The organism is Acinetobacter nosocomialis (assembly GCF_041021905.1).
Classification (GTDB): Bacteria; Pseudomonadota; Gammaproteobacteria; order Pseudomonadales; family Moraxellaceae; genus Acinetobacter; species Acinetobacter nosocomialis.
Genome location: NZ_CP157432.1, coordinates 173015 through 230685, shown reverse-complemented (window position 1 = coordinate 230685; position 57671 = coordinate 173015). Strand labels below are relative to the sequence as shown.

Below are 57671 nucleotides of genomic sequence, written 5' to 3'. Positions count from 1 at the left end.
GAACTGTTTAGAGTTCGCCCAGTAGTCATTTGAATAGTTAACGCCCACACTGAGCGCATCGCCTTTAAATAAAGAATCGGCAAACGTTAACTTACCGTAAATTTCATTAAAATCTAATCCATTTTTGCCATCGTAACCAATGCCGTTACGGTCAAAACTATGGCCCGAACCAATGTAACCATAATGGATCACACCTACATCATAAGTTGGCGCAAGCTTATCGGATAACTTTAACGTATTGGTATAACCCAAAGCGACATCTGTTTCAGTTGAGTTACCTGTTACACCAAAATCAACACTTGAACCCCAAAGCGATAAATAAGCACCTGATTTATGAGAAAAAGTAAAACCACCTTGAATGGCAGGGTTATTTGAAGATTGTGTAACACCACGGAAACGATAATCTGTGGTTGCTGCTACGCTACCTGTTGTCGTGATTCCATAGAAAGATGGAGCACTTTCAGCCATAACCATGGTTGAACCTGCTGTGAGTACGCCGACTGCTACTGCTTTAAGTGCAAATTTCATCATTTTGATCTCCCCCACAATGAACGCACGATTTAATTGAATTAAACAAATTTTGTTACTTAAGCTTTAGCAATTGCTGTGCCAAGTCCATATTTGGTATCGCTGGGCTGCATAAGTTTTGAAATCAAATTCTTTTTAAAATGAAAAAATTGCTTAGTACACGAAACTTTATATTTATAAAAAACAAATATATAAAATAGATTTATTACAAATCTAAAAATACTCAACATAGAAAAACCCCTTATCGGAAATTAGTAACCGAGGTAAGAAGTATTCCTTTGATACGCGTAAATTTTCTATTTAGATCTAAAGCTGAGATATAAAAAGTATGTAAATTATTGAAGGCGTTAGATGAAATGATCTGTGATTGAGCATTTTTGCTTACTTCATTTCTGTATTTATTTCTGAGTTAAAGTCGATGAACTATTTTGGGTCTTTTTTAGGCAACAATATAAATAAAAAAAGTACTGCACAGAATTTATGCAAAATATCGCACTAGATTTGATCAGTTCAATTAAATTCTATTGGCTTATTATAACAATCGGTTCATATATACAGTACTTCTAAAAACAATGTTATACAGTAACAATTTATAAGTAGGCTTAAAATAAATCGTTGAAAAAATCAACTCAAAGCAAGGTTAAAAAGTAAACATATCCAGCAAAAAAGGATAAAAAATGAACACAAGAATCACGTATTTTTTGAAGTTTGACTATAAAATAAATGGTAAAAATCAACTAAAAAATAAATTACTTTTTTTATTTTAAACAATACATTAAGTATAAAAGGCTATGAGTAAATTTACTAAATAACCGGTAGCACATTAATCAATTTCTGCATAGCATATATAAAATAAAATCAACAAAAATATATCTTTTTTATAGATTACTTATACAATTGATGGAAATCCTAGGCCCTGAACTATAACAAGGCACAGGATTTATCGTTTTTATGAGGTTCTTTAAATATGCTAAATGCACAAAAACTTACATTAGCAGTTCTCATTTCTGCGGCAATAATTTCCTCAGCTCAGGCAAGCGAGCAAAGTGAGGCAAAAGGATTTGTTGAAGATGCGAACGGTTCTATTCTCTTCCGTACAGGTTATCTAACTCGCGACAAAAAACAAGGCGCGAAAGATACTAGTTCATTTGCTCAATCGGCAATTGTAAATCTTGAATCTGGCTTTACCCCTGGTATTGTTGGTTTCGGTGTAGGCGTTGTTGGTGACGGTTCATTTAAAATCGGTGAAAATAATAATGCCGGTAATCAAATGATTCCTAAGCACAATGATGGTTCAGCTTACGATCATTGGGGCCGTGGTGGCGGTAGCGTTAAAGCTCGTTTCTCAAATACGACTGTACGTTATGGTACTCAAGTACTCGATTTACCAGTTTTAGCAAGTAACACTGGCCGTATGGTTCCTGAATACTTTACAGGTACTTTATTAACAAGCCATGAAATCAAGAACCTTGAATTAGTAGCTGGTAAATTCACTAAAGACCAAATGTCTGATCAAATTAATACCGATGCTGATGTATTTGGTAAAGGTCTTGATCGTGCAATCGTTTGGGGCGGTAAATACAAGTTTGATGATAACTTAAATGCCTCTTACTATGGTTTAGATAGCAAAAATAAACTTGAACGTCATTATGCTAATGTGAACTATAAACAGCCTTTGGCTAATGACAGTTCATTAACTTATGATTTCAGTGGATACCATACTAAGTTTGATGCAAATGCACGCACTTATTCAGCAACTGGCTTTGTAGCACCAGATTATGCTGATAATGGTAAAGCAGGCGAAGAAAAGACCAACAATATTTGGGCAATTTCAGGAACTTATGCTACTGGTCCACACAGTGTGATGCTTGCTTACCAACAAAACACTGGGAATGTTGGTTATGACTATGGTCAAAACGCTGACGGTTTCCAAAGTATTTATTTACCAAACTCTTATATGTCTGATTTCATTGGTAACCACGAGAAATCTGCACAAATTCAATACAACGTTGATTTCGGTAAATTAGGCGTATTACCTGGTTTGAACTGGACAACTGCATTTGTATACGGTTGGGACATCAAAGTTCGTGATGTAACTGACAATGCTCAAGAGCGCGAATTCTTCAACCAAGTAAAATACACAGTTCAAAGTGGTTTTGCTAAAGATGCAAGTCTTCGTGTCCGTAACTCTTATTACCGTGCAAGTGATTCTTACCAAGGTGCGTACATCGGTGATACAAACGAATGGCGTATCTTCCTTGATATCCCTGTGAAATTATTCTAATTCATAGATCTATCAAGCATAAAAAAAACCTACCTCTGGTAACACAGGTAGGTTTTTTATTGAGTCTAGAATATCAATTGAGACACACTAGACTCATAAAATCAAAACTTATTTTTTAGCAGCTTCGATTGCTTTCAATACTTCAGCTTTAGCAACGTCCGCACCTTCCCAACCGCTGATTTTTACCCATTTGCCTGGTTCTAAATCTTTATAGTGGCTGAAGAAATGCTCAACTTGGCTAATCAACAATGGAGGAAGATCTGTATATTCCTTCACATCTTTGTAAAGTGGAGATAATTTCTCATGTGGAACCGCGATTAATTTCGCGTCGATACCGCCGTCATCTTCCATGTTTAATTTACCCACTGGACGGCAACGAATTACAGAGCCAGCAGCAACAGGATGCGGAGTTACAACAAGTACGTCTAATGGGTCGCCATCTTCAGATAAAGTATTTGGTACATAACCATAGTTTGCTGGATAGAACATTGCTGTGCCCATGAAACGGTCTACAAACAATGCATCAGAATCTTTGTCAATTTCATATTTAATTGGCGCTGCATTTGCAGGAATTTCAATGATGACATAGATGTCATTTGGTGCATCTTTACCTGCTGGGATATTGCTGTAACTCATATCAATACTCTTTCGTTATGAAGTCAGATGTAAAATCCACTCGATTATAACGTGGATATCATCAAAATGATGCCGATTATACAATGCGCACACGCGAAAGTTGATATGAATGGTGACAGAATGACACTCAAGTCAACTTAATTGTCACGATCAACAAGAATATTGGGCATAACAATGATAAAAACCAGACAATCGAGCGTAAAGTTGCCCAATTACTCAAGTAACAAATGCCATAAATCACGCGCAAAATAATATATGCCCAGCCCAGTCTCAAAATAAAGTACTCAGGCACCACCATATATTCAGCCATCAAAATAGCTGTTAAAAATAAAGGTAAACTTTCAAAACTGTTTTGTTGTACTGCATTTGCCCGAGCAGCGATCCCCTTTGTATTAGCAAGAAAATCTCTTGGGTTCTGATTATCAGAGGGCTGAAAACCACCCTTAAATTTTGCAATTACGGTAAATGCGTATGGCAGCAAACATGCCACTAAAATAATATAGATAATGCTGCTGATGCCGTGCATAGTGCCATCCATCACTGAAAATACTGTTGATCATGCTATCATAACTCATCGTTTTTACCTGAAATTTTATGCAATCGCATGTCATCACTGATTTATAGGGCTATGTATGCAACAACCTGATCAAAAAGAATTGCTCGAGGTCTTAGAAAAGCAAAAGAAGAACCAGCTTCAGGTAGATCTTATCTTCAAAATTGTATTACCAATTGTCGCTTTTTTACTGAGTGTGATTTGCGCGAATTTTAATTGGCAATCGACACTGGGTACCTTTGTCATTTTGACAATCACTTTTATTGCAGTAGGTGTCAAAAGACTTCCTTTATGGTATTGGCTGATTGTAATTACCGTGTATTGTCTGATAGATAATTACCTTAGTTATGGCCAACTTGACTTGTCTCACTTACGCCTACAACTCGGCACAATGATTATTTTTGTGGGTATGGTTGGAATCGGCCGTCCTTATGTAGACCGCTGGTTTATGAAAAGCCACTAAATAAAAAAGCGCCCTACGGCGCTTTTTTTAATCACTAACGATTAAGCAGGTTTACGTAGATCTTTACGTAAAATTTTACCTACATTTGATTTTGGTAATTCATCCATAAACTCAACATAACGAGGGCGTTTGTAGCCTGTTAAGTTTTCTTTAGCAAAGTTCAAAATTTCTTCTGTGGTCAAGCTTGGATCTTTTTTCACAATAAAGAGTTTTGGTACTTCACCTGATTTTTCATCTGGAACACCAATTGCAGCAACTTCCAACACTTTTGGATGTTTAGCAATAACTTCTTCAATTTCACTTGGATAAACGTTAAAGCCTGAAACCAAAATCATATCTTTTTTACGGTCTACAATTTTTGTATATCCACGGCTGTCCATTACACCAATGTCACCAGTACGGAAGAAGCCGTCAGGTGTCATCACTTTAGCGGTCTCATCTGGACGGTTCCAATAGCCTTTCATCACTTGAGGACCACGGATGGAGATTTCACCTTGTTCACCTAAAGGTAATTCTTTACCGTCATCATCTAAAATAGCAACTTCTGTTAAAGGTAATGGAATACCAATCGTGCCGCTAAATTCAGTAGAAGCTGGAGGGTTTGCAGTCGCTACCGGAGAAGTTTCTGATAAACCGTAACCTTCAATAATGGTAGTGCCAGTAATTTTCTTCCAAGCTTCTGCTGTAGAAGGTAAAACTGCCATACCACCGCCCATTGCCATTTTTAAATTGCTATGGTCAAGTTGTTTGAACTCTTCATTATTTACCAAGGCATTAAACAATGTATTTACTGCTGGGAAGAAAGAAGGTTGATATTTACGTAATTCCTTAATCACGGCTGGTAAATCACGCGGGTTCGGAATCAGGATATTTGCCTGTCCTTTGTACATGCCGTACATCGCACAAACCATGAATGCAAAAATATGATAAAGCGGTAATGCACAAACGATACGATCACCTTTAGCACCATCATTTGCACCAAATTTACTTTGGAAAATACCGTCACACTGTAAAAGGTTAGCAACCAAATTACGATGCGTCAGCTCAGCACCTTTTGAAACGCCTGTTGTACCACCCGTATATTGAAGCACAGCAGTATCACTTAAAGTTAAAGTCGGGCGTTTATAATTGCTTGGGTTTTCTTTATTTAATGCGCTATTAAATTTAACATGGCCAGGAATATTCCAAGCTGGAATTTGTTTACGCACTTTACGTAAAACAAAGTTCACTAAAGTACCTTTTAGTGTACCTAACATGTCTCCAACAGAAGCAACTACAACATGCTTGACTGGAGTTTTACCTAAAATACTTTGATAAACACTCGCAAAGTTTTCAATAATGACGAGAACTTCAGCACCTGAGTCATTTAACTGATGTTCAAGCTCACGTGCTGTGTATAGCGGGTTAACATTCACTAAAATCAAGCCAGCACGGAAGACTGCCAATGCCACTACAGGGTACTGCAATACGTTTGGCATCATTACTGCAACACGCGTACCTTTTGCTAACCCCAAATTTTGCAAATAGGTCGCGAACTTACGGCTTGCAAGTTCCAACTCGTTAAATGACATGGCTTTATCCATAAAGATAAAGGCATCACGAGAACCAAATTTTTGGAAATTACGCTCAAAAATATCAACAAGTGAGGTATTTTCTGCAGGCAATGCTACTGTTTCTGGAATCCCTGTCTTTTGGTATTCTGCAAACCAAATCTTTTCCATAATGCCATTATCTCCGATTCGTAATCCTTAGTAATAACTGTTATTCAATGCCCCAGCTATTCTTTAGCTTCTTGGTGCCAGAACATATTTAAAACTTATTGGCACATTCATGACACTTTCGAACAAGATTATGAGACAGAAGTTTTGACAATTTGACCCTGCCAAATTTTTTGCATGGAGTACAAATTATGTACTCCAAATTGCTGCCCTTTTAATCATTATTCCATACCAACAAGTTCAGTTCACTGCTTGAACTTGTTGCCATATATAGCGTATTTATGTTGCCAGACGCTAGCTTTATCTCTGAATCAACAGTTTATTTGCTTTTTGATATCCACGTGGTAAGAGCTGACCTTTCGAAGCACGTTTACCCATGTATTTTTGTAGATCATCACCTTTTAATTTGAGATGTTGTTGACCTGCAACCACCTGAATTATTTCATCTAAGTTCAGGGTTGTCATGGATAAAATTTGCTCTTTGGCTTCAAGTTGTATCAACTTATTACCTTTACCTTTATTTAAATTTGGCAGCTCGGCCAAATCTAAAATTAACAAACGCCCTGCTGAGCTCAGTACAGCCAAATGCGTCATATTTTGGGCAGAAATGAGTGGTAGAGCTTTTGACTTCTCTGGTACCGTTAAAAATGTCTTACCGGCTTTCGCAGTGGTATCTAATTGCTTAGTTTGAGTTTTAAAACCGTAACCTGCGGAACTTGCAGCAATCAATTCAGACTCATCATCATCTAAATAAACCTGAATAAACGATACACCACTTGCTGGAGAAAGCTTAGAACTTAATGGATCCCCCAAGCCTCTGGCTGAAGGTAAATTACTAATCGGTAAGGCATAACTACGCCCTGTTTCATCAAGGAAATAAACTCGCTGATTGGTTTTACCGACAGCATGACTTAAATATTGGTCCCCTGCGCGGTAGTTCAGATTTTCAGCATCAACATCTGCACCTTTTGCCGCACGGACCCAGCCAGCTTCAGACAACACAACTGTTACCGTTTCGGCTGGCATTAAATCCTGTTCTTTAATTTGAACCGCTTCAGCACGTGCGACAATTGGAGAACGGCGCTCATCACCGAACTTTTTCGCATCTTCTTTTAGTTCACCAATAATCAGATTTTTTAGAGATTCAGGATTTTCGAGTTGTTCACGAATAATGGCAGCTTTCGCCGAAAGCTCATCTTGTTCATGACGGATTTCCATCTCTTCAAGTTTTGCCAAATGACGTAATTTAAGCTCTAAAATTGCTTCAGCCTGTATCTCATCAATATTGAAGTGTTCCATCAACACTGGTTTAGGCTGATCTTCTTCACGAATAATACGAATGACTGTATCAATATCGAGATAAGCAATTAAAAGACCTGCCAAAATATGCAGGCGCTTTTCAATACGGTTTAAATGATACTGCAAACGACGAGTTACCGTTTTTTTACGGATCTCAATCCATTCCAGTAAAATACGGCGAATCGATTTAACTTGAGGGCGGCCATCTTCGCCAATCATATTTAAATTGACACGATAGCTTGATTCTAAATCGGTGGTCGCAAATAAGTGACTCATCACTGCTTCCGCATCAATACGGTTAGAACGCAGCACAATCACGAGTCGTGTCGGGTTTTCATGATCCGACTCATCACGCACATCAACGACCAATGGCAGCTTTTTAGCCTGCATCTGGTCAGCAATTTGAGTAATCACCTTAGAGCCAGATACTTGATATGGCAGCTCAGTAATCACAATTTCATGCTTTTCAACAGAATAAACCGCTCTCATGCGGTAGCTACCACGACCAGTCGTCTGGATTTTAAGTAACTCTTCTGGCGGAGTAATAATTTCAGCTTTGGTTGGTAAGTCTGGAGCCGGAATATATTCAGCTAATTTTTCATCTGAGGTTTGTGGATTACGGATTAAGGCAATCGTTCCTTTTACCACTTCACGCAAATTATGCGGTGGAATATCGGTGGCCATACCCACAGCAATACCAGTTGTACCATTGAGAAGAATATTAGGTACACGTGCAGGTAAAGTGATCGGTTCTTTTAACGAACCATCAAAGTTATCTTGCCATTCGCTAGTGCCCTGACCTAATTCGCTCAGCAATAATTCACTATAAGCCGAGAGTTTGGCTTCGGTATAACGCATCGCAGCAAAAGACTTAGGATCATCTGGCGAACCCCAGTTCCCCTGACCTTCAATTAAAGGATAGCGATAGCTAAATGGCTGGGCCATTAAGACCATGGCTTCATAACAAGCCGAGTCACCATGTGGATGGTATTTACCCAGTACATCACCCACTGTACGCGCTGATTTTTTAGGCTTACCACTATTTTTTAAGCCTAGTTCGCTCATAGCATAGACAATACGGCGCTGTACAGGCTTTAAGCCATCACTGATATGCGGCAATGCACGGTCCATAATGACGTACATGGCATAATTCAAGTAAGCCTGTTCAGTAAATTCGGCTACAGAGCGGTTTTCTGTCGCATGATGCGCAAGGCTGGTCATAGTCAGCTTATCTTCCAAATCAGTCGTTATTTTAAGTGTGTATTATGCTAAGTGGGCTATGTTACAGACACAAGAGGGACTCTGTCACCTGAGCGTCAAATTGTGTCTTATCTCTCTATATTTTTAGTTACTTGCTATAAAGTTAGGCAAAAACTATAGCCCGATCGACTCTAACCTTTTACCTTGAGTCTCTTCACCTAATACCAAAATAACTAAGGCCACAGCAAGTAAAACAACAGTAAACATCATAAAAACGTGATTAAACCCGTTTTTGGCGACCATCATATGTGTCACGACCATTGGCGCAACAATTCCACCGATACGCCCCATTGCCGATGCCCACCCCGAACCAAAGGCCCGAATGTTGGCTGGATATTGTTCTGGTGTGTAGGTATATAACACTCCCCATGCACCCAAATTAAAGAATGACATGAGACAGCCCCAAAACATAATGCTATTTACAGTGTCGGCTTGTCCAAAGAAATATGCCGACAAAGCACAAAAACCGATAAATGCAGCAAGTGTGATTTTTCGACCTAACCGTTCAACAAACCACGCGGCCGCCAAGTAGCCTGGTAACTGCGCCAAAATCATAAGCAATACATATTCAAATGATTTGACAACGTCGTAACCTTGTTTCACCAATAAACTCGGCAACCACGTAAAGATGCCGTAATAGGAATAAACAATACCAAACCAGATCAGCCAGAGCATTAGACTTCTGCGAGCAAATTGGCCACTCCAGAGCTGTTTAAATGAAACTTTTTGTCGCATGGCTACAGGTACGACTTCAATATGGTGAACAATTTGCACACCTGCTTTAGCTTCTAGTTTTTGTACAAGTGCATGCGCTTCTTCAATACGACCACGGTTAATTAGATACGGTATCGACTCAGGGACTTTTTTCCAAATCACTAAAATATAAATCAGTGGAAGACCTCCCACAAGAAAGGCAATATGCCAGCCAAATTTAGGAATAATAAAATAAGAAATGAGCGCAGCAACCAGCCAGCCTAATCCCCAAAAGCTTTCAAGCAGAACAATAAACCGTCCACGAACATGAGCAGGAACATATTCACTGACCAATGTAACTGCTACAGGTAACTGTCCACCTAGCCCTAGTCCCACAATAAAACGAAAAATTAATAGCCACTTCAGATCTGGAGCAAAAGCACATAACGCAGTCGCAATACTATAGATGGCCATAGTCATCGCAAATACAGTTTTTCGGCCAAAACGATCTGCTAAGGCACCAGAACAAACTGCTCCTATGGCCATTCCCACAAAGCCAATACTGACAATCCAGCCACTTTCAACTGGTGTTAATGACCAGTCTTTAACAAGGGTCGTCATAATAAAAGCGATAATACCGGTATCCATCGCATCAAACATCCAACCTAAGCCCACTACCCATAAAAGCGTGTAGTGAAATTTGCCAATTGGAAGATTTTGTATACGTGAAACCAGATCCATAGGAACAACTCTACTGGAAAGAATAAGTGGACAAGACCATATATAGAATTGTTATATCATGCCCACATGAAGTTCTGCATGATTAATGTTCGTCGGTTGAAGAAGCCGACTCTGCATCATCATCTTTATAAATAAATTTAGGCATTTCCAAACCAAAATAAATGGCAATTAAACGAAGCGTAAAACCAAATACCAAGGTTGAAATAACAGTAAGTTCTAGACTTAAACCTAAGTCTAGACAGACCCAATAGCAAATAACGGCAACAAAAGAAATACTTGCATAGAGCTCACGGCGGAAAACAAACGGGACATCGTTACATAAGATGTCACGTAAAATACCACCTGAAACTCCCGTTAAAACGCCTGCTACAGCCGACACGACAAAGCCATGTCCCATTTGTAAGGCAATCTGGCAACCAATAATGGTAAATCCAATCAAACCTAAAGCATCAAGCACCAAGAAAATGTTATGTAAATGGCGCATCCACTTAGCAATGATGATGGTAACAAAAGCAGCACAACACGTTAAAACTAAATATTCAGGGTGCTTTACCCACGTTAAAGGATAGTGTCCAAGTAGTACATCACGTACAGAACCACCACCCAAGGCCGTCACACAGGCAATCAGTACAACACCGAACCAGTCCATACTCCGTCGTCCAGCAGACAATGCACCAGTCATGGCTTCGGCAGTAATCGCAATAATATAAATAACGGTGAGTAACATTGCCCTTTCCCTCAGGCCAAACGGTGGGCGTATTTTAAGATAAAGTTATAGGAATTGTGCACAGCATTGCTTAAATTTTTTTCCTGAACCACAGATACACGGTTGTTTCATGGTGACCTGCATATCGACCGTTGGATCAAGAAAAAACCATTGCTGCTGGTGATATACAAAATGTGAAACTTCATGATGGATTTGAGCACTTTTTCCATCGTGATAATGAGCCTTAAACTCGACCTGTGCATGAGTTTTGTCTAATTTTTCTTTGGCCTGTATGACTTCTAAACCGAGCCATTGATTCTGTTTGCTCCATTCGGCAATCCCCTCTTTATCAAGAACAGCTTGCTGACCTAAAGCCGTCGTTTGCACAATATAATCGATTTGCTGCAATGCAAATGCGCTATAACGCGAACGCATAAGCTGCTCTGCGGTGAGTGCTTTTGCTGTGCCTAAATGTAAAGGCTCACAACATTCTGCATAGCTACCTTTTCCGCATGGACAAGTTTGTTGGGTCATTCGATACTTCTCAAATAAAAAATAGCTCAAAGTTGAGCTATTTTATGATGTTTCTAAATCTGACACGCAATTTAATCTTTCGATTCATCTTGTTCGATAGAAACAATATGAACTTTCTCGATCTTGTGGCCTTCCATGGTTACAACTTCAAAGCGATAACCATCCGCTTCAACAGTTTCACCATTTTCAGGTAAGCGACCTAAATGGAATAACAAATAACCCGATAAAGTAGAGTACTGTTCACTTTCATCTACCAAATCACGACCGAGTAAAAGCGATACATGACGAATATCGGTTGAACCTTCAAGTATTAAAGAACCATCTTCTAAGCTTTCAGCTGCTGCATCTAGTTCATCTTCATCAGGGAACTCACCAGCAATTGCTTCTAAAATATCAATTGGTGTCGCAATACCTTCAATTGAACCATATTCATTTAGAACAATCGCCATTTGCAAAGGAGCCTGACGTAATTGTTCCATCACCATAAGCACTTGAGCATTTTCATGCACAATGACTGGCTCACGTAAGTACTTTTGAAAATCAACAACGCCTGTTTCAATGAAGCCATTTAGAACTTTATGCGTAAGCGCGATACCTTCAATATTATCAAGTTCACCACGAGCAACAATTAAACGTGAATGTGTCATCGACATTAAACGTTCTTTCAAAACTTCTGGTTCATCATCTAAGTCAATCCATTCAAGCTCAGGTCGTGGAGTCATCACCGACTTTACTGGGCGTTCAGATAACCCAAGTACGCCTTGTACAAGCACACTATGGTAAGCACCATTTTCTTCATCAAAGACTTCATCGGCAAAAGCTTGAGTAGCCAATACATCTTCTTTATCAGCCGTTTGGGCATCTGAAGTAGAACCGCTATTTTTACTGCCTAACATACGTAAAACCGCAGAAGCTGTGCGATAACGTAAATCTGTAGTCGTCACTAGCTTTTCTTGATTGCGACGCATGGTTTGGTTGATCATTTCAACTAAAATCGAGAAACCAATCGCAGCATATAAGTAACCCTTCGGAATATGGAAACCAAAACCTTCCACCACCAACGAGAAACCAATCATCATTAAGAAGCCAAGACACAGAATAACGACTGTTGGGTGCTTATTTACAAAGTCCATGAGTGGTCTTGAAGCCCACAGCATAATACCCACAGCAATCACAACAGCAACCATCATGATTGAAAGCTCTTTGACCATACCTACAGCAGTAATTACGCTGTCTAGTGAGAATACGGCATCAAGCACTACAATCTGGACAATCACCATCCAGAACGCAGCATGAACTGGATTATCTTCTTTATGAAGCTGTTTACCTTCCATGCGCTCATGCAATTCCATGGTGCCTTTAAATAACAAGAACACACCACCGAATAACAAGATCAAATCACGGCCAGAGAATGGATGGTCAAAAATATGGAAAAGTGGTTGGGTGAGTGTCACAACCCAAGCAATTGAAGCTAACAGAATAAGACGCATTCCCAAAGCGAGTATTAAACCCACTATACGTGCCTTAGTACGTTGTTCTGGCGGTAACTTTTCAGCCAAAATAGCAATAAAGACGAGGTTATCGATCCCTAGTACGATTTCAAGAACAATTAATGTAGCTAAGCCTACCCAAGCAGACGGATCAGACATCCATTCAAAGATCATTGATCCTGCTCCTGTGCTGGGTGGATTTTATCTTTATTGGGCAACACAACAGGCGTGCCTAGACAAAGGGGGAATAATGTTTTTTTAGGACAAGAAATTAAAACGGAGCGACTACAACCACTACCCATATTTGTTCATATGTTGTTAAACGAATTTTCAGTATAGGCAAGATTTAACATAAATTCATCATTTTTATTTGATCATTATATGTATTCACCAAACCCATACAAAACATGAATCTTTCCTATAAAACTGCTTATAAAGTTGTCATATTTTTTGCTTAGTGTAGACAAGAAATATGAACGTGATAAGGTGAAAATAAAGCAATGAATAGCGTATTAACAATGGCAGTAAATGATTCACCAATAACATCTGTAAAAACAACACAACCTCTTATTGCATTATATTGTGGCTCACGAGCAGGAAATAACCCGATTTATCGCGAAAAGGCAATTGAATTAGCCAGCGGAATTGCTGAACAAGGTTTTGGTTTGGTCTACGGCGGTGCCAGCATTGGTCTAATGGGACAAGTTGCAGAAAGCGTACTTGCGCATGGTGGAGAAGCTGTAGGTGTCATTCCTGAATTTATGCTTGATTATGAAGTGGCTCATGCAGGATTGACCGAACTGCATGTGGTCGAAACCATGCATGAACGTAAAGCCATGATGGCAGAGCGTGCGAGTGCTTTTATCGCACTACCTGGTGGTTTGGGAACATTCGAAGAAATTTTGGAAATTGCGACGTGGGGTCAACTCAATCAGCATCAAAAACCTATGATTTTATATAACGTAAATGGTTTTTATAATGCATTAATTGCTCAGTTAGACCATGCTGTACAAGAAGGCTTCCTCCCTCTTCAGCATCGAGCTAAATTAATTGTATGTGAAGAAATCGATCAAATTTATAACGTCATTAAAAATTTAAAAATGCCAAAAAGATTTGTTGTGTAAACTCTCCTATCTCAATAAAAAAGCGGTTCTTCCGCTTTTTTTGTTTTAACTATTTTCACGATTGCCTTCAAAAGCAATTAGATTTAGTAAAGGGGTACTCAACATTGCCTTACTCTTTTTACTTTCAATTTGTTTTACACTAAGCGAAAACGTTAATTTTCAAATGTTATGAATGCCACGCCGACTCATCAAGCTTTGCAACCTGAATATCGCCTATTGGTTCTTTTGGTTTCCATTGGCTTTTTTATGCAGGCATTAGATACAACAATTGTAAATACAGCTATTCCTGCAATGGCACATCATTTAAATGAAGATCCATTACGTATGCATAGCGTGGTGGTAGCTTATGTTTTATCTGTGGCGGCCTGTATTCCTTTAAGTGGATGGTTGGCCGACCGCTTTGGTGTTAGAAATACGTTTTTATCAGCAATTGTTATTTTTACGCTTGCATCTTTAGGTTGTGGTCTTTCTCAAAGCCTTAATGAACTTTTATTTTTCCGTGTCATTCAGGGTGTTGGGGGGGCATTATTACTCCCCGTTGGTCGTTTATCACTTTTAAAAATTATTCCCCGAACTCAGTTCCTAGCTGCCATGAGCCTTATGAGTCTGGCAGGTTTACTTGGTCCTTTGGCAGGTCCCACACTCGGAGGCTGGCTCGTTGAAGTTGCAACATGGCACTGGATTTTTCTTATTAATATTCCAATGGGTATACTCGGTATATTAATGACATTAAAAGTCATGCCAAATGTAAAAGAACCTACAGTAAAATCCTTTGATCTTATTGGTTTTGTGCTCTTAGTCGTTGCAATGATTGGCTGGTCTTTAGGTATTGAACATATTGCCTCGCCTGAATACTCCAAATGGTTCAGTATTTCACTGTTAGTGGTGGGAGTAATCGCAACGCTTTGGTATGCCTATCATTCACATACACATCAAAATGCATTATTCCGTAGCCGTCTCTTTAGAAATAAAATTTATGCGATTGGTATTTTAGGTAATTTCTTCGCCCGCTTTGGTGGTAATGCCCTACCTTTTGTTTTACCACTCATGCTACAGGTCGCTTTTGGTTTTGAGCCATTCATTGCGGGATTAATGATGATTCCGCTAGTGTTAGGCTCGCTTTTCTCCAAGCCGATTGTTAGACCGATCATTCAGAAACTGGGTTATCGTCGTTTTCTGTTAATTAACACAACTTTAGTGGGACTATGTATTGCGTCTTTTGCAATTATGACTGTCGACACCCCAACTTGGTTTAGAGCTTTACACTTCTTCTTATTTGGTACATTAAACTCATTACAATTCGTAGGAATGAATACGCTCACCTTAAAAGATTTGCCTCAGCAAGATGCGAGTAGTGGGAATAGTTTCTTATCAATGATTATGATGCTTTCAATGAGTATTGGTGTTGCGCTAGCAGGTACACTCATCAATGTATTTACCAATTACTATGGTACAGCCCATGTAACAACAGCGTTCCATGTCACCCTTATTTGTTTAGGGTGTATTAATGTCATTACTGCGCTTATCTTTTGGCAAATTCCAAAAAATACACCTGTGTAAGCAGTTGCATTTTTAGCATGGTTTATATTTCTTAAATCACGCTATGATGTGGGCTTAATATCAATACTGAGTTTTGCATGACCAAGCTGGCAAAAACCTTTTCTGCACCACGCTACAATACCCTAATTGGGATTGTTTTAGCTTGTGTTATGGGGGTTCTGACTTACTTTGGTCTGTTCTACCAACAAAAAGCAATCGCTCAAGATTACCCTGTTCAAGGCTTTGATATTTCTCATCATCAAGAAGATATCAACTGGAAAAAAATATCCCCAAAAAAATTCCAATTTGTTTATTTAAAAGCAACTGAAGGCGGTGATTATAAAGACCCAAAATTTCAAGAAAACTGGCTAAAAGCACGCGAACATGGATTTCATGTCGGGGCTTATCATTTTTATCGTTTATGCCGTGATGGTAAAACACAAGCTGAAAATTTTATAGCCACTGTGCCCAACAAGACCGATGCCCTTCCCCCTGTTATTGATTTGGAATATGACGGCAACTGTATTAATGCGCACACCAAAGAACAACTACTTAAAGAAATAGGCATCATGCATGACCGCTTAAAACAGCATTATGGTAAACAGCCTATCTTTTATATTTCCAAAACTTTTTATCACATTGTATTAATAGGTAGTTTCCCTAATACACCTCTGTGGGTCAGAGATTACGAAGGAAAACCTGAGCTTAAAGACAAAAGAAAATGGCTCTTTTGGCAACATAGTAATCAAGGTAAAATTGAAGGTATGACCAAGCCAGTAGACTTAAATGTTTATGAGGGTTCAGTCAAAGAATGGCACCAATTTTTACAGCAGCAAGGCATCGTGAAAGCACAATAATATGCGCAAAATCATTCATATCGATATGGATGCCTTTTATGCATCGGTCGAATTGCGAGAACGTCCTGATCTAAAGCATCTGCCCGTCGTTATATCTTCACATCATCCGCGCGCTGTTATTGCGGCAGCTTCTTATCCTGCTCGTGAGTTTGGTTTACGCTCTGCTATGTCTATGAGCCAAGCAAGAAAACTATGTCCTCACGTTGTTATTATTGAACCTAATTTTGAAAAATATCGTGCTATCTCGGCTCAAATTCATAGCATTTTTCAACAATACACCACTCTTATTGAACCTTTATCTTTAGATGAAGCCTACCTCGATGTTACTGAAAATTTAAAACAAATCGCGAGTGCCACCGAAGTGGCCATGCATATACGAGAAGATATTTTCAGGCTAACAGGACTAACAGCTTCGGCTGGTGTAGCACCCAATAAATTCTTGGCAAAAGTTGCGTCCGACTGGAATAAACCGAATGGCCTGTTTGTTATAAAGCCCTCTCAGGTGGCCAGTTTCATTCAAGACTTGCCCTTAAAAAAAATTCCGGGGGTCGGTAAAGTTACCCAAGAAAAACTCCAACAGCTTGAGTTACATACGCTGGGTGACTTACAAAAAATTGAAGAAGCTGTTTTGGTTCACCACTTTGGTAAATATGGGCAACAGCTTTATTTATATGCCCAAGGCATCGACAACCGCCCTGTTCAAGCTGAACGTGCTCGTCAGCAAATTTCAAAAGAAACCACATTTGATAGTGACTTTACTTTAGCCCAGTGCCAACCCTACTGGCATGGCCTAGCCGAAAAAGTCTGGCAAAGTTTAGAGAAAAAGCAACTTAATGCTCGTGGTGTAAATATTAAGCTCAAACTTAAGAATTTCCAGACTTTGCAACACAGTAAAAGTTTTAAGAACCCAATTCATTCTCAACAAGACCTCATTCAAGTTTTATTCTTACTTTTAAATGAGATGCATATTCCTGAAAACTTCCAATTTCGGCTGATTGGTATTGGAGTTTATCAATTACAGACCAAAGCTGACGACTTTCAGTTGTCATTATGGTAAGTGTTGTTTTTTTATACAAAAGAACAACTTTTAAACAAAATCTATTCCCTTTTGCTCAAAGTTTGAAGTAATCTAATCAGCGCATATTCATTACCCATGTATTTGCAACATGTCAAAAACAACCTTTATTTTTGGCATATCGTCCTGTGATTGGCGCGACGACCAAATCCGAATATTACAGGGCACTTAAAGTACATGGAGCTTGCCCATCCTTATAAATCACAACAATAATCTACCCAAATTCTTTTGCAGTTGCTTGCACCTGCCTACTAACTCTTCATAAAATCGAGCTATTCCATAAAGAAACTTTAGAGCATTTTTATGACGGTAAAACGCTTACACGTGACTTCAAGATATTGTGAAGTGGCGATTTCGGGTAATTTGGTTCATTTAGCAGGACAGCTCGCTGATGATACCAGCGTGGACATTACAGCACAGACCCAACAAACTTTAGACAATATTGATCGCTTACTTGCTGAAGCTGGTACGGACAAGAGTCATATTCTTTCTGTCATGATTTTTCTAAAAGATATTGAAACGGATTATGCGGCTATGAATGCTGTATGGGATGCATGGATTAGCAAAGAGCATCCGCCTGCTCGTACTTGTGTGGAGTCTAAACTTTATGCACCTGATGTACTGGTAGAAATGACTGTCGTTGCAGTACTTCCTTAATTCTCTTTGATTTTAATTAATAAAAAAACTGAGCAATATTGATTAAGATAGTGCTCAGTTTTTTATGTTTTTAGAAATTTTAATTTCAGCATTTTATTCAAATCTTCTTTAATGAGCCCTAAAATTAAATTGCTATAACACCTAGTTATAACTTTTAAGACTTCACGAAAGCATTTGAAATTCTCTCTAACTGAGGTGTGGCAGGTAAAGTTGCCATCTCAGATTCAGGAGTTAATAAATCTCTTCTTAAGTCATGATAATCAGGCACACTGCTATAACGAAGTACACGATACCCTGCAAGTTGTAATAAACGGCGCTCATATTGCTGATGTGCTCGACGTAGCCCATTTTCCTCAAGCATAACCACCACAAAAACCTGATAATTTTGATCAAGTACAACAAAGTCAGCCGTCATATTCTGATATTTGCGGCGAGTATGAGCATATTTAGTCGTTAATAAGGCATCAAATGAAACATGAGCTAATACAGTAAATTTAGGCAGTACTGTTTGTAAGCGGGTTAGTGTCATTTGTTCATGACTACTTAACACGGCGCGGCGCTTTAAAGCACTGTCTTGTTGGTGCTTTCTTGAGAGACTTTTCACTGCCATCACGACAGTCAAAAAGAGTAATAAGATCGTAATTAAATAGTACATGGGTCCAATCCTTTAAGTTTTTTATAATGATTTTGCTAGATCACGCTTTGTTTTAATTGATAACGACATAGCCGTTTTTTTAAAAGGTTCACTTAGTAATTTCACTTGTAGTTATCAAGCTTGGCTTAAATTTAGCCACCCTCACATTATTTATAATCATAGAGTCAGCAACAATCAAGTGCAGTTCGTCAGATTTTTAGAATTTATCATTTTTGATTACATTTTTTAGGTCAAAAATTCTCAAAAATCTCACTATACGATTTAAATCCCCTCTTCAAAAATAAAAAAGGCTCTGTTTAAGAGCCTTTTTTATCATTATCCACGAGCTTTGGATTTTGGTTTACTTTTGCCACCAAATGGTCTCTTCTCACCTGTTTCACGAGGAGGTAAACCCGTATGTTGGGTAAGTACCTGACCTTTTTGTGGACGCTTGTGATTTGAATGATTATTCGTTTGCTGGTTATTTCGTTTAACTGAGTCACCTGCTGTAGACGAATTTTTCTTACGGGCAGATTTATATTCCCCTTCAGTACCTTTTGGCTGATAAGTCGGAATTAAATGCTGCTTTGAATTACCAATTAAATCGGCACGGCCCATTTCTTTTAAGGCTTCACGAAGTAATGGCCAGTTATTTGGATCATGGTAACGTAAGAATGCTTTATGCAAACGACGGCGTTTTTCACCTTTTACAATATCAACTTTTTCAGTATAGCGAGCGACTTTAGCAAGCGGGTTTTTACCCGAATAATACATCGTTGTTGCAGTTGCCATTGGTGAAGGATAGAAAGTCTGTACCTGATCGGCACGGAAACCATTCTTTTTCAACCAAATAGCAAGGTGCATCATGTCATAATCTGAAGTACCCGGATGCGCAGCAATAAAGTAAGGAATTAGATATTGCTCTTTTCCTGCTTCTTTACTGAAACGGTCAAACATTTGTTTAAAACGATCATACGTACCAATACCCGGTTTCATCATCTTAGATAGCGGGCCTTGCTCAGTATGTTCAGGAGCAATTTTTAAATAACCACCCACGTGATGTTGTACCAACTCTTTGACATATTCAGGGTTCAATACTGCAAGGTCATAACGTAAACCTGAACCAATCAGAATCTTCTTCACACCTTTAATTGCGCGCGCTTTACGGTAAAGCTGCACTAATGGCGCATGATCGGTATGCAAGTTTTGACAAACGCCCGGATAAACGCAAGAAGGTTTACGACAGTTCTTCTCAATTTCTGGATCTTTACAGTGCAAACGGTACATGTTTGCTGTTGGGCCACCTAAGTCTGAAATAATACCTGTGAAGTTTGGTGCTGTATCACGGATTTTTTCAATCTCACGTAAGATCGAATCTTCCGAACGGTTTTGGATAATACGACCTTCATGTTCTGTAATTGAACAGAACGTACAACCACCAAAACAGCCACGCATAATGTTGACCGAGAATTTGATCATATCAAATGCAGGAAAACGAGCATCACCATAAGTAGGATGTGGCAACCGTGCATAAGGTAAATCAAACACATAATCCATTTCCTCAGTCGTTAAAGGAATTGGAGGTGGGTTAATCCATACATCACGTTCACCATGACGTTGCACCAATGCACGGGCATTACCCGGATTAGTTTCAAGGTGCAAAATACGGTTTGCATGCGCGTAAAGCACTTGATCATTTGCCACTTCTTCAAAAGAAGGTAAGCGAATGACCGCCAACTCTCGTGGTGGTAATTTGTGTTTAATTGCTTTTGATTGCGCAGGCTTTAGTTGAACAATTTGAGTGTCGTCATCTAGTTTATCGCCTTCACGTACAATCGGATTTGCAACAATCTCTTTTTGGAAATTTTGATATTGAGCTAAAGAGTTACCTTTTTCTTTCTCAACCTCACAGCCATCAATATCTTCAGTCATGACATAAGGGTTAATAATTGGATCAACACGCCCAATCGTATCTACGTCATTACTGGCAATTTCAACAAATTTTGCTTTAGATGCTCTGTTATTTTTATTAATAATAAATGCTGTCCCACGAACATCTGTAATCTCGTGGATTTTTTCACCTTTAGCCAAACGGTGCATTACGTCAATAATGGCACGTTCACCATTACCATACATCAGCATATCGGCTTTTGAGTCCATTAAAATTGAACGACGCACTTTATCTGACCAATAATCATAGTGCGCGATACGACGTAAACTGCCCTCAATCCCACCTAATAATACTGGTACATCTGGGAAAGCTTCACGACAACGTTGGCAATATACTGTTGCAGCACGGTCAGGACGTTTATTTGGTTCATTATTTGGGGAATAAGCATCATCCGAACGGATTTTACGATCTGCCGTATAACGGTTAATCATCGAATCCATATTACCTGCGGTTACACCCCAAGCAATCGTTGGCTTACCTAAAACGCGGAAGCTTTCAACGTTGGTCCAGTCGGGCTGCGCAATAATTCCGACGCGGAAACCTTGTGCTTCAAGTACACGCCCAATCACACCCGACACAAATGATGGGTGGTCAATATAAGCATCACCACAGACTAAAATAAAGTCACACGCATCCCAGCCGAGTTGGTCCATTTCTTCTCGTGACATCGGCAAAAATGGCGCTGGTTCAAAACACGACGCCCAATATTTGTCGTAATCAAACAACGCTTTTGGCGCAGTTTGCATGGTATAAGCGGTAGACATGGCTTGCGAATCTCGGCTAGCAGATGAAGGAGAGACATCTAAAGATGAAAGCCGATCATTTTAACATGAATTTCATTCATTTTCCTTGTTTATAAAACATACGAAAACAATAATATAGAAATTAATTTGATTAAAGTTTATCCAATATTTTTATTCTCAGAATAAATACGACGGAATAAAATCCGCCGTAGTCTTAACACAATTTATTTATAGGCATTAGAACAAAGCTTTTGGTAAACGAATTTGAATAATCTCGTTATCATCAGCCAGTTTTGCGTTGCGTCCTGTTGAACCAGGGAAGTTATTGTCATTTAGTACCGTGAGCGTTGTACCATTTTCAATAATCACATCTTCAATGGTTTCAAACGGGAAAGCAAACACCTGTCCCGTACCAATATCCCCCGCTCTAGCTGTGCCATACAACATATTCGGGTTAGCAATTTTAATTAAATCGACTAAATCTTCACGGCTTACTAGCTGGCCTGACTCATTCAATTTAATACGAATTAATTTTTTATAGCCGCCTAAATTATTCTGAGTTGCATCACGCTCAATAATAATGCCTTCTTTATCATTAAAGAGTTGGAAATCTCCAATGTTGGTTGCCTTACTATCTAGCTGGAACCAATAATATTTTCCTGTATAGGCTTTTTTCTTAATATCGAATTGAGAAATCAGTAATTGTCTTTCCGTTTCCCGAATTGATTTAATTGGCTTTTCTATAAGCGGGTAAAGATACTGCCCATCTGGTGAAATTGCCATACCTTCAAAACCACCACTTTGCTGAACTAGAGGTTCTACAAAATTAATTTGTGCTTTATTAAACTGATTTTGTGGTGAACGTAATTCTTGAGTCGGATTTAACGGATTTGGTAAAGGAATTGGGGCATCTAATAACACACCATCCGCTGAAAAATGAAGTAAATAAGGTCCAAACTCATCCCCAATCCAATAAGTGCCATCGCTAGTACGTTGCATTGACTCTGGGTCAAAATCAGCACCCGTTAATAAACGCTCAGGCGTGTTACCATTCACGATATTAAAAGGAATTAACTTGTTTGGATCACGCAATTGAATAAAGCTTTGTACAGTAACTTGCCCTGTACCTTTGGCTTTAGTTTTAAAATCAGGTTTTAATTTATAAATACGAAGCAAAAAGTCAGAAGAATTATCTTGGGTACCAAAACCATTATCGGCCATTGCCATATAGCTACCATCTTCATTTTTTAATGCAGCCGAAAAACCTTGTACAGGCTGGCCTTTAAATGGCGGATAAATTCCATTTGCACCTTTTACATATGCACCAGAGTCTGGGCCAGCAGCATAGGTTTCTACAGGCAATTTGGCAAAAGAAATTAAAGTTGGTTCGGTAACGTTTTCTGCAGGTGAAGTTTGTTCTTGATCGTTATCATCATTACATGCCGTCAATCCTAAACTGGCACAGCATAATAATGCGACTAAAGTTTTTTTGCTCATGATTTTATACATTTGGTAAAAAATTAAGCAAATTTAATCAAGCTTATATGAAGTTTTTGCTTCAAAAAGATGAAATCTTTATGGCGAATATATGACAAACCCAACTATTCAATACAGTTACAAACTAAATAACTTCATCAAAAAAATTAAAGTTTTGTTGGCTGATATTCTCCAGCAATTGCTGCTTTCAAAAAGTTCTGAAAGGTTGGGCATTCCATATGATTTTCGGCTGGACAGACAGCTGCATGTTGTAATCCTTGACTAATAAAATGTAATCGCTTTGCCATTTGCTCTAGTTGTTCAGCTTTATCTTTTAGTTTTTGGCGGTCAAGATCAGGCCGACCATCTTGTCCAAACATAGTAGCGATCTCATTTAAAGAAAATCCGGCAGCACGTCCTAAAGCAATAAGTGCCAGTTGATCAAGCACCTGCTTACCATACTGCCGACGTAAACCTTGCCGCCCAATCGACTTAATTAACCCCTTCTCTTCATAAAAACGTAGCGTAGCTGTTGTGACTTTTGCCTTCTTAGAAACTTCACCAATATCCATAACACCCTCTTGACTTCAAGTGAACTTGAACTTGCACAATAAATTTATCACGTTTCATACGTATAAAAGCAAGGTGTAAAAAATGAATACCTCCACATTATTCTTTCAAGCTTTATGTCTTGGTGTTGGTGCAACAGTTATTATGGATATATGGCTGTTAATACTAAAAATATTTAAGATCCCGACTTTAAATTTTTCCTTTCTCGGACGCTGGGTAGGTTGGATATTTCAAGGAAAACTCATCCATCAATCTATCGCTCAAAGCCCTCAAATTCAGGGTGAATATTTATTGGGCTGGATTACTCATTATAGTGTTGGGATTATCTTTGCATTGAGCTTTCTTCTCATTATCGGCTCAGATTGGCTCATTCATCCTCAGTTTTACTCAGCACTACTGTTTGGTGTGGTCACCGTTGTTATTCCTTTTTTTATTATGCAACCGGCCATGGGAAGTGGTTTTGCTTTGTCAAAAACACTGCATCCTTTTATGAACTGCTTAAAAAGCTTACTGAACCATAGTGTCTTTGGCTGTGGTTTATATCTCACTGCAAAAATATTTCAAATTTAGATAAAGAGGAAAATACTCATGAAAACTGTTGCCATTATTTACTATAGTCGCCAAGGTCATACCCAATTTATTGCTCAGCAAGTTCAAACTGGTATTTTAAGCCATCAAGATATTGAAGTAGATTTACTTAATGCTGAAGATATTATCGAAAATCCAGAAACCCTAATTCAATATGACGGCTTAATTTGGGGATCTCCTACTTATTTAGGAGGTGTATCTTCCAAGTTAAAACAACTCATGGATGCAACGGGCCCATTATGGAAAAAACAGAACTTTAAGGGAAAGCTTGCAGCTGGATTTACCGTTTCCTCTCTTCCCGCTGGTGATAAACAATCGACACTAATTTCGATTTTTACCTTTTGTATGCAACACGGCATGTTATGGATTGGTAACCCGATTATGCCTGAGCAGCACCAAGGTATTCCTTATGCTCAAGCAGCCAACCGTCTTGGTTCATGGTCAGGCTTAATGGCTCAGGCGGAACACGGCAGTAATGCCGATAGGTTTGATGAAGGAGATATTAAAACTGCTCAACAATTTGGAGAAAATTTTGCATTAACCTTGAATGCTTATCAAGGACTATAAACCCATGAAAGCACAGAAACTTTTATTCCTCTTAATTTTATCAGGGATGATGTCATTTATCATTTCGGGTATTTCAACTTTTAAAGTAGTAGGACTAAATCATCACTTCGTTTCATTATGGGTATCAGCCTGGATTATTGCATGGATACTGGCTTTCCCAAGTGTATTGATTTGTGCCCCTATAGCTCAGAAACTCGTTGACCTTGTATTTAAGAAAGTTAAAAAAGTACGTCTGTAAGTTAAAACGTACAAAAGTTGCGGTGATTTGCGGATATTCAGCTTTAGTATTATTTCATAATATATGAATCATAGAGAGACAGGATGTCTCATTGAAGAAGAATAAGAACGCAGGAAGCGGTAGTTGACAGGAGTTAGCTACATAAAGCTGAATACGAAGGAACCTCGACAGGATGTCGGGGTTTTTTCATTTCAATTATACAAAATTCTTACTTTTTAGATGTGCTGAGCAACAGAACTAACATTGATCCTATAAGTACGGCTAAATACCATCATTTTATTTGAAACTTCATTATTGGTTTTGTATTTTGCTTACCCCATCTTTAACCCAAAATCGTTTTGAACCATCACAATTACACATCCTTAGTCTGAAATTTTTCATAATTTTCTTGATGATCATAATGACAGGATGTACAAGCTTAGGCCCCAATAGTGGCTCATTTTCTTGGCGTTCAAATAAGCTATCATCTGGTTTACAAAAAGCTTATTCCGTTCCACCGAGTACAGCCAATCGATTATCTCCAATGATTATTCAAAGTGCTGACAAATATAATGTTCCTCCACTTTTACTCGCGGCAGTTATTAGACAAGAGTCGAATTACAATAGTAATGCCCGATCTCCGACTGGAGCTGTGGGACTAACTCAAATTATTCCAAGCTATTGGCAACAAACTTGTGCTGGTAATTTGTATGATGAATCTACAAATATCCAATGTGGTGCTTATATTTTAAATCATTACTATCAAACAGCAGATAGCTGGTTCAAAGCCACGGCCTATTATAATGTTGGGCCAACAGGATATGATCGAAGCTTCTGGACCCGCCACAAAGCGAAAAAATATGCTCGATCTATTAAGCACCATCAAAAAAACTTAAAAAGTGCCTTATAAATAAGCTTAAATAAAAGCCCATCAATGGATGGGCTTTTTTATGCGATTAATTTTATTCGTCAAATAAACCTTCAAATAAGACAGAAGACAAATAACGCTCCCCACTGTCTGGCAGAATAACAACAATGGTTTTACCAGCATTTTCAGGACGTTCTGCAATTTTTGCAGCAGCAGCCAGGGCAGCGCCACTTGAAATACCCACTAAAATACCTTCTTGGGTTGCACAGTTTCTCGCCCATTGAATTGCTTCTTCGCTACTCACTGGTAAGACTTCATCCACAAGGTCCAAATCAAGATTCTTTGGAATAAAGTTCGCACCAATTCCCTGAATTTTATGTGGTGCAGGTGTAATGTTTTCACCATTTTTGGTTTGAGTAATAATTGGAGACTCAGCAGGTTCAACTGCTACTGAATACAAATGTTTATTTTGAACCTGTTCAAAGTAACGAGAAATACCTGTAATCGTACCGCCTGTACCGACGCCCGCAACTAAAATATCGACTTGCCCACCTGTAGCTTGCCAAATTTCAGGACCAGTTGTGTCTACATGAATTTGTGGATTCGCTGGGTTTTCAAATTGTTGTGGCAAGAAATAAAGATCTGGCTGTTCAGTTGCTAATCGTATAGCCTCATCAACTGCACCTTTCATTCCTTTTACGGGTTCAGTTAATACCAAATTAGCACCTAAAGCTTTTAATACTTTTCTACGCTCAAGGCTCATACTTGCAGGCATAGTTAAAGTTATTGGATATCCTTTTGCCGCAGCAACAAACGCCAATGCAATACCAGTATTACCACTGGTTGGCTCAACAATGTGCATACCTTCTTTTAATACACCACGTTTCTCTGCATCTGCAATAAGTGCCGCTCCGATGCGGCATTTCACAGAAAATGCAGGGTTACGGCTTTCCACTTTTGCTAATACGGTTGCGCCCGGTTTAATCAAACGGTTAATACGTACTAAAGGTGTATTACCAATGGCTTCGGCATTATTTGAATATACCGCGATACCTAAATTGTTGGGAGTTGGAAATTGCTGATCGGTAGACATGTTATATCCTTATTAGATTTGGAATGATTCTGAATCATTATAGGCTTGTCCAATAAACAGGAAAGTAGAAAAAGTTAAGTAATATGAAAAAAAGACAGCTACATCTATTTTAGACAGAATAAAAAAATGAATTTATTAGATCATTAGAACTACCAAACTTCACCCTCTCGCCATTCTGCGCAAATACTATCGTCCTCTGAACTGTGTGAGAGTAGATCTTTCATATGGATACTCAAAGGATATAGCATAATTTCATAGTCATCGGTTAGATAAGTAGATGTATCTTGTTTGATGTACAAATCACCCCACCAAGTAGTCCAACCTAATTTTTTATAAAACGCTTCATCTTCAGGTTGTAATGCAGCAAGTCCATATTCCAAGTCCGTTAATGCTTCAACTAAATATTTTAATAATTGTGACGCAAGCCCCTTACCTCTCATGGTGTAATCAGTGGTCACATACTCTACATAAGCAGTTTTTACATCGAAGCTACCATTTATAGTAAACACTCTATCCGTCCATAAGGCATGTGAAACAATTTGATCATCTAATATACCCACGACATGAAATGCTTTTTGCATGAAAGCATATTGGCTCCAAGGATCTTCATCAAAAGCAGCAAAACACAATTCAGCAATTTGATTGCATTGATTTTTATCTAGATCTTGGGCTGCGATAATTTTGAACTGCATAGATGAAAACTCAAATTTAATTATTTATAGATTAAGCAAAGATTGGAATATTATGAAATGTTTTTTATTACATTGAACTAAGACCCTATATCTCTGAAGCAAAACAACCGTGCAAATCTGATTTTTAGTTATGTGTTTTCACTTTATAGCGCGCAATAAAAAACACCCCCACTCTTTAGAATGGGGGTGTTTGGAATAATGAGCTGGCGATGACTTACTCTCACATGGGTAACCCCACACTACCATCAGCGCTAAGAGGTTTCACTTCTGAGTTCGGGAAGGGATCAGGTGGTTCACTCTTGCTATGGTCGCCAGCACAACTGTTTATGGATACTTGCTTTGGTCTTATTGACTGCCGAAGCGTTTTCCAAATCTTTACAGATTGGGCTGATTGAATCTGGCTGTGTTCATTTTATCTAGTGGAATAACTAAATCAAGTTGCTTTGTAGATTTATGAATCGATTGATGCTTTATATACAACTGCTTGGGTGTTGTATAGTCAAGCCTCACGAGCAATTAGTATTGGTCAGCTTCACATATCACTATGCTTCCACATCCAACCTATCAACGTCCTAGTCTCGAACGGCTCTTTAGAGGAATAAATTCCTAGGGAAATCTTATCTTGAGGTAGGCTTCCCGCTTAGATGCTTTCAGCGGTTATCCCTTCCGAACATAGCTACCCGGCGATGCGACTGGCGTCACAACCGGTACACCAGAGGTTCGTCCACTCTGGTCCTCTCGTACTAGGAGCAGATCCTCTCAAATTTCCAGCGCCCACGGTAGATAGGGACCGAACTGTCTCACGACGTTCTAAACCCAGCTCGCGTACCTCTTTAAATGGCGAACAGCCATACCCTTGGGACCTGCTTCAGCCCCAGGATGAGATGAGCCGACATCGAGGTGCCAAACACCGCCGTCGATATGAACTCTTGGGCGGTATCAGCCTGTTATCCCCAGAGTACCTTTTATCCGTTGAGCGATGGCCCTTCCATACAGAACCACCGGATCACTAAGACCTACTTTCGTACCTGCTCGACTTGTGGGTCTCGCAGTTAAGCGCGCTTTTGCCTTTATACTCTACGCGTGATTTCCGACCACGCTGAGCGCACCTTCGTACTCCTCCGTTACTCTTTAGGAGGAGACCGCCCCAGTCAAACTACCCACCAGACACGGTCCTCGTCCCGGATAACGGGACAGAGTTAGAACCTCAACATTACCAGGGTGGTATTTCAAGGACGGCTCCATTGGAACTAGCGTTCCAACTTCAAAGCCTCCCACCTATCCTACACAAGTAAGGTCAAAGTTCAGTGTCAAGCTGCAGTAAAGGTTCACGGGGTCTTTCCGTCTAGCCGCGGGTACACTGCATCTTCACAGCGATTTCGATTTCACTGAGCCTCTGCTGGAGACAGCGCCGCCATCATTATGCCATTCGTGCAGGTCGGAACTTACCCGACAAGGAATTTCGCTACCTTAGGACCGTTATAGTTACGGCCGCCGTTTACTGGGGCTTCGATCAAGAGCTTCGCTTACGCTAACCCCATCAATTAACCTTCCAGCACCGGGCAGGCATCACACCCTATACGTCCACTTTCGTGTTTGCAGAGTGCTATGTTTTTAATAAACAGTTGCAGCGGCCTGGTTTCTGCGGCTGTCATCAGCTCAGGAAGCAAGTTCCATCACCAACAACAGCGTACCTTCTCCCGAAGTTACGGTACCATTTTGCCTAGTTCCTTCAGCAGAGTTCTCTCAAGCGCCTTGGTCTACTCGACCTGACCACCTGTGTCGGTTTCGGGTACGATTCCTGTGTAACTGAAGCTTAGAGACTTTTCCTGGAAGCATGGTATCAGCCACTTCGCTGTACAAGTACAGCTTGCTATCGGATCTCAGTATAGAGTACCCCGGATTTGCCTAAGATACATACCTACATCCTTCCACCTGGACAACCAACGCCAGGCTGACTTAACCTTCTCCGTCCTCTCATCGCATTACACAGAAGTATTGGAATATTAACCAATTTCCCATCGACTACGCCTTTCGGCCTCGCCTTAGGGGTCGACTCACCCAGCCCCGATTAACGTTGGACTGGAACCCTTGGTCTTTCGGCGAACGGGTTTTTCACCCGTTTTGTCGTTACTCACGTCAGCATTCGCACTTCTGATACCTCCAGCATACTTCTCAATACACCTTCATCGGCTTACAGAACGCTCCCCTACCACTTGACTAATGTCAAATCCGCAGCTTCGGCACATAGTTTTAGCCCCGTTACATCTTCCGCGCAGGCCGACTCGACTAGTGAGCTATTACGCTTTCTTTAAAGGGTGGCTGCTTCTAAGCCAACCTCCTAGCTGTCTATGCCTTCCCACATCGTTTCCCACTTAACTATGATTTTGGGGCCTTAGCTGGCGGTCTGGATTGTTTTCCTCTTGACTACGGACGTTAGCACCCGCAGTCTGTCTCCCGGATAGTACTCATAGGTATTCGGAGTTTGCATCGGTTTGGTAAGTCGGGATGACCCCCTAGCCGAAACAGTGCTCTACCCCCTATGGTATTCGTCCGAGGCGCTACCTAAATAGCTTTCGGGGAGAACCAGCTATCACCAGGCTTGATTAGCCTTTCACCCCTATCCACAAGTCATCCCCTGGCTTTTCAACGACAGTGGGTTCGGTCCTCCAGTTAGTGTTACCCAACCTTCAACCTGCTCATGGATAGATCGCCTGGTTTCGGGTCTATACCCAGCAACTAAACGCCCTATTAAGACTCGATTTCTCTACGGCTCCCCTATACGGTTAACCTCGCTACTGAATATAAGTCGCTGACCCATTATACAAAAGGTACGCAGTCACACCACGAAGGTGCTCCCACTGCTTGTATGCATGCGGTTTCAGGATCTATTTCACTCCCCTCACAGGGGTTCTTTTCGCCTTTCCCTCACGGTACTGGTTCACTATCGGTCAGTCAGGAGTATTTAGCCTTGGAGGATGGTCCCCCCATATTCAGACAAGGTTTCACGTGCCTCGCCCTACTCGTCATCATTATGTGTGCCCTTTCGTGTACGGGAATATCACCCTCTACGTTCGCACTTCCCAGAGCGTTCCACTAAAACACACATAACTTAATGGGCTGATCCCCGTTCGCTCGCCGCTACTGAGGGAATCTCAATTGATTTCTTTTCCTAAGGGTACTGAGATGTTTCACTTCCCCTCGTTCGCCTTGCAACACTATGTATTCATGTTGCAATACCTACCTTAAAGTAGGTGGGTTCCCCCATTCAGACATCTCCGGATCAAAGGATATTTGCCGCCTCCCCGGAGCTTTTCGCAGGCTATCACGTCTTTCATCGCCTCTGACTGCCAAGGCATCCACCACATGCACTTAATTACTTGACTATACAACCCCAAACAGTCGACGTTACCTACAAGTTAGTAACTTCAACATTTCAGTTTAGAGCACTGTGTATTTAAACACTGTACAGCTTCAATCTAAATTCATATACCAAAACGCTTGATTCAGTTAATTTGCTAGTTCTCAATTCATTCAGATTAATTACTTAATCTAAACTCTTGAGTGAACAATTTATTTCAGACTCAATTTTGCCAATCTGTTAATGAATAAACACGCCTTCGTCAGGTCATGCTTAATACCGTGATACTTAAATCACAGAAGTTAATAAACCAAGACCGAAATCTCTATTTACTAATTTCTGTAATCCGAACTTATCTTAAGTTCTGGTGGAGACTAGGAGAGTCGAACTCCTGACCTCCTGCGTGCAAAGCAGGCGCTCTACCAACTAAGCTAAGTCCCCAGCTTACATCATCAGTCATGTATCTTTTATCTATAACTTTAACCAGTCAAAGTCATGGTGGGTCTGACAAGACTTGAACTTGTGACCCCACGCTTATCAAGCGTGTGCTCTAACCAACTGAGCTACAGACCCTCAGATACATCTATGAAGAACAACTTGTTGTGGATTCTTACCAATCGTCAATCTTTCGTTAAGGAGGTGATCCAGCCGCAGGTTCCCCTACGGCTACCTTGTTACGACTTCACCCCAGTCATCGGCCACACCGTGGTAACCGCCCTCTTTGCAGTTAGGCTAGCTACTTCTGGTGCAACAAACTCCCATGGTGTGACGGGCGGTGTGTACAAGGCCCGGGAACGTATTCACCGCGGCATTCTGATCCGCGATTACTAGCGATTCCGACTTCATGGAGTCGAGTTGCAGACTCCAATCCGGACTACGATCGGCTTTTTGAGATTAGCATCACATCGCTGTGTAGCAACCCTTTGTACCGACCATTGTAGCACGTGTGTAGCCCTGGCCGTAAGGGCCATGATGACTTGACGTCGTCCCCGCCTTCCTCCAGTTTGTCACTGGCAGTATCCTTAAAGTTCCCGACATTACTCGCTGGCAAATAAGGAAAAGGGTTGCGCTCGTTGCGGGACTTAACCCAACATCTCACGACACGAGCTGACGACAGCCATGCAGCACCTGTATGTAAGTTCCCGAAGGCACCAATCCATCTCTGGAAAGTTCTTACTATGTCAAGGCCAGGTAAGGTTCTTCGCGTTGCATCGAATTAAACCACATGCTCCACCGCTTGTGCGGGCCCCCGTCAATTCATTTGAGTTTTAGTCTTGCGACCGTACTCCCCAGGCGGTCTACTTATCGCGTTAGCTGCGCCACTAAAGCCTCAAAGGCCCCAACGGCTAGTAGACATCGTTTACGGCATGGACTACCAGGGTATCTAATCCTGTTTGCTCCCCATGCTTTCGCACCTCAGCGTCAGTGTTAGGCCAGATGGCTGCCTTCGCCATCGGTATTCCTCCAGATCTCTACGCATTTCACCGCTACACCTGGAATTCTACCATCCTCTCCCACACTCTAGCTAACCAGTATCGAATGCAATTCCCAAGTTAAGCTCGGGGATTTCACATTTGACTTAATTAGCCGCCTACGCGCGCTTTACGCCCAGTAAATCCGATTAACGCTTGCACCCTCTGTATTACCGCGGCTGCTGGCACAGAGTTAGCCGGTGCTTATTCTGCGAGTAACGTCCACTATCTCTAGGTATTATCTAAAGTAGCCTCCTCCTCGCTTAAAGTGCTTTACAACCATAAGGCCTTCTTCACACACGCGGCATGGCTGGATCAGGCTTGCGCCCATTGTCCAATATTCCCCACTGCTGCCTCCCGTAGGAGTCTGGGCCGTGTCTCAGTCCCAGTGTGGCGGATCATCCTCTCAGACCCGCTACAGATCGTCGCCTTGGTAGGCCTTTACCCCACCAACTAGCTAATCCGACTTAGGCTCATCTATTAGCGCAAGGTCCGAAGATCCCCTGCTTTCTCCCGTAGGACGTATGCGGTATTAGCATCCCTTTCGAGATGTTGTCCCCCACTAATAGGCAGATTCCTAAGCATTACTCACCCGTCCGCCGCTAGGTCCAGTAGCAAGCTACCTTCCCCCGCTCGACTTGCATGTGTTAAGCCTGCCGCCAGCGTTCAATCTGAGCCATGATCAAACTCTTCAGTTAAAATCATTTTGCACCTTATTATAGACAAGGTGCCAATTCTGGCTCATCAATTACTGACTTAAATTTCGCTCAAATAAACTTCGAGTAATTTAAACCAATCAATCAATGAAAATTATTTCGATTAATCAATCAGTAAAAATCCACACAAGTTGTTCTTCAATTCTCTTAATGATCTTCTTCCTGGTTCGTCACCAGCAAGCTAGGTCGGCTATATTACTCTTAATCTCTTAAAAGTCAACAGGTAATTTCGATATTTTTAAAACTTGTCTTTTAAACCAACTTAACATCAAATTCATCACTTAAAGCAATCAACTTAATCTCAAGTAACTGTTTTTCAACAAGTTTCTATCTGCATCACCGCCGATGGATGTGCATTATAGACCATTAACTTACCTTTGCAAGCGGAAATTAGAAATTAATGACTTGAGCGTTCAATTTTAAACCAAAATACAAATCAAGTATTTGTTTTATATAAATAATTATTTTTATTTCTTATTTTTGGCCTAAATAAGCCAGTATCATGCTTGATAATTCTCGTTTAAGTTGTTGTTCTGAGATAAGAAAATTGTTCTGGCTCACGTAACGCATCATCGTAAAAAGCGTACTATTAATAATTACAAAGGATTTATGCTTTACCTGCTCGAAGTCCCACTGATGAGGATTTCTACTAAATGTATATAAACCTACTTCAAAAAAATGCTTTTCTAAAATCTGAGCAGCTTGCGAATGACTGTAGTCATGCCAATGTTTCAGTACTTCTATAAAAAAGCCTTGATCAGCTTTTAATGCATTAAATCCTAGCTCTATTGCCAAGGGGATAAGCAGATCTAAAGGAATATTCCCCTGCTGCATAACTAATTCTTTAAGTTGCTGCCCTAATAATTCACTTTTACGGCGTAATAGTTCTTCTACGATTTGATCTTTATTCTCAAAGTATTGGTAAATCGAACCTACACTCACTCCAGATTTCTCTGCAATTTTGGTAGTTGTTGTATGAAGCAATCCATATTGGGCAATACATTGCTGTGTCGCTTCTAAAATATGGTCAACAATAAGTTTTGAACGCTGTTGCTGTGGAGCTTTTCTCATTAGTTTGAATTCATTAAATGCGAATTGAATGCGAATAATTATTCATATTAGCCTATTTATTATTCAGTTCAATACGCAAGTAAAGATATGCAAATGATTAACCCGACTCGACTTGCTTCTTTTAATGATATGCAAGACAGTAATTTCTTTACTCAGTTTTTAAATATCTGCTGTGAAAAACCAGTACAACCAAACTATACAGAATATGTATCTTTACAACGTGCTCTTTGCGAAGGGGACGTTGAAATGGATAAGCTGATTGATTGGGTTATGCAAAATCCCAAAGATCACCGAATAATTTTTGAGAAAATATTATTTCAAGGCCGCGATGATCTATCTGAGTCGCTACCTGCTGAGTTAGAAAATTTCTTTAATTACATTGAACAAAAGCCTGAATGGTTAGACCAGCAACAAATTGATGAGGCTATTAAATTTACTCATCGTTTAGGAATAAATAATGGTTTTATTCTTAGAGATTTATCCTTAATGGCGGGATATTTATATCCGGGATTTAATCAACCCCTAATTTTAACGGGTGCATTAAAGAAAGAAGCGGGAACACGTTTAGCAGAAACCACAAAATGGTGGGTGGATATTACTGAACCTCAAGGGCTTTCTCGTTTGAGTGCAGGTTTTACGTCAACGATTTATGTTCGCTTTATTCATGCACTCGTTCGCCGGCAATTAAAAAAGTCTGATCGTTGGGATAGCGAGGTTTGGGGAATTCCTCTTAATCAATTTGATTTAGCAATGACTAATTTGGCTTTTAGTAGTGTAGTTTTACTCGGTATTAGAGCTTTAGGTATATGGCCAACAAAACAAGAGGCAAAGAGTTTTTTACATTTCTGGCGTTATGTTGGTTGGTTAATGGGTATTGATGAAAAGTGGCTTATTCAGTCTGAACCTGAGGGTTGGAGGTTACTTTACTGGATGCAGTTTGCTCATCCTCGCTCCGATCACAGCAGTGTTGAATTAGGATCGAGCTTGTCGAAAGAACCTTTTGAGAGAAAATATCTGCATTTACGCTCTTTACAGCAGAAACTTGCTTATCGACAACACTTAGAACTTACCCAATTTTTTATTGGTAAGAAAAGAATGAAACTACTCGGATTGCCTCAGCAATCTGCCTCATGGTTTGCTTATTATTTAATTGTGCGTAATTTACTACTTTATAATGGCGCAAAGCTTTCACCAAAAGTTGAAAAGTTTTTATCTAAATCAGGCCGTAATATACAAAAACTTGGCTTAACGCTTTATCAGAATCAAGGTAAGGCAAAAATCTTAGCAAGTATGCATCAATAATTATTAAAACCTCAAAATAAAAAATGGAAGCCGTTATCCAGGCTTCCATTTTCAAATATTAATAACCTTATTGAGCTGATGAACTATGCACTTCAGCATGATTCATTTGCTCATGCGTTTCCATCATCTGCTTATTTTTTTGACTTGGCATGTAGTCAGGCTCATTGTTGATGGCCAAGTAAAAAACAATCATAAACAATACACTCAAGATAGAAGCCACAATAAGTAACTTCCATCCCCACCAAGACTGTTCAGGCGATAATTTATTTGTCATTTCATTTCTCTCATTAAATTAATAATTTCAGTTCTTTAATTCGCTAAAGCCTATTAAAACTTCATACTCATACGAACCCAGTAATTTCTTCCAATATTGTTAAACTGCTCTTCGCTCGCAAATCCAAAGCCTGCACTACCCGCCTTATTTAAGTGTTCGGTATAGGTCTTATCTAATACGTTATCGATGCCAACAGAGACATCAACATCTTTACGAAGGTTGTAACTTCCGTTTAAAGAAAGTGTTGAGAAACCTTTACTTGGTTTTAGATCATATCCCACGATATTACCTTGATGTAGACTCACACGGTTTTGCTCAGCAACAGCTCGCCACAACAGGCCTAAGTTATATTTGTCGGCTACATAGCGAATATTTAATCGACCTTCTAACGGGGAAATTTGAGGTAACGGTTTGTCATCTGTAGTGTTTTTACCCCACGCATACATAGCACTCAAATCTGCCTGAATACGGTCGGTAAATTGATATCCAATACCTGCTTCTGCACCAGCAATAGTTGCATCAACATTCTTGGCACCTGCAGTAATATCATGGCTCATATCATGCCCACCCATTCCCATACTCGGGTGATGGTGATAACTCATTAATATGTAGTCATCTACTAAGCCTACATAAGCAGAAGCCCATGTGTTTAAAGCACCATGTTGTTGTTGGAAGCCTAGATCTAACTGCAATGTTTTCTCAGGATTCACACCGTTAAAGGTATTGGTTGAGCCAGCATTACCATGTTTAGGAGAGAAAAGCTCCCAATAATCAGGCATACGCTCTACATAACCTAAACCGATATAACTTTTGAGGTCATGCTCAGGATGTTGGTTTTCCCAGCGAACAAATGCGCTTGGCAAAGTCTTCTCAAGCTTCGTATTAAAGCCTTGGGCTTTAGAATCGGCTCGCTCATCTTCAACTGTTACCCGATCTAAACGTGCACCTGTCACTAACTTGTTTTTATCATTCCATTCATAGCCAAGTTCACCGAAAGCTCCATATGATTGAAAACGCATATCTTGTCGATATGGAACATTCATAGAAGGCATTGTTGGCGATGACATGCTACCGCCATGTTTATTAAATTGTGAATCTACCCCAGTGATCAGGCTCCATTTATCCCATTCAGAGGTCATGGCTAAGCGAGAATTTAGTGTACGGCGCGTTACTTGCATGGCCATCGCGTTTGGCATGAGCATGGTCATACCACCATGGTTCATTTCAACTAATGGCGGTGTGCGCAAACTAAAATTATCCATAATATGGTCGTTATAGCTGTAGTTCACCTGCCCTTCGATTTTTTTAATGATACCGGTGATATTTTTCTTTTCGAAACGCAGTCCTAAGCTTTCACGCGCAAACTGAGAACCATCCATTGAACGTCCTGCATAAAGTGACTCACCATCAGATTTTCCACCTGTGAGTTCGATCCACGTGTTTTCATCTGGAGTAAAGCCAAGTACTACATCAGCATTCCACTTCTTCCATGCTGAAGGTACAGTATTACCATCACCGTCTTGATAACTATTGGACTCTGAACGGTTGGCATTTAAACGAATATATTTTTTCTCATCGCCAACTGCTGCTTCAACATTATGGTCGATACGTCCATATGAACCTAGTAAAACACTTGCTTGACCACGATAAGGTTTTTCGGAAGTAAGTTTCTCAGGCTGACGTTCAAACAGGACTGTTGCTGCCGAACCAGTATTGGCATATTGAACCGTTTGCGGGCCTTTAATCACAGAAATACGATCATAGCTTTCTGGTGAAATATAAGAAGTTGGAGCATCCATACGGTTTGGGCATGCACCGAGGTTCTCCGTACCGTCTGTTAGAATTTTAATACGTGAACCAAACATCCCTCGGAATGTCACATCACCATTTGTTCCACCGCTTTGTATTGAGTTAAAACCCATAATACTTTGTAAATAGTCTGCGCCATCTGTAGCAGGTACTGGCTGAATTGGCTGTTTCGGGTCCGCATGTACAATCAGACCATTTGCATCGTTACCTTGCTGTGCTGTAACAACAATAGGTGCTAATGAATGAAGTGTGTTGGTATCAGTATCATTTTTCTCTGAATCGGCAAAAGCTAAGCCTGAATGAGAAACAGCAAGCATCGCAACCCATAAAGGTTGTAGTAAAAATTTAGAATGTGGCATTTTTATAAGCTCTAAAACATAAATAAAGTGATATCGAAGTCAATAAAGACCCCAACAAAAATTGCTTTTATTTATGCAAATAGAGGTGGTGCACGCCCTTGCGGAAGTAAGAAGAGTCGCTGTAGCGCAAAATAAACATGTCTAAATGCTTGTTGATAAGCGACTAAGCGAACTTGTATACGAACAAGCACCTCTTTTACGCCAAATTCAGGTGGTAAAACCAGATTGGCATAGACAGTACAATATTGGCACTGGTGATTTGCATCATGGTGGTCATGATGTTCAGGTACTTGTGCCTGTCCGATATGGTGGTCGTGATGTGAATGGTGCATGGCATGTGACATGGTTTCCATCTGTGCCTTAGGTTTAAGCAAAGCACGGGTAATAGTTTCACAGACCGGAGCAATTTGATATTGCTTCGGTAATAGCGGCTGTAGAAATACCGCAATCTGTAAAAACACTGCTGCACATGCGAGCAACAGACCACTACGAAAAACCAAAAATCACATCCACGCTATATTGATATTTGAAAACTTTTAACGTTTTACCGCAACTTTTTCACGCTCGCGTTGGCGAACAATCTTTTCGACTTTTTCACGTGCACGCTGACGTTTAAGTGGCGACAAATAATCCACAAACAATTTGCCTTTTAAGTGATCCATTTCATGTTGGATACAAACAGCGAGAAGTCCGTCAGCTTCTATCTCAAATGCTTGACCTTCAAGGTTAATTGCCTCGATTTTCACACGTGACGGACGGTCAACTTTATCGTATATTTGTGGCACTGATAGACAGCCTTCTTCGTACGGCTGCGTCTCTTCAGTCAGTGGAGTTATTTTGGGGTTAATGAAAACCATAGGTTCATCTTTAGATTCAGACAAATCCATGACGATAAGCTGAATATGACGATCGACCTGAGAAGCTGCTAAACCAATACCGGGTGCCGCATACATGGTTTCAAACATATCTGCTGCAAGTTGACGAATTTCATCAGTAACTTCTTCAACAGGCTTAGCAATGGTACGAAGACGGGGATCAGGAAAACTTAAAATAGGTAATAAGGCCATACTGACGTCCTCACTTATGCCATTGATTGAAAAACCAAATGAAGGAAATACTTCATCGAAAAATTGTGTGTAAGCCGCCTATTATAACGCATCTGCACGCATAATTTTTAGGAATTATCATAATGAAAAAGGTTTTTAACGGCATGGCTGAATTTCATGCTTTGGGGATAAAGAAGCATTTACTTGCTTTAGCACTCTGTACAACTGTCGCACTAGGTACGGTAGCAGAGGTTCATGCTGCCAGTCCAAATCATAATCCACCTTCTCTTAAAAGCAATGCACCAAATGTGTATGTTGTAAAACGTGGGGATACCCTATGGGATATTTCCGGCCATTTTCTCAATAAGCCATGGCGTTGGCCTGAAATCTGGGCAAGTAATCAACATGTTAAAAACCCTCACTGGATTTATCCGGGCGATCGATTACTGTTATGTAGCTTAGATGGACGTCCACTTGTGGGCAAAGATGAAGGGGATGGCTGTGTAGGCATTATTCGTCGTTACACAGGCCAAACCACAAACTTACAACCACAAGTTCGCGTAGAAGCATTAAATAATAGTGTGCCAGTTATTCCACTTGAACATATTAAACAGTGGCTAGAGAACAGCACTATTTTACCAGCCGATTCAATTACCAACACACCTTACGTTGTTGGTACAGCCGACCAACGTGTACTTGCAGGAAAAGGTCAAACTATTTATGCAAGAGGAAAAGGTCTAGTTGATGGTCAGCGTTATGCAGTCTATCGAGAAGGTGAACCTTACTATTTCACAGATAGTAAAGGTAAAAAGCATAGCCTTGGTATTGAGCTACTACAGGTTGCTTCAGGTGTTGCGGTATCTTCTGAAAAAGACATTACTACATTAGAGCTAACAGATAGTTATAACGCTGAAGTACGTCGTGGCGATCGTGTTATGCCTGAAGAACAAGCTACTTTGCCAACCTTATTTTACCCAGTAGATGCCAAACAAGTGACTGATGGGGGCAAAATTATTCGTGTCATGGGTTCAATCGGTAGAGCTGCAAAACATAGTGTAGTGACTTTGGACCGCGGTACAGCACAAGGTGTTCAGGTAGGTCAAGTTTTTGATATTACACAACAAGGCGAGACAATTCGCGATCCTAAAACTAAAGAAGCGATTCAACTTCCTGGTCAACAAATTGGGAGTCTGATGGTTTTTAGAACTTTTGATCAGCTGAGTTATGCCTATGTTCTAGAAAGCGATTTGCCTATTAAAGTCGGCTCAAGCATTCAGCCACCTCGCTTTAATGATTAATGTTGGATGTACCTTCTACAATGCTCACCCAACTTTCTTCACACCATTACCACACTCTTAAAGTGTGGTATTTGGTGCAGCACTCATTAGTTAGTTTTAAAAAAATTATCGATTATTTTGGAACTTGTGAAAAAGCAACTCAACCTGATGGTTTAGCAAAGTGGTCCTCTTTGGGGTTACATGCTAATCACTTAAAGCGTGTAAACGAATTTCAAACGGCACAAGGCCAAGCTCAGTTCGAACAGCTTATACAACAAGTTCAGCAGCATACTGATTTTATTTTGACGCCCGATGACTCTGGCTACCCTACTCAATTACTCCCTTATACAGATCATCCACCTGTTATTTTTGGAAAAGGTCAGGCACAGGCATTATTGCAACCGCAAATTGCGATTGTCGGCAGCCGAAAACCAAGCCCACATGGACGTCAGGTGGCTTATGATTTTGCCTACTACTTAAGTGAAAAGGGCTTTTTTATTAGTAGTGGTCTGGCTTATGGCATTGATGAAGCAGCTCATCAAGGTGCATCCGCTCATCAACGTACAATTGCAGTCACGGGTACGGGCCTAGACACTACTTATCCAGCTCAAAATAAAAAACTGGCAGAACATATTTTGGCTCAGAACGGCGCCATTATTACTGAGTTTTTACCGGGTACACCACCATTACAACAGCATTTCCCACGTAGAAACCGAATTGTCAGTGGTTTGAGTTTAGGCGTTTTGGTGGTAGAAGCGACATTAAAAAGCGGCTCACTCATCACGGCCAATAAAGCTGCTGAACAAGGCAAAACCGTATTCGCTATTCCGGGTCATATTTATAGTGAGTTCCATCAAGGATGCCATCAACTTATTCGTGAGGGAGCAATTTTAGTTGATCATCCCGAACAAATTATTGAAGACCTCGCCTTACCAACTCAATGGCAAAGCCAGCAACAAAGTCAAAATGAAGAAACTAATACGAATACTCCAGAAATTCCTGTGCATTTGATTGATCTTTATCAGTCTTTAGACTGGGTAGGACAAAATATTGACCAGCTTGTAATTCATCATAATGTTTCGGTTTCTGAACTGACCTCTTCACTAATGGAACTAGAACTACTCGGTTTATGTATGCAACAATCAGGGCTGTATTTACGTTGTCGTTCTTAGTATTAGAGCGCACAATAGCGATTCTGTTTGATTGAAAGGAAAGTATTACCATGATTACGACCTCAGTGACCGAAGCAGCCGAATGTTTACAACAAGGTCAAGTTTTGGCATATCCAACTGAGGCAGTCTGGGGACTGGGCTGTGATCCATTTAATGAACAAGCTTTTCAAAAGATTCTTGAATTGAAACAGCGCCCTATTGAAAAGGGCGTCATTTTATTGGCTGGCCATATTAGTCAAGTAGAACATTTACTAACTTCCTTACCGCAAACGACTCAGCAAGAAATTATTGATTGCTGGACGAACCACCAACCATCAGAAAGAGCCACAACTTGGCTATTGCCAGCCGATCAACACATTCCTTCATGGATTAAAGGCGAGCATCCTCTTGTTGCAGTCCGTGTAACGACACATCCTTTATGTGTCGCTTTATGCAATGCTTTTCATGGATTTATTGTCTCGACGAGTGCCAACCCTAGTGGACAAGAACCAGCCCATTCTTTACAAGATGCCTGCCAATACTTTGGTTCACAATTAAACTATCTCAATGGTGATTTAGGTCAAAGCCAACAGCCAAGCCGCATCATTAACGCCTTAACTGGTGAAGTCATTCGTCCTTAATTCCAGACAAAAAAAAGCTCAGTTATATAGGGATAACTGAGCATAAAAAAGGATGGGTATATACCACATCCAGAGGGTTTGGATATCTCTGGAACGAAAGAAAATTGCTTAAAAGAGCATCTTTCGTAGTGGTCGCTATTATGTGGTAAGAGACTAAATGAGAGAAATATATTATTTCTCTAAAAAAAGCATGAAAAGTGTAGGGAATTTGGCGTTTTTAGCAATTAAGTTAAAATTATATTAATATTTTTATTGGTCTTTTTTAATATTTATATTACACAATATTTTTATAAATATATTTATAAATCATATAGAAAAGCTTGGATTAACAAAAAAATTGGCATATTTTCATTACTTTTTTTAAAAATATGCCATAGTTTTTTTATTATTCTTAATTTTGCTCTGGCAGGAGATCTGATTTTTTAGATTTAACCTTCTTTTGTGCCATGATAATACCCACGAGAATCATAATTCCACCGAAAGTATGATAGATCGTCCATTGCTCAGATAACCAGAGGCTTGCAATAATGGCTGTGAACACTGGTACAAGGTTCATAAATATACTGGTTCTATTTGGCCCGAGTTGTTGTACAGCCAACATCCAAACTAACGGCGCAATTAAAGAAGCAAATACACCGGCATAAATTGCACTTGGCGCATTTTGTGCATTTAAGCCATCAAGACCAAACCAGAAAATTAAAGGTAAATGGAACAGCACAGAAAACCCAATCTGGACATATAAGCTCGTCATAATTGGAAGTGGAAGCTGCCATTTCTTTAAGAAAACCCCATAAAATGCATAGAAGAATACAGCAACAATCATGAGCGCATCACCAAGGTGTCCGCCACCACTTAAAAGCTTATTAATATTTCCTTGGGACATGACATATAGCAAACCCGCGAAAGATAAAATACTACCAAAGACAGCAAAACGATTAGGTACATCTTTTAAAATCGCAAGAGAAACAAAAATAGTAAAAATCGGAATAAAGGCATTAACAATACCCATATTAGTTGCACTGGTATAATGAGCCGCCGTATAAGCAAGGCCTTGATAAAGCACCATCCCAAATGCACTTAACACAGCAAGCTTAGGTAAATAGGGTATTACTATTCGTCTTTGTCTCCAAACAGATATAAACATAAATGGAGTCAAAATAATAAAGGCAATTAACCACCGATAAAAACTAATGCTAACTGGAGAAATATAATCCGAGACGTAGCGGGTGACTACAATATTTAAAGACCAAATCAGTACTGCCAGAATGGGAAAAATAAATGCCCATTTGTGATATTTCATGACCTGACTCATAGTAATACACCATCTACAAAAGAGATTTTATTTTGAAGAATGTCTTAATAAATTGAAATATCGCATTTCCGACATTGATATTGAACTTAGGACATCATTAATTTTTTAAAATAATGTCCAAGCTTTCATGGCATGTTCTACCACTTTATGTAGTTGCTCAGTGGTCGCGCCATCTCTCGCTTGAATAGTCAGTCCTTGAATAACAGTAGCATAGAAGTCTGTCATTTCTTGTAGAGGAGCATTAGCTGATAAATCACCCTGCTCTACACCTTGTTCCAAACGTTTTAATAATTTTTCTTTAGTTTTTATACGCTTATCTAATAGATTTTGCTGGACCTCTTGTGTCGCATCAGAGCAATTCATAGCTGCAACCACCAACATACAACCTGCTGGTTTATTGGGTTGAACCAATCGTTTTACATTGTCATAAAGATACAACTCAAAAGCAATTTTTGCAGTTTTTGCTTCTAAAAAGATCGTTTCAATAGGACATGCTTCATGAGCTAAGTAATAATCAATACTTTTATAAAACAAGCCTGCCTTATCACCAAAAGTACTGTATAAACTAGGCGCCGTAATTTCTAAAGCCTGCGTTAAGTCACTAATAGACGTTGCTTCATAACCATGTTCCCAAAAAAGCAACATAGCCTTCTCTAAAACTTGCTGTTCATCAAAGCATTTAGGGCGTCCACGCTTCTTTTTCAGCGTATCTTCATTAACCATAAGATCTGTTTCATGCCTATTTGTCATAAAGATCACATCTATTTTTATAACAATCGTTATTAAATTAATTGACGTTTGATTTTTTATCAACTATTTTATTTTCATAATGATCGTTAGTTAATTAAAAATTGCCTTTCTTCACTCTAAATTTAGCCAAGTAAGGATTTATTATGGACCAATCTACTACCTCTAAACCGCGACCCATGACTTCCACACAAGGGAGTTGGTTTGCTATTTTGGCGGTTGCCATTGCAGCATTTGCATTAGTAACAAGTGAATTTTTACCGGTTGGTGTTTTAAATAGCGTTGCAGCTGACTTACATATTTCTGTCGGTACCGCTGGTCTTATTATTACTGTACCTGGCATTATGGCAGCCATTGCAGCCCCTCTATTACCTGTTTCAGTAAAACAACTTGACCGTCGTTACGTGCTTATTTTACTGACTGCAATTATGGTGATAGCCAATACCATTACTGCTTTTGCTGAAAACTTTCATGTTTTATTACTGAGCCGCTTAATTTTAGGTATCTCAATCGGTGGCTTTTGGGCCACAGCTATTGCGTTAAGCGGCAAGCTGGCACCTGCACATTTGCCTATTGCTAAAGCAACTGCCGTAGTCATGGCTGGTGTAACCTTTGCGACTGTATTAGGGGTTCCGATTGGAACTTGGCTAAGCGAGTTTTATGGATGGCGTAGTGCATTTGGTATTACCGCTGCGATCGGCCTTGTTGTACTCGTCCTTCAGCTTATTTTCTTACCAAAACTTTTACCAGAATCAGCCATTCATATTCGTGATTTACCTGCTCTATTACGTACGCCCAAAGCACGTAGCGGCATGCTTATTGTTTTATTAATTGGTCTTGCTCATTTCTGTGCCTACAGTTATTTAGCGCCTTTTTTTAAGAATATTGCAGGGTTCAATGGCACCACTATTAGTTCATTATTATTGCTTTACGGAATTGCTGGTATCTTTGGAAATGCATTTGCAGGATATAGTGGCAACTTAAATGTTCGTTACACACTCGCATTTGTTGGGACATGTTTTGCAATCGTATTTTTTGGCTTCCCTATCTTTGCTATTCATGAATTTGGTGCCATCGTTCTTACTGCACTATGGGGCTTCGCATTTGGCGCCTTTCCTACCTCTGCCAATATTTGGATGTTTGTACATGCACCCCATGCCGTAGAAAAAGGTATGCCTCTTTTTGTTGGCATGTTTCAAGTCATGATTGCTACAGGTTCATTATTAGGTGGTTATGTAGTTGATCATTTCAATGAAAATACTTTAATTTATGGTGTATTAAGCTTCGTTGCTTTAGCATTAATTAGTACATTTACCTTTGCCAAAGGCTTAAATAATCCTAAAGCGACTTGTGAAAACTAAAATATTATTCAGAGTAAGTAGATGAAAAATGAGGACCAACAATTTTCTTTATTGAATGATATAGAAGTTCATGAATTTCTATATGAAAAAGAAGATATTGTTCGTCCTCATGCTTCACTTTGGGGAGATTTTAATTTCAGTTTGAATGGTATTTTGGAAATGCAGGTAGAAGAACAAATCTATTTGTCACCTCCAAGCTATGGACTTTGGATTCCACCTCAAACTGTTCATCAATCTACTCATATCGATCATGAAATTCACTATATTTGTATCCGCCTCCACCCTCGTTTATGTTCTATTTTAGGTAATGTCTGTAAGTGCTTTAGCATTCAGCCTTTCTTTCGAACTCTAGTTTTACAAATTCTGGAACAGCAAAAACAAAATGGAAAACCTGAATATTTAGTACACCTTCTGCAAGTTTTATTCGATCAATTACAGCAAGCCACCGCATATTCTCATTATTTGCCACAAACACGACATCCTGTTTTATTGCCAATTTTGGAAAAGCTTTCAGACCCCTTGTTTTTTAATCAATCTTTACAACAATTACTGCAGAATTTTTCTGTCAGTGATCGCCATTTATTGCGCTTAAGCCAACAAGAATTACAACTTTCTTTATCGGAATGGCGTAATAGAGCTAAAATTGTTTATGCCATCCATCAAATTCGACAAGGTATACCCATTAAACGTTTAGCATACGATTTAGGTTACCAACACAGTTCCAGTTTTATTGAATTTTTTAAAAGATATACAGGTCAAACACCTGTTCAAATCAGAAACAATTAGATCGCAGACAGTTTTTTCTTCTCTTTTTATTTTTTGAACACGAATATTATTGCACTCCTCAAGAATAGCAGTTAAAACAAATGCGTTACTTGATATTAATTACAATCTTCAGGAAAGACACATGACTCAATCTGTATACCATATTCCAGTAAAAGCTATTTCAGGCGAAACGGTTGACCTTGACCAATATAAAGGTAAGGTTTTATTAATCGTAAACACAGCATCTAAATGTGGTTTAACTCCACAATACGAAGGTTTAGAAAAGCTTTATCAAGCGAAAAAAGATCAAGGTCTTGAAATCTTAGGTTTCCCTGCAAATAACTTCAAAGAACAAGAGCCTGGTTCAGATGAAGAAATCCAACAATTCTGTTCATTAAACTACGATGTTCATTTCCCGCTTTTCTCTAAAATTTCTGTAGCAGGTGCAGATAAACATCCTCTTTATCAGGCACTGACAACAGCTCAACCAGAACGCATTGGTGATGGTCCTTTCCGTGAGCGTTTAGAAGGTTTAGGCATTCCAACAAACCCTGCTCCAGAAGTATTATGGAACTTTGAGAAATTCCTCATCAATAAAAATGGTGAAGTTGTTGCTCGTTTTGCGCCAAACTTAACAGCAGACGATGAACAAATTGTAAAAGCAGTTGAAGCTGAACTCGCTAAATAATTTTTAGCGCAATTTAAGAAAAAAGAGTGCTACGGCACTCTTTTTTTATTGTCTGGTCAAAATGTTGTTCATTTGCAACAATACCTTATTTCTACATATTTTATGCATATAGTACGCACTTGCTTTACTTGGTATTGTTTGTAGTTATGAAAAAAGTTTTACAAGGCGCATTTTTTCCATTTGTGATTTTTGCTTCCGGTATGTTGTTACTTGGATGCGATCAGGCACAAGACCATGCTAAGGAACAAGAATCTGCTCAAACCAATGACGAAGTATCAGAACAAGCAGATGATTCTCAACAAGAAATCGCACCTACTAAAAATAAAGCTGAGTTAAAAAGCGGTAATGTTTTTTATATCGTTCGTGATGCAGCTAACTTACAGTTAAAGGCAGGCGACTATATTGAAAAGCTTAAAGACACTCAACTTGATGTTGAACAAGCCATCCAAGATAAAGATCAACAAGAACTAAAAACAACTGTGACCACTTTAAAACAGCAGTTAAAAGGCTTAAATCAAGCACTATTGACTTTAGATATAAGAAGTCAGGAAGTTGAAAATATTCGTCAAAACCTACTACAAGCAAACCAACAAGCTTTAAGTATGCCTTTATTAAATGGGAAATTAGAACAAATTGATTTCGACCAAATTGAGAAGCAACTCAATACCATCCAAATGGATATGGTCAAACTTGCTGCACTGATTATGGCAGGAGATGAAAAGTCTGATTCAAAAACTGATTCTTAATTTTCTTTCTAACAATAAAAAAAGCCACCGTAAGGTGGCTTTTTCAATCTCGAACCGCGTCTTATTGAGCGCGGTTTTTGATTTTACGGATTGTTTCAAGCTGGCCTGAGATCTCTGAAAGAGATGCCAAAGCAGCAGCTGAGTCCAAATCACTCTTTTGGTTTGCAAGCAATTGTTCAGCATTTTTACGTGCTTCTAAAATTGCAGCTTCATCCAAATTGTCAGCACGGATTGCAGTATCTGCAAGAACCGTTACAACATGAGGTTGAACTTCTAAAACACCGCCAGATACATAGACGATTTCTTCTGTACCATTTTCCAACAGAACACGAATCGGGCCCGGTTGAAGCAAAGTTACAAGTGGAGCGTGACCTGGCAAAATACCAAGTTCACCACCTGCACCTTTCGCGATTAACATCGTCACTGCGCCAGAGTAAATAGACTCTTTAACACTTACGACATCACATTGCATAGTCGCCATGAGATGATCTCCTTAAATTAGAGTTTCTCAGCTTTAGCAATCACTTCGTCAATACCACCAACCATATAGAACGCTTGTTCTGGGATGTGATCGTATTCACCAGCTAATAGACCTTTAAAGCCACGAATCGTTTCTTTAAGTGGTACTAATTTACCAGGAGCACCAGTAAATACTTCAGCTACGTGGAATGGTTGAGAGAAGAAACGTTGGATTTTACGCGCACGGTAAACAACCAATTTATCTTCTTCTGCCAATTCATCCATACCCAAGATTGCGATGATGTCTTTAAGCTCTTTATAGCGTTGCAATACGTTTTGTACTGCGCGCGCAATTTCATAGTGCTCTTGACCAACAACTAATGGGTCTAACTGACGTGAAGTTGAGTCAAGTGGATCGATCGCTGGGTAAATACCAGAAGATGCGATGTCACGGCTCAATACTACTGTTGCATCTAAGTGAGCAAATGTAGTCGCAGGCGATGGGTCTGTTAAGTCATCGGCAGGTACGTATACTGCCTGGATCGAAGTGATCGAACCAGATTTAGTAGACGTAATACGCTCTTGAAGAACACCCATTTCTTCTGCAAGTGTAGGTTGGTAACCTACCGCAGATGGCATACGACCTAACAATGCTGATACTTCAGTACCCGCAAGTGTATAACGGTAGATGTTGTCGACGAATAATAATACGTCACGACCTTTACCATTTTCGTCTTTTTGATCACGGAAGTATTCAGCCATAGTCAAACCAGTTAACGCTACGCGTAAACGGTTACCTGGTGGCTCGTTCATCTGACCGTAGACCATTGCTACTTTGTCAAGAACGTTAGAATCTTTCATTTCGTGATAGAAGTCGTTACCTTCACGAGTACGCTCACCAACACCAGCAAACACAGATAAACCTGAGTGTGCTTTTGCGATGTTGTTGATCAATTCCATCATGTTAACGGTTTTACCAACACCCGCACCACCGAATAAACCAACTTTACCACCTTTTGCGAACGGGCAAAGTAAGTCAATTACTTTAATACCAGTTTCTAAAAGATCAGTAGAAGCTGCTTGTTCAGCATAAGAAGGCGCTTGACGGTGAATCGGCAAACGTTCTTCAGTCGCAACAGGACCTGCTTCATCGATAGGACGACCTAAAACGTCCATGATACGGCCAAGAGTGGCTGTACCAACTGGAACAGAGATCGGTGCGTTTGTGCTAGTTACAGTAAGACCACGTTTAAGACCTTCTGTAGAACCCATTGCGATGGTACGAACAACACCATCACCAAGTTGTTGCTGAACTTCTAAAGTAGTTTCAGTACCGTCAACTTGGAGAGCGTCATAGATCTTAGGAACGCTTGTGCGCTCAAACTCGACGTCGATAACCGCGCCGATGATCTGAATGATACGACCGCTACTCATTGCTGTCTCCTCAATTCAAACTTAATAATGTTAAACGGCAGCGGCACCGCCAACGATCTCGGAAATTTCCTGAGTAATCGCGGCTTGACGCAGCTTGTTGTAAATGAGTTGTAGGTCTTTAATCAATTGTCCTGCGTTGTCTGTCGCTGCTTTCATCGCGACCATACGAGCTGACTGCTCACATGCAACGTTTTCAATCACACCTTGATAAACCATAGACTCGATATAGCGAACCAACAAACCATTTAACAATTCTTCTGCTTCTGGTTCGTAGATATAATCCCAACCATAAGTACGGTTGAGGTCATCGCCTTCTTCTGCTGGTGCTAAAGGAACAAGTTGTTCTACTTTAGGCTGCTGAGTCATTGCATTAACGAAGCCATTTGATACGAGATAGATACGATCTAATTCGCCCTTATCAAATGCATCAAGCATAACTTGCACTGAGCCAGTTAACTGTTCCAAACTCGGCGCATCGCCAAGTTGGGTAGTTGCACCAAGCACTTTACCGCCGTAATTCTTAAAAAACGAAACCGCTTTTTGACCAATTAAAGCAAATTCAACTTCAATTGACTGCTGTTGTTGTGCTTTGACATGCTGCACAACTTTCTTGAACAAGTTAATGTTCAAGCCACCTGCCAAACCACGATCTGAAGACACTACGATATAGCCAACACGCTTAACTGGGCGGTCAACCATATAACGGTGTTTATATTCAGGGTTTGCTTGTACCAAGTGAGCAATTACACGGCGCATATTATCGGCATACGGACGGCCTTGAGCCATGCGCTCTTGCGCACGACGCATTTTAGAAGCAGCTACCATTTGCATCGCGCGAGTAATCTTTTGCGTGCTCTTGATACTAGCTACTTTGGCGCGAATTTCTTTTAAATTTGCCATACGCTTAACCTAGTATTCGAAAGCCCTTTCGAGCTTCCGAAGGTTGATCCGTGAACCAAACTTAACTAAAACTGAACTTAGTAAGTTTGAGTCGCTTTAAAGCTTTCAATACCTGCTTTGATTGCTGCTTCGATGTCTTTGTTGTAATCACCAGTTTCATCGATTTGTTTCATCAACGGAGCATATTCAGAACGGAAGTAAGCAATTAACGCAGCATCAAAGTCTACGATTTTCTTAACTTCTACGTCAGCCATATAGCCTTCGTTAGATGCATAAACAGAAACAGCTTGGTCAGCAATTGAGTAAGGAGCATATTGTTTTTGCTTCATTAACTCAGTTACGCGTTGACCATGTTCAAGTTGCTTACGAGTTGCTTCGTCAAGGTCAGAAGCAAACTGAGCAAACGCAGCCAATTCACGGTATTGTGCTAAAGCAGTACGGATACCACCAGACAATTTTTTGATGATCTTAGTTTGAGCAGAACCACCAACACGAGATACAGAGATACCCGCGTTCACAGCAGGACGGATACCTGCGTTGAATAATGATGTTTCTAAGAAGATCTGACCGTCAGTAATCGAAATTACGTTCGTTGGTACGAATGCAGATACGTCACCTGCTTGAGTTTCAATAATTGGCAATGCAGTTAAAGAACCAGTTTGACCAGTTACTGCGCCATTAGTGAATTTCTCAACGTATTCAGCAGATACACGAGAAGCACGTTCAAGAAGACGTGAGTGAAGATAGAATACGTCACCTGGATACGCTTCACGACCTGGTGGACGACGTAAAAGCAATGAAATTTGACGGTAAGCAACAGCTTGCTTAGACAAATCATCATAAATGATAAGAGCGTCTTCACCGCGGTCACGGAAGTATTCACCCATTGTACAGCCAGAGTACGGAGCTAAGTACTGCATTGCAGCAGGATCAGCAGCCGCAGCAGCGACAACAGTTGTATACGCCATAGCGCCAGTTTCTTCTAGCTTACGTACAACGTTTGCAATTGTTGATTGTTTTTGACCAATCGCAACGTATACACACTTAATGCCAGAGTTTTTCTGAGCGATAATCGCATCGATCGCCATTGCTGTTTTACCAGTTTGACGGTCACCAATAATCAACTCACGCTGACCACGACCCACAGGAATCATGGTATCAACTGATTTATAACCAGTTTGAACAGGCTCGTCTACAGATTGACGCCAAATTACGCCTGGTGCTACTTTTTCAACAGCATCAGTTAATTTTGCATCAATTGGGCCTTTACCATCAATTGGGTTACCCAAAGCATCTACTACACGGCCAAGAAGTTCAGGACCAACTGGAACTTCTAAAACACGACCTGTACAACGAGCTTTTTGGCCTTCTTGAAGGCTTAGGTAGTTACCTAAAACAACGGCACCCACTGAATCCTGTTCTAGGTTCAGTGCCATACCAAATAAGCCGCCGTCGAATTCGATCATTTCACCGTACATTGCATCAGCAAGACCGTGAATACGCACGATACCGTCGGATACCATAACAATGGTACCTTCGTTTTTAGCGGTCGCGCTGGTGTCCAGATCTCCGATACGCTGTTTAATGAGCGCACTGATCTCGGATGGATTCAGTTGTTGCATTGCGCTATTCCTCAATCTTTTATTAGTTCAGTCTTCATCATTTGCATTATGCAAGAAGACGAGTACGCATTTTTTCAAGCTTGTTAAGCGCAGAATCATCTATCACTTGATCGCCTGCACGAATAACCACACCTGCAATCAAAGCAGGATTAACTTCGACAGAAACATTAACTGCTGCCTTGAAGCGTTTTTCTAACGCATGTGCAAGCAATTGTTCCTGAACAGAAGTTAACGGAAACGCCGATTCAATCACGACATCAACCGTATTGTTATTCTGTGATTTAAGCTGTTCATATTCTGCTGCAATTTCAGGTAACAACACTAATCGATCGTTATCTGCAAGAAGTGTCAAAAAGTTAGACACTGCTTGAGATTGATCTTCACCTAAAACTTTAGCAAAAAGCTTCACTTGCTCCGCAGGAGTAAGTTCAGGGCGATTTAAATAAGCGGAAAATGCTTCGTCTTGCACCGCAGCACTGAGCACTTGTAACGCATTCGACCAATTGTCTGTTGCACCTTGCTCAGAAGCATAAGCAAATGCTGCTTTGGCATACGGACGTGCCAACGTCAAGAGTTCAGCCATAATTCGCCTCGCTTAAAGTTTAGCAGCCAGCTGAGACAGCATGGCGTTATGAGCTTCTGCATCAACTTGTTGGTTCAGGATCTTTTCTGCACCAGTCACTGCCAAGGCAGCTACTTGTTGACGTAATTCTTCGCGAGCAGAATTGATCTCTTGATCAACAACTTCTTTAGCTTGTTGACGAATACGCTCACCTTCAGCCGCAGCTTGAGTACGAGCTTCTTCGATCAATTGCGCTGCACGACGGTTCGCTTGTTCGATCAATTGAGCCGCTTGTGCTTTAGCTGCATCAAGCTCTTGCTTCACTTGCGCTTGTGCATCGGCAAGGTCAGCTTTCGCTTTTTCTGCTGCATTTAAGCCATCAGCGATTTTACGCTGACGCTCACTAATCGCATTGATTAGTGGTGGCCAAACAAACTTCATGCAGAATGCGACAAAAAACGCAAACGCAATCGCTTGACCAATCAATGTGAGGTTGATATTCATTGCAATTCCTCAAATAGTGGATTTCGGAATTAAGCTGATTAACCTACAAATGGATTAGCGAAGATGAAGAACAAGCCAATACCAACACCGATCATAGGCACAGCATCAAGAAGACCCGCGATTAAGAACATACGAGTTTGAAGTTGTGGAGCTAATTCTGGTTGACGAGCTACAGCTTCTAAAAAGCGACCACCCAAAAGACCAAAACCAATCGCAGTACCCAAAGCACCGAAAGCGATCAAGATAGCAGATGCAATTGCAACTAGACCTAAAGTGAGTTCCATGAAAAATTCCTCAGAGGTTAGGTTATTACCAAATTAAATTAAAAAAATTCAGCCCAACCATCATTTGATAGTTAGGCAATACCATTAATGTTTTTCGCTTGCCATGCTCAAGTAAACGATGGTAAGCATCATAAAGATGAATGCCTGCAACGTGATTACAAGAATGTGGAAGATCGCCCAAGGCACAGATAACGCCCATTGAATCCAGAACGGCAATAATGCGATCAGGATAAAGATTAACTCACCGGCATACATGTTACCGAACAGTCGGAGAGCCAATGAAATAGGACGAGCAAGGAATGTTACCAATTCCAAAATCAAGTTCACTGGAATAAGCAACGCTTTTGCAACTGGATTACTTGGGTTAAATGGGTTAAGTGCCAACTCGCCTACGAAACCACCAACACCCTTCTCGCGGATGCTGTAGAACAAGATAAGTACAAATACAGATAAAGACATACCAAGGGTAATGTTTGGATCTGTAGATGGAACGATCTTGAAGTAAACGTGGTGAGGGTCCATGCCAAATACGTGAGCACCAACAAATGCAGCAACTTGAGGAATCCAGTCAACTGGAATCAAGTCCATTAAGTTCATGAGGAAAATCCACACGAAAATAGTGAGTGCAAGTGGAGCAATTAAACGTGATTTGCCATGAAAAGTATCACGGACACTTGAGTCAACAAACTCAATGATCATTTCAATTGCAGATTGGAATTTTGTTGGAACGCCAGCTTTCGCAGTTTTCGCAACCATCCAAAACAACAAACAGAAAATCACACCAAGGCCAATTGACCAACCCATTGAATCCAAGTGAATTGCAGTGAACCCCATCGAATGAGCTTCTTCAGCAGTCTCAGCCAATTTCCATGTACCGTCTGGCATTTTGCCATAGGTCATATTGGTCAAGTGATGCTTGATATACTCTGTCGAAGTGAGGGCATGTTCTTCAGCAGCCATAAATCACACCTGGTCAATGTCAATTACTAAAAAGAAGGGAAACGAACATCGGCGTACTGTCGATATCTCGCCACCCTCCAAAAAATCTTCAATTCTTCTTGTTTCTATACTCGTTTTTGTAGACGTGAAACCCAAAAAGGAGCAACCCACGACATCGCTTGAACGAGGATAAAACCAAACAGCAATGCTAACGGTGATAAAGGTTTAACATTGCTCAAAATCAAAATAAATCCAACGATCATAATTGCAAATTTGCCTAACATGCCCCTATACATGTTAGACAGCACTTGTTTAGATGCTCTCGCACCTGCCGTCCTGAAGGATTGCCACGCAAAATAACTGGTAGCAAGCCAGCAGACCAATGCACCAAGTGCCGCACTTAATGCTGCTGTCATGTCTTTTATGCTCCACGCCACAAGTGCGGAAACAGGGATCATGCATGCTTGTAAGAAGACCAAAGCTTTTGCTAATCGTCGGTCAATCAAGCGACTAGTTTGGCTCATTATTTATCCACTCACAGCATAAATGCTTGACAAGTTTAGCTGATGATCGCTTTTAATCGCAGGCATTATAGAGTTACACCCCTGAACATGCAATCTTTTCCCGACTTTAGTCGGGGTTTTTCGTGACAGGTGGTGCTGACGCTACAGTCAGCCTTTGTTTACTTTTTATCTTACTTTTGCGTATTTAATACACATTTATCGGTTTTTATCGCCAGTTTCTTCCATGCTGTTACAAAATCGTCCTCATTATTCATACTTTCATCAACGGGTTGGAAGGTAATACTGCCCAGTTTCTGATATTGACCTTTTGTTGTGAAACTTTCTGCAAGTAAACACATCTGAGGTTTTGGTCGATTATCATTAAGATATTTAATTTGAGCTGCTGTAGGTGCAACATGCGGGTCATCCGTTAAAGCACCTGCAAACTTTAAATTAAGCGAGCGTTCCAAATACTGATAAGCATCATGATAAGACCAATATGGTTTCCCATTACTTGAGCTATCGTAAGCTTGAGCTGCCTGTAACATATTCCGGGCAAATATATTGGCATTATTCCAATACTTTGCTTTGTTTTCAGGATGCTGCTGTGAACGCAAAGCTGCAATAAAAAAGCCAATCCGTACTGCATTGTTTGGCTCCAACCACACATGCGTATCCACAGTATTTGGTAAAGCAGCACCACGCGTATTACGCTGCGGCAAAATAGAAAGAATACCACTGTCTAATAAAGAAATTGCTTTCTTATTGTTACTCAGCAGTTTGTTTAGCGGAGCTTCATGAGCCTTTCCTAACCAAATCACCAAAGAGGCATCATTGATTGCTTTACGATGTGCCGGGGTGAGTTGTACGTCATGTCCACTTTGGCCCTGAAGTAATAATTGAGGTTCTTCAACACCTTTGGTAATTTCTTTTGCAATCAAATAGATTGGGTGTGTAGAGACAACCAAACCCTGACTCCAACCTAGCGTACTCAAAAGAGAGAACATACTGAAAACAAAAACGCGGAACATGACAGACCATCAATTAGTAATAGCTCGAAGCATGTTATAATATAACAAAGTTACAAAAATACCTAAGATTAATCGAATGAAGCATCGCTTCATGCTAATATTCCATTAAAAATTTGAGGTTATGTCTATGAGTTCTTGCACGCATGAACATCATGATTCTTTGCATGGTGTACATGATCACCATAATGTCGCAAGTCGTTTAGCTGAAGCAGAAACTTTATGTTCTGCAGTTGGCGCACGTCTTACGCCTTTACGTAAAGAAGTTCTTGAGCTCATTTTAAATGCTTCAGGTCCAATGGGTGCGTATGACTTATTAGCACGTATTAAAAGTCAGACAGATCGCCCTGCCGCTCCGCCTACTGTTTATAGAACTTTAGACTTCTTATTAGAAAAGGGTCTAATTCATCGCTTAACATCTATTAATGCTTATATTCCATGCTGTCATCCACGTGAAGGACATCAAGCTGCATTCCTAATTTGCACCGAATGTCACACTGTTAAAGAAGCATCTTCACAAGGTCTAACTCAACAACTCGACCAACTTGCAGCTTTAGATGATTTCACAGCACAACACAGCATTATTGAAATTTCGGGGAAATGCCAGCAGTGCCGCACAGCTCGCTAAATCCTGTATTAATACAACTTGAACAGGTTTCTGTTCGCCGTGATGATCGGGATATATTAAAAAAAGTCGATTTTGATCTGCATCAAAATGAAATTGTGACCTTAATTGGTCCAAATGGTGCGGGTAAGTCGACTTTAATTAAAGTTCTACTTGGTATTTTAAAGCCAAGTAGCGGACGTGTCATAAGCGATAAAAAACTAAAAATGGCTTATGTCCCTCAAAAGTTTAATCCCTCTCATAGCCTTCCTTTACGTGTTCAAGATTTATTAAATCTTGAAAAGTGTAGCCCTGCCCTTCGTCAGGAAATTATTCAAGACACCGGTATTGCAAAGTTACAACAATCAAAAGTTCAACAACTTTCCGGTGGCGAACGTCAACGCGTACTATTGGCACGCGCTTTACTTAGAAAACCAGATATTCTCGTTCTTGATGAACCGATGCAAGGTCTAGATATTCAATCTGAAGCTGAGCTTTATGAATATGTACGTAGTCTGCCGGAGCGTTATGGATGCGCCATCTTAATTGTTTCCCATGACCTACAATGGGTTATGCAAGGCACGCATAGAGTTGTTTGTTTAAACAAACATATATGTTGTAGTGGATTACCCGAAAATATTCAGCAGCATCCTGAATATCAGGCAATATTTGGCACCCAGCGAGTCTTTTATCAACACCATCATGACCACTGTGCGCATGGTGATGCGGCACACCCCTGCCCTCACAATAGTAGACCTCACATCCACCCAGAACCGGAAGCTTAAGCCATGATGGAATGGTTACAATTATTGTTGCCCGCATGGATTATGGGAACCCTATTGGTCTTTTTGACCGCACCACTTGGTTGTCTCATGCTATGGAGACGTATGTCTTTTTTTGCAGACACCATGGCACATGGAACCTTACTTGGGGTAGCAATTGCTGGTGCTTTAAGCCTTCCCCTCTGGCTTGGCGTGGCAGGTACGGCTATTTTATTAGTCGCTATTTTATGGGCACTACATGACAATCGTTTACCAAACGATGCTTTGCTTGCCCTATGTTCAGCAACATTACTATGTAGTGGCCTCCTGTTTATTCAGCATGTTCCAAGTTTAAGACCGGAGCTTTTAAGTTATTTATTCGGTGACTTACTGAGTATTGACTGGCCAGACCTACCT

At 40.2% G+C, this 57671-nt stretch carries 53 protein-coding genes, 2 tRNA genes, 3 rRNA genes and 1 pseudogene (2 of these 59 running past the window's edge); 22 read left to right on the top strand and 37 right to left on the bottom strand.

What is annotated here, in order from left to right:
- Positions 1–531 carry the 5' portion of a TorF family putative porin gene (locus tag ABLC00_RS01095; RefSeq protein ID WP_006582289.1) on the bottom strand. Its footprint begins 291 nt before the window's first position, so the window shows 531 of its 822 coding nt (coding positions 1–531); its start codon is at positions 529–531; its stop codon lies beyond the left edge, outside the window.
- A gap of 964 nt (positions 532–1495) precedes the next feature.
- On the opposite strand from ABLC00_RS01095, the gene ABLC00_RS01090 reads away from it, so the two are divergent.
- Complete coding sequence (locus ABLC00_RS01090) at positions 1496–2812, top strand: OprD family outer membrane porin (RefSeq protein ID WP_002048907.1); 1317 nt, start codon at positions 1496–1498, stop codon at positions 2810–2812.
- A gap of 108 nt (positions 2813–2920) precedes the next feature.
- Here ABLC00_RS01090 and ppa read toward each other — a convergent pair whose 3' ends face one another.
- Complete coding sequence (gene ppa, locus ABLC00_RS01085; protein WP_002048945.1) at positions 2921–3448, bottom strand: inorganic diphosphatase; 528 nt, start codon at positions 3446–3448, stop codon at positions 2921–2923.
- Positions 3449–3575: 127 nt separating this feature from the next.
- A complete protein-coding gene (locus tag ABLC00_RS01080) occupies positions 3576–3974 on the bottom strand; it encodes an MAPEG family protein (RefSeq protein WP_002048944.1) in 399 nt (132 codons plus the stop codon).
- Positions 3975–4080: 106 nt separating this feature from the next.
- Here ABLC00_RS01080 and ABLC00_RS01075 point away from each other — a divergent pair, with 106 nt between their 5' ends.
- Positions 4081–4464, top strand: a complete 384-nt coding sequence (locus ABLC00_RS01075) for a hypothetical protein (RefSeq protein WP_033846893.1) — start codon at positions 4081–4083, stop codon at positions 4462–4464.
- A 41-nt stretch (positions 4465–4505) separates the two neighbouring features.
- On the opposite strand, the gene ABLC00_RS01070 is transcribed toward ABLC00_RS01075, so the two are convergent.
- The 6 genes from ABLC00_RS01070 to ABLC00_RS01045 form a co-directional block, all read right to left on the bottom strand.
- A complete protein-coding gene (locus tag ABLC00_RS01070; protein WP_031956157.1) occupies positions 4506–6185 on the bottom strand; it encodes a long-chain-fatty-acid--CoA ligase in 1680 nt (559 codons plus the stop codon).
- Positions 6186–6482: 297 nt separating this feature from the next.
- On the bottom strand, positions 6483–8702 hold the full coding sequence (parC, locus tag ABLC00_RS01065) for a DNA topoisomerase IV subunit A (RefSeq protein WP_033854509.1): 2220 nt from the start codon (positions 8700–8702) through the stop codon (positions 6483–6485).
- 153 nt (positions 8703–8855) lie between these two features.
- Entirely contained in the window at positions 8856–10175 is a 1320-nt protein-coding gene (locus ABLC00_RS01060; RefSeq protein ID WP_033854508.1) for an MFS transporter, read from the bottom strand.
- Positions 10176–10257: 82 nt separating this feature from the next.
- Positions 10258–10902 carry a trimeric intracellular cation channel family protein gene (locus ABLC00_RS01055; protein WP_002048969.1) on the bottom strand — a complete coding sequence of 215 codons (645 nt, stop codon included), beginning with the start codon at positions 10900–10902 and terminating at the stop codon, positions 10258–10260.
- Positions 10903–10947: 45 nt separating this feature from the next.
- Positions 10948–11415, bottom strand: coding sequence for a YchJ family protein (locus ABLC00_RS01050; RefSeq protein ID WP_033846890.1), 468 nt, complete (start codon positions 11413–11415; stop codon positions 10948–10950).
- 71 nt (positions 11416–11486) lie between these two features.
- Positions 11487–13079 carry a TerC family protein gene (locus ABLC00_RS01045; protein ID WP_004710994.1) on the bottom strand — a complete coding sequence of 531 codons (1593 nt, stop codon included), beginning with the start codon at positions 13077–13079 and terminating at the stop codon, positions 11487–11489.
- Between the two features lie 326 nt (positions 13080–13405).
- Between ABLC00_RS01045 and ABLC00_RS01040 the strand changes: the two genes are divergently transcribed.
- The 5 genes from ABLC00_RS01040 to ABLC00_RS01020 all read left to right on the top strand — a co-directional run bounded on the left by ABLC00_RS01040 (position 13406) and on the right by ABLC00_RS01020 (position 18157).
- Positions 13406–14029, top strand: a complete 624-nt coding sequence (locus tag ABLC00_RS01040) for a TIGR00730 family Rossman fold protein (RefSeq protein ID WP_001089658.1) — start codon at positions 13406–13408, stop codon at positions 14027–14029.
- Between the two features lie 168 nt (positions 14030–14197).
- Positions 14198–15589: a multidrug transporter subunit MdtD gene (gene mdtD / locus ABLC00_RS01035; RefSeq protein WP_006581192.1), complete on the top strand. Its 1392-nt coding sequence runs from the start codon at positions 14198–14200 to the stop codon at positions 15587–15589.
- Between the two features lie 77 nt (positions 15590–15666).
- A complete protein-coding gene (locus ABLC00_RS01030) occupies positions 15667–16425 on the top strand; it encodes a GH25 family lysozyme (RefSeq protein WP_017393524.1) in 759 nt (252 codons plus the stop codon).
- 1 nt (position 16426) lies between these two features.
- The gene (gene dinB, locus ABLC00_RS01025; RefSeq protein ID WP_004883696.1) at positions 16427–17482 is read left to right on the top strand and encodes a DNA polymerase IV; all 1056 of its coding nucleotides are present in this window, start codon (positions 16427–16429) and stop codon (positions 17480–17482) included.
- Positions 17483–17803: 321 nt separating this feature from the next.
- On the top strand, positions 17804–18157 hold the full coding sequence (locus ABLC00_RS01020; protein WP_004711002.1) for a RidA family protein: 354 nt from the start codon (positions 17804–17806) through the stop codon (positions 18155–18157).
- Positions 18158–18311: 154 nt separating this feature from the next.
- On the opposite strand, the gene ABLC00_RS01015 is transcribed toward ABLC00_RS01020, so the two are convergent.
- From ABLC00_RS01015 to ABLC00_RS01000, 4 genes are all read right to left on the bottom strand, one after another.
- Complete coding sequence (locus ABLC00_RS01015; RefSeq protein ID WP_002048972.1) at positions 18312–18812, bottom strand: DUF2726 domain-containing protein; 501 nt, start codon at positions 18810–18812, stop codon at positions 18312–18314.
- Positions 18813–19127: 315 nt separating this feature from the next.
- Positions 19128–21506: a YgiQ family radical SAM protein gene (locus ABLC00_RS01010; protein WP_032027428.1), complete on the bottom strand. Its 2379-nt coding sequence runs from the start codon at positions 21504–21506 to the stop codon at positions 19128–19130.
- Between the two features lie 216 nt (positions 21507–21722).
- Positions 21723–22982, bottom strand: coding sequence for an esterase-like activity of phytase family protein (locus ABLC00_RS01005; RefSeq protein WP_009505540.1), 1260 nt, complete (start codon positions 22980–22982; stop codon positions 21723–21725).
- 146 nt (positions 22983–23128) lie between these two features.
- Positions 23129–23533: a helix-turn-helix domain-containing protein gene (locus ABLC00_RS01000; protein ID WP_022575122.1), complete on the bottom strand. Its 405-nt coding sequence runs from the start codon at positions 23531–23533 to the stop codon at positions 23129–23131.
- A gap of 82 nt (positions 23534–23615) precedes the next feature.
- Here ABLC00_RS01000 and ABLC00_RS00995 point away from each other — a divergent pair, with 82 nt between their 5' ends.
- From ABLC00_RS00995 to ABLC00_RS00980, 4 genes are all read left to right on the top strand, one after another.
- On the top strand, positions 23616–24101 hold the full coding sequence (locus tag ABLC00_RS00995; RefSeq protein WP_033846888.1) for a DUF2938 domain-containing protein: 486 nt from the start codon (positions 23616–23618) through the stop codon (positions 24099–24101).
- Between the two features lie 18 nt (positions 24102–24119).
- The gene (locus ABLC00_RS00990; protein ID WP_033854507.1) at positions 24120–24686 is read left to right on the top strand and encodes a flavodoxin family protein; all 567 of its coding nucleotides are present in this window, start codon (positions 24120–24122) and stop codon (positions 24684–24686) included.
- A 4-nt stretch (positions 24687–24690) separates the two neighbouring features.
- Positions 24691–24924, top strand: a complete 234-nt coding sequence (locus ABLC00_RS00985; RefSeq protein ID WP_033846942.1) for a DUF2798 domain-containing protein — start codon at positions 24691–24693, stop codon at positions 24922–24924.
- A 280-nt stretch (positions 24925–25204) separates the two neighbouring features.
- A complete protein-coding gene (locus tag ABLC00_RS00980) occupies positions 25205–25813 on the top strand; it encodes a lytic transglycosylase domain-containing protein (RefSeq protein ID WP_080972778.1) in 609 nt (202 codons plus the stop codon).
- Positions 25814–25865: 52 nt separating this feature from the next.
- On the opposite strand, the gene cysK is transcribed toward ABLC00_RS00980, so the two are convergent.
- The 8 genes and pseudogenes from cysK to ABLC00_RS00940 form a co-directional block, all read right to left on the bottom strand.
- Positions 25866–26864, bottom strand: coding sequence for a cysteine synthase A (gene cysK / locus ABLC00_RS00975; protein ID WP_348941162.1), 999 nt, complete (start codon positions 26862–26864; stop codon positions 25866–25868).
- Positions 26865–27013: 149 nt separating this feature from the next.
- Entirely contained in the window at positions 27014–27556 is a 543-nt protein-coding gene (locus ABLC00_RS00970; protein WP_033846884.1) for a GNAT family N-acetyltransferase, read from the bottom strand.
- Positions 27557–27757: 201 nt separating this feature from the next.
- Positions 27758–27872 (bottom strand): 5S ribosomal RNA (gene rrf / locus ABLC00_RS00965).
- Positions 27873–28051: 179 nt separating this feature from the next.
- Positions 28052–30942 (bottom strand): 23S ribosomal RNA (locus tag ABLC00_RS00960).
- Positions 30943–31282: 340 nt separating this feature from the next.
- A tRNA-Ala gene (locus ABLC00_RS00955) sits at positions 31283–31358 on the bottom strand.
- A 55-nt stretch (positions 31359–31413) separates the two neighbouring features.
- Positions 31414–31490 (bottom strand) — tRNA-Ile (locus ABLC00_RS00950).
- Positions 31491–31549: 59 nt separating this feature from the next.
- A 16S ribosomal RNA gene (locus ABLC00_RS00945) occupies positions 31550–33087 on the bottom strand.
- The 16S, 23S and 5S rRNA genes sit together here with 2 tRNA genes alongside, the layout of an rRNA operon.
- 518 nt (positions 33088–33605) lie before the next feature.
- Positions 33606–34176, bottom strand: a pseudogene (locus ABLC00_RS00940) (TetR/AcrR family transcriptional regulator).
- A gap of 87 nt (positions 34177–34263) precedes the next feature.
- On the opposite strand from ABLC00_RS00940, the gene ABLC00_RS00935 reads away from it, so the two are divergent.
- Positions 34264–35478 (top strand): oxygenase MpaB family protein, encoded by a 1215-nt coding sequence (locus ABLC00_RS00935; RefSeq protein WP_017394258.1) that lies wholly within the window; start codon positions 34264–34266, stop codon positions 35476–35478.
- 67 nt (positions 35479–35545) lie between these two features.
- On the opposite strand, the gene ABLC00_RS00930 is transcribed toward ABLC00_RS00935, so the two are convergent.
- The 4 genes from ABLC00_RS00930 to def all read right to left on the bottom strand — a co-directional run bounded on the left by ABLC00_RS00930 (position 35546) and on the right by def (position 38987).
- Entirely contained in the window at positions 35546–35752 is a 207-nt protein-coding gene (locus tag ABLC00_RS00930) for a DUF4199 domain-containing protein (protein WP_017394259.1), read from the bottom strand.
- Between the two features lie 53 nt (positions 35753–35805).
- A complete protein-coding gene (locus ABLC00_RS00925) occupies positions 35806–37920 on the bottom strand; it encodes a TonB-dependent copper receptor (protein WP_033846986.1) in 2115 nt (704 codons plus the stop codon).
- A gap of 71 nt (positions 37921–37991) precedes the next feature.
- Entirely contained in the window at positions 37992–38420 is a 429-nt protein-coding gene (locus ABLC00_RS00920) for a DUF2946 family protein (RefSeq protein WP_002054220.1), read from the bottom strand.
- Positions 38421–38456: 36 nt separating this feature from the next.
- Complete coding sequence (def, locus tag ABLC00_RS00915) at positions 38457–38987, bottom strand: peptide deformylase (protein ID WP_002054252.1); 531 nt, start codon at positions 38985–38987, stop codon at positions 38457–38459.
- Between the two features lie 122 nt (positions 38988–39109).
- Between def and ABLC00_RS00910 the strand changes: the two genes are divergently transcribed.
- From ABLC00_RS00910 to ABLC00_RS00900, 3 genes are read left to right on the top strand one after another with little or no spacing between them, the layout of a single operon-like run.
- The gene (locus ABLC00_RS00910; protein ID WP_004711032.1) at positions 39110–40264 is read left to right on the top strand and encodes a LysM peptidoglycan-binding domain-containing protein; all 1155 of its coding nucleotides are present in this window, start codon (positions 39110–39112) and stop codon (positions 40262–40264) included.
- 20 nt (positions 40265–40284) lie between these two features.
- The gene (dprA, locus tag ABLC00_RS00905) at positions 40285–41415 is read left to right on the top strand and encodes a DNA-processing protein DprA (protein WP_033846988.1); all 1131 of its coding nucleotides are present in this window, start codon (positions 40285–40287) and stop codon (positions 41413–41415) included.
- A 50-nt stretch (positions 41416–41465) separates the two neighbouring features.
- A complete protein-coding gene (locus ABLC00_RS00900; RefSeq protein ID WP_000633612.1) occupies positions 41466–42035 on the top strand; it encodes an L-threonylcarbamoyladenylate synthase in 570 nt (189 codons plus the stop codon).
- A gap of 391 nt (positions 42036–42426) precedes the next feature.
- On the opposite strand, the gene ABLC00_RS00895 is transcribed toward ABLC00_RS00900, so the two are convergent.
- Complete coding sequence (locus ABLC00_RS00895) at positions 42427–43347, bottom strand: DMT family transporter (RefSeq protein WP_079377500.1); 921 nt, start codon at positions 43345–43347, stop codon at positions 42427–42429.
- A gap of 105 nt (positions 43348–43452) precedes the next feature.
- Positions 43453–44106 carry a TetR/AcrR family transcriptional regulator gene (locus tag ABLC00_RS00890; protein WP_006581284.1) on the bottom strand — a complete coding sequence of 218 codons (654 nt, stop codon included), beginning with the start codon at positions 44104–44106 and terminating at the stop codon, positions 43453–43455.
- A 134-nt stretch (positions 44107–44240) separates the two neighbouring features.
- Between ABLC00_RS00890 and ABLC00_RS00885 the strand changes: the two genes are divergently transcribed.
- From ABLC00_RS00885 to ABLC00_RS00870, 4 genes are all read left to right on the top strand, one after another.
- Positions 44241–45455, top strand: coding sequence for an MFS transporter (locus tag ABLC00_RS00885; protein WP_004883889.1), 1215 nt, complete (start codon positions 44241–44243; stop codon positions 45453–45455).
- Between the two features lie 21 nt (positions 45456–45476).
- Positions 45477–46241 (top strand): helix-turn-helix transcriptional regulator, encoded by a 765-nt coding sequence (locus ABLC00_RS00880; protein WP_006581282.1) that lies wholly within the window; start codon positions 45477–45479, stop codon positions 46239–46241.
- Between the two features lie 121 nt (positions 46242–46362).
- Positions 46363–46908 carry a glutathione peroxidase gene (locus ABLC00_RS00875; RefSeq protein ID WP_002054204.1) on the top strand — a complete coding sequence of 182 codons (546 nt, stop codon included), beginning with the start codon at positions 46363–46365 and terminating at the stop codon, positions 46906–46908.
- A 146-nt stretch (positions 46909–47054) separates the two neighbouring features.
- A complete protein-coding gene (locus ABLC00_RS00870) occupies positions 47055–47654 on the top strand; it encodes a hypothetical protein (RefSeq protein WP_002054214.1) in 600 nt (199 codons plus the stop codon).
- A 61-nt stretch (positions 47655–47715) separates the two neighbouring features.
- On the opposite strand, the gene ABLC00_RS00865 is transcribed toward ABLC00_RS00870, so the two are convergent.
- The 10 genes from ABLC00_RS00865 to ABLC00_RS00820 all read right to left on the bottom strand — a co-directional run bounded on the left by ABLC00_RS00865 (position 47716) and on the right by ABLC00_RS00820 (position 55892).
- Positions 47716–48135, bottom strand: coding sequence for a F0F1 ATP synthase subunit epsilon (locus tag ABLC00_RS00865; protein WP_002054176.1), 420 nt, complete (start codon positions 48133–48135; stop codon positions 47716–47718).
- A 17-nt stretch (positions 48136–48152) separates the two neighbouring features.
- Entirely contained in the window at positions 48153–49547 is a 1395-nt protein-coding gene (gene atpD, locus ABLC00_RS00860; protein ID WP_002054158.1) for a F0F1 ATP synthase subunit beta, read from the bottom strand.
- Positions 49548–49577: 30 nt separating this feature from the next.
- On the bottom strand, positions 49578–50447 hold the full coding sequence (gene atpG, locus ABLC00_RS00855) for a F0F1 ATP synthase subunit gamma (protein ID WP_002114131.1): 870 nt from the start codon (positions 50445–50447) through the stop codon (positions 49578–49580).
- A gap of 77 nt (positions 50448–50524) precedes the next feature.
- On the bottom strand, positions 50525–52069 hold the full coding sequence (gene atpA / locus ABLC00_RS00850; RefSeq protein ID WP_002054271.1) for a F0F1 ATP synthase subunit alpha: 1545 nt from the start codon (positions 52067–52069) through the stop codon (positions 50525–50527).
- Positions 52070–52115: 46 nt separating this feature from the next.
- Positions 52116–52652 carry a F0F1 ATP synthase subunit delta gene (locus ABLC00_RS00845; RefSeq protein WP_004705938.1) on the bottom strand — a complete coding sequence of 179 codons (537 nt, stop codon included), beginning with the start codon at positions 52650–52652 and terminating at the stop codon, positions 52116–52118.
- Between the two features lie 12 nt (positions 52653–52664).
- Positions 52665–53135 (bottom strand): F0F1 ATP synthase subunit B, encoded by a 471-nt coding sequence (locus tag ABLC00_RS00840; RefSeq protein WP_002054137.1) that lies wholly within the window; start codon positions 53133–53135, stop codon positions 52665–52667.
- A gap of 38 nt (positions 53136–53173) precedes the next feature.
- Entirely contained in the window at positions 53174–53419 is a 246-nt protein-coding gene (gene atpE, locus ABLC00_RS00835; protein WP_000424060.1) for a F0F1 ATP synthase subunit C, read from the bottom strand.
- Between the two features lie 84 nt (positions 53420–53503).
- Positions 53504–54379: a F0F1 ATP synthase subunit A gene (gene atpB / locus ABLC00_RS00830; RefSeq protein ID WP_002054274.1), complete on the bottom strand. Its 876-nt coding sequence runs from the start codon at positions 54377–54379 to the stop codon at positions 53504–53506.
- Positions 54380–54483: 104 nt separating this feature from the next.
- Positions 54484–54882, bottom strand: a complete 399-nt coding sequence (locus tag ABLC00_RS00825) for an ATP synthase subunit I (protein WP_000084237.1) — start codon at positions 54880–54882, stop codon at positions 54484–54486.
- A gap of 170 nt (positions 54883–55052) precedes the next feature.
- Positions 55053–55892, bottom strand: a complete 840-nt coding sequence (locus tag ABLC00_RS00820; protein ID WP_004711044.1) for a metal ABC transporter solute-binding protein, Zn/Mn family — start codon at positions 55890–55892, stop codon at positions 55053–55055.
- 127 nt (positions 55893–56019) lie between these two features.
- Here ABLC00_RS00820 and ABLC00_RS00815 point away from each other — a divergent pair, with 127 nt between their 5' ends.
- The 3 genes in view from ABLC00_RS00815 to znuB are tightly spaced (at most 3 nt apart) and all read left to right on the top strand, a layout consistent with a single transcriptional unit that may run on beyond the window.
- The gene (locus ABLC00_RS00815) at positions 56020–56517 is read left to right on the top strand and encodes a transcriptional repressor (RefSeq protein ID WP_002054239.1); all 498 of its coding nucleotides are present in this window, start codon (positions 56020–56022) and stop codon (positions 56515–56517) included.
- Positions 56490–57278 (top strand): zinc ABC transporter ATP-binding protein ZnuC, encoded by a 789-nt coding sequence (gene znuC, locus ABLC00_RS00810; RefSeq protein WP_006581278.1) that lies wholly within the window; start codon positions 56490–56492, stop codon positions 57276–57278. The genes ABLC00_RS00815 and znuC overlap by 28 nt, the downstream gene beginning before the upstream one ends.
- Before the next feature lie 3 nt (positions 57279–57281).
- Positions 57282–57671 carry the 5' portion of a zinc ABC transporter permease subunit ZnuB gene (gene znuB, locus ABLC00_RS00805; RefSeq protein WP_006581277.1) on the top strand. It continues 420 nt past the right edge of the window, so 390 of the gene's 810 nt are visible here — the first part of the coding sequence; the start codon lies at positions 57282–57284; the stop codon falls past the right edge of the window.

Excerpts from the sequence above, each read along its gene's own strand:
- ABLC00_RS00910 (WP_004711032.1), top strand. The coding sequence starts at position 39,110 with ATGAAAAAGGTTTTTAACGGCATGGCTGAATTTCATGCTTTGGGGATA.
- parC (WP_033854509.1), bottom strand. The coding sequence starts at position 8,702 with ATGACCAGCCTTGCGCATCATGCGACAGAAAACCGCTCTGTAGCCGAA.
- ABLC00_RS01060 (WP_033854508.1), bottom strand. The coding sequence starts at position 10,175 with ATGGATCTGGTTTCACGTATACAAAATCTTCCAATTGGCAAATTTCAC.
- ABLC00_RS01075 (WP_033846893.1), top strand. The coding sequence starts at position 4,081 with ATGCAACAACCTGATCAAAAAGAATTGCTCGAGGTCTTAGAAAAGCAA.
- ABLC00_RS01010 (WP_032027428.1), bottom strand. The coding sequence starts at position 21,506 with ATGTCTACCGCTTATACCATGCAAACTGCGCCAAAAGCGTTGTTTGAT.
- ABLC00_RS00820 (WP_004711044.1), bottom strand. The coding sequence starts at position 55,892 with ATGTTCCGCGTTTTTGTTTTCAGTATGTTCTCTCTTTTGAGTACGCTA.
- def (WP_002054252.1), bottom strand. The coding sequence starts at position 38,987 with ATGGCCTTATTACCTATTTTAAGTTTTCCTGATCCCCGTCTTCGTACC.
- ABLC00_RS01005 (WP_009505540.1), bottom strand. The coding sequence starts at position 22,982 with ATGAGCAAAAAAACTTTAGTCGCATTATTATGCTGTGCCAGTTTAGGA.
- ABLC00_RS00990 (WP_033854507.1), top strand. The coding sequence starts at position 24,120 with ATGAAAACTGTTGCCATTATTTACTATAGTCGCCAAGGTCATACCCAA.
- ABLC00_RS00900 (WP_000633612.1), top strand. The coding sequence starts at position 41,466 with ATGATTACGACCTCAGTGACCGAAGCAGCCGAATGTTTACAACAAGGT.
- ppa (WP_002048945.1), bottom strand. The coding sequence starts at position 3,448 with ATGAGTTACAGCAATATCCCAGCAGGTAAAGATGCACCAAATGACATC.
- dprA (WP_033846988.1), top strand. The coding sequence starts at position 40,285 with ATGCTCACCCAACTTTCTTCACACCATTACCACACTCTTAAAGTGTGG.
- ABLC00_RS00995 (WP_033846888.1), top strand. The coding sequence starts at position 23,616 with ATGAATACCTCCACATTATTCTTTCAAGCTTTATGTCTTGGTGTTGGT.
- ABLC00_RS01070 (WP_031956157.1), bottom strand. The coding sequence starts at position 6,185 with ATGGAAAAGATTTGGTTTGCAGAATACCAAAAGACAGGGATTCCAGAA.
- ABLC00_RS00880 (WP_006581282.1), top strand. The coding sequence starts at position 45,477 with ATGAAAAATGAGGACCAACAATTTTCTTTATTGAATGATATAGAAGTT.
- atpA (WP_002054271.1), bottom strand. The coding sequence starts at position 52,069 with ATGCAACAACTGAATCCATCCGAGATCAGTGCGCTCATTAAACAGCGT.
- ABLC00_RS01040 (WP_001089658.1), top strand. The coding sequence starts at position 13,406 with ATGAATAGCGTATTAACAATGGCAGTAAATGATTCACCAATAACATCT.
- ABLC00_RS00935 (WP_017394258.1), top strand. The coding sequence starts at position 34,264 with ATGCAAATGATTAACCCGACTCGACTTGCTTCTTTTAATGATATGCAA.
- atpE (WP_000424060.1), bottom strand. The coding sequence starts at position 53,419 with ATGGAACTCACTTTAGGTCTAGTTGCAATTGCATCTGCTATCTTGATC.
- dinB (WP_004883696.1), top strand. The coding sequence starts at position 16,427 with ATGCGCAAAATCATTCATATCGATATGGATGCCTTTTATGCATCGGTC.
- atpG (WP_002114131.1), bottom strand. The coding sequence starts at position 50,447 with ATGGCAAATTTAAAAGAAATTCGCGCCAAAGTAGCTAGTATCAAGAGC.
- ABLC00_RS00925 (WP_033846986.1), bottom strand. The coding sequence starts at position 37,920 with ATGCCACATTCTAAATTTTTACTACAACCTTTATGGGTTGCGATGCTT.
- znuC (WP_006581278.1), top strand. The coding sequence starts at position 56,490 with ATGCCAGCAGTGCCGCACAGCTCGCTAAATCCTGTATTAATACAACTT.
- ABLC00_RS00875 (WP_002054204.1), top strand. The coding sequence starts at position 46,363 with ATGACTCAATCTGTATACCATATTCCAGTAAAAGCTATTTCAGGCGAA.
- ABLC00_RS01030 (WP_017393524.1), top strand. The coding sequence starts at position 15,667 with ATGACCAAGCTGGCAAAAACCTTTTCTGCACCACGCTACAATACCCTA.
- mdtD (WP_006581192.1), top strand. The coding sequence starts at position 14,198 with ATGAATGCCACGCCGACTCATCAAGCTTTGCAACCTGAATATCGCCTA.
- ABLC00_RS00825 (WP_000084237.1), bottom strand. The coding sequence starts at position 54,882 with ATGAGCCAAACTAGTCGCTTGATTGACCGACGATTAGCAAAAGCTTTG.
- ABLC00_RS00815 (WP_002054239.1), top strand. The coding sequence starts at position 56,020 with ATGAGTTCTTGCACGCATGAACATCATGATTCTTTGCATGGTGTACAT.
- ABLC00_RS01015 (WP_002048972.1), bottom strand. The coding sequence starts at position 18,812 with ATGTACTATTTAATTACGATCTTATTACTCTTTTTGACTGTCGTGATG.
- ABLC00_RS00895 (WP_079377500.1), bottom strand. The coding sequence starts at position 43,347 with ATGAGTCAGGTCATGAAATATCACAAATGGGCATTTATTTTTCCCATT.
- ABLC00_RS00885 (WP_004883889.1), top strand. The coding sequence starts at position 44,241 with ATGGACCAATCTACTACCTCTAAACCGCGACCCATGACTTCCACACAA.
- ABLC00_RS00970 (WP_033846884.1), bottom strand. The coding sequence starts at position 27,556 with ATGCAGTTCAAAATTATCGCAGCCCAAGATCTAGATAAAAATCAATGC.
- ABLC00_RS01020 (WP_004711002.1), top strand. The coding sequence starts at position 17,804 with ATGACGGTAAAACGCTTACACGTGACTTCAAGATATTGTGAAGTGGCG.
- ABLC00_RS01050 (WP_033846890.1), bottom strand. The coding sequence starts at position 11,415 with ATGACCCAACAAACTTGTCCATGCGGAAAAGGTAGCTATGCAGAATGT.
- ABLC00_RS00845 (WP_004705938.1), bottom strand. The coding sequence starts at position 52,652 with ATGGCTGAACTCTTGACGTTGGCACGTCCGTATGCCAAAGCAGCATTT.
- ABLC00_RS00840 (WP_002054137.1), bottom strand. The coding sequence starts at position 53,135 with ATGAATATCAACCTCACATTGATTGGTCAAGCGATTGCGTTTGCGTTT.
- ABLC00_RS00985 (WP_033846942.1), top strand. The coding sequence starts at position 24,691 with ATGAAAGCACAGAAACTTTTATTCCTCTTAATTTTATCAGGGATGATG.
- ABLC00_RS00870 (WP_002054214.1), top strand. The coding sequence starts at position 47,055 with ATGAAAAAAGTTTTACAAGGCGCATTTTTTCCATTTGTGATTTTTGCT.
- atpD (WP_002054158.1), bottom strand. The coding sequence starts at position 49,547 with ATGAGTAGCGGTCGTATCATTCAGATCATCGGCGCGGTTATCGACGTC.
- ABLC00_RS01045 (WP_004710994.1), bottom strand. The coding sequence starts at position 13,079 with ATGATCTTTGAATGGATGTCTGATCCGTCTGCTTGGGTAGGCTTAGCT.
- ABLC00_RS01000 (WP_022575122.1), bottom strand. The coding sequence starts at position 23,533 with ATGGATATTGGTGAAGTTTCTAAGAAGGCAAAAGTCACAACAGCTACG.
- ABLC00_RS01080 (WP_002048944.1), bottom strand. The coding sequence starts at position 3,974 with ATGCACGGCATCAGCAGCATTATCTATATTATTTTAGTGGCATGTTTG.
- ABLC00_RS00865 (WP_002054176.1), bottom strand. The coding sequence starts at position 48,135 with ATGGCGACTATGCAATGTGATGTCGTAAGTGTTAAAGAGTCTATTTAC.
- atpB (WP_002054274.1), bottom strand. The coding sequence starts at position 54,379 with ATGGCTGCTGAAGAACATGCCCTCACTTCGACAGAGTATATCAAGCAT.
- ABLC00_RS01090 (WP_002048907.1), top strand. The coding sequence starts at position 1,496 with ATGCTAAATGCACAAAAACTTACATTAGCAGTTCTCATTTCTGCGGCA.
- ABLC00_RS00930 (WP_017394259.1), bottom strand. The coding sequence starts at position 35,752 with ATGACAAATAAATTATCGCCTGAACAGTCTTGGTGGGGATGGAAGTTA.
- cysK (WP_348941162.1), bottom strand. The coding sequence starts at position 26,864 with ATGTCTACCGATCAGCAATTTCCAACTCCCAACAATTTAGGTATCGCG.
- ABLC00_RS01055 (WP_002048969.1), bottom strand. The coding sequence starts at position 10,902 with ATGTTACTCACCGTTATTTATATTATTGCGATTACTGCCGAAGCCATG.